Raw genomic sequence first — 57,671 nt, 5'->3', positions numbered from 1 at the left:
CCTTGATACCTTAAACGATGAATTGTTTGGCAAAATTAACGGGCGTGGGGTTGGAACTGGGCCAGTTTTGGAAGGCATTGAAGCAGCGAAACAAGCAGGTCTTGGGGTCAAAATTAATATGGTTGTCAAAAAAGGTTTGAATGATACTGAAATTATTCCAATGGCAGAGTACTGCAAAGAGAACGGTCTGGAGCTTCGCTATATAGAATTCATGGATGTTGGCTCCACGAACGGCTGGAAAATGGATGATGTTATTACTAAAAAACAGATATATTATTTGTTAAAAGAACAATTTGATCTTGAACCCGTTGACCCAGCCTATTACGGAGAAGTGGCAAAGGTGTACCGCTATAAAGATAAAGATGTGAATGTAGGATTTATCACATCTGTTTCGGAATCATTTTGTTCAAGTTGCACTCGTTCTCGACTTTCAGCGAATGGTCAGATTTTTACTTGTTTATTTAATGGGAATGGGCATGATATCCGTAATTTTATGAGAAACGGTGCCTCTGATGAAGAAATCCGTGAGCGGGTGAGCGCCATTTGGAATGGACGAGATGACAGATATTCAGACGAACGAACAGACGAAACGCACAAAAACCGTAAAAAAATAGAAATGTCCTATATTGGTGGTTAAACTCTCTTCCAGGAAGAGAGTTTTTTTGTACAAAAAAACAGCCCGCTTTAAGAAAAGCGGACTGTTGATTTTATAAAAGATACCTAGGAAATAGGATGTTGTTTTCAAGATGCACATGCATAAAGGTTAATCCTTCTAACGCTTCCAAGCGTGCATATACTAATCGGTACGTACCGCATGCATCCAGAGGTAGAGTGTAGTCAGAAGTTACTGCACGGATCTCTCTTAAAATTTCACCGGCATGGTCATGTTCTTTTTCTAATTCAACAATCATTGCAATTGCTTCTTCACGATTCTCCACGGTTCCATCCGCAAGCTGCTTAATTAATGGGAATACAACAGCTTCCTCTTTCGCCATATGCTCCATCAATTCTTTTTTGAATTCAAAGAAGAGTTCGTAAACCTTTAGTAACTCTGGATGATTATCTCCATGGACACGTGAAACCTTCGTTACATAGGGACTTAGCATAGTTAGTTCCTCTTCAGATACACGATGGTAGTTGGAAATGACATGATCAATAATTGTAGTTGAATCAGAATTAGTCCAAACCTCAACATCTTTCTCGGTGTTTTCGTATTTTTCAAATACCTCTTTTAAGTCATCTAACAATGTATCCAGGTTAAGCTTATTTTGAGCAACTGCTTCTGTTAACGGAATATTACCACCGCAGCAAAAATCGATTCGGTTCTTTTTGAAAACATCACTCGTTTTAGGTAATTCGTTAACAATATCTTTAACTAATGAATTGGCTGTAATTGTAAAACTCATCTTTAATTTCCTCCCAAAGTCCAAGATTAAATCTAACCTAAGCATAATGTAAAATAGAAAAAAACTAGGTGACCTGAATCACACATTCCCTATGATCTTATATTTTTTGGCAAGATTCTTTTATTTTGTGACATTTGATATGTTAGTAAGTTTTTAATAAGCTTATAATGTTGATTAGTCGATGACTATTAGTACATATTACAATGGATAGATATTTGTTTAAGGCAGGAGCTGATTATTTTGTTCGAAAGAAGAAGACCGATTCCAATTGGAGAAGCGGTCAAAAGCATAATGGAATATCAATTACTTGGTGTGACCGAAAAAGTTTCGATAAATGAAAGCTTTGGCCGCTTTTTATCGGAGGATTTAATCGCAACTAGCGATGTGCCCCATTTTGACCGTGCACCGTATGATGGCTTTGCTGTCAGGTCAATCGATACACGAGAGGCTTCGCAATCCAATGTAGTTGAATTTGAAGTGGTCGATCACATCGGCGCGGGAATGGTTTCTACTAAAGTAATTGGAGAGCACCAAGCTGTTAGAATTATGACTGGCGCAATGATGCCAGTAGGAACAGATGCTGTCGTTATGTTTGAGGTGGCTAAGGCTTACGAAAAGGATGGAATCCCATATATGTCCATTAAACGCAGCTTTAAAGAGGGGGATAACGTTTCGTTCAGTGGTGAAGATGCCAAGCAGGGTGAAGTTTTGGTGAAAAAAGGTACATTGATAAATCCTGGAATTCAAGCAATGCTTGCTACGTTTGGATATGAACGAGTGTCCGTTGCGAAAAAGCCACGTGTTGGTTTGTTTGCAACAGGGACAGAGCTTTTAGAAGTAAATGAAGCCTTAGTTCCAGGAAAAATTCGTAATAGTAATTCCCATATGATTGCAGCTCAAATTGAAAGAGCGGGAGCCATTGTTCACTATTTTGGAAAGCTTCCTGATGAATTCGACACTTGCTTTGAAGCAGTCCAAAAAGCAATAAATGAAGTAGACTTATTAATTACCACCGGCGGGGTTTCAGTTGGGGATTTTGATTATCTGCCTGCTATCTATGAAAAGCTTGGGGCAGAGGTTTTCTTTAATAAAGTTGCCATGCGCCCTGGAAGTGTGACGACGGTTGCACAGCACAATGGGAAGCTTCTCTTTGGACTCTCGGGTAATCCTTCGGCTTGTTATGTAGGCTTTGAATTGTTTGCCCGCCCAATTATCCGTAGGATGCTTTTTTCAGAAAAACCTCACCTTCGTAAAGAACAAGCTCTTTTAGAAGTCGATTTTCCTAAAGCCAATCCGTTTACAAGGTTTGTCCGAAGTTCTACGTTTATAGATGCGGGAAGACTAAAGGCAAAACCGAGTGGACTTGACAAGTCTAACATTATAATGAGCCTTTCTGGAGCTAATTCGTTGATGATTCTTCCAGGCGGAACTAGAGGCTTTACAGCCGGTTGTGAAGTCGATGTCCTCCTGCTTGAAGACCAGGTTGGCAGTATGTGGCCGTGGTAAAGCCTGTCATCTTTCAGGTGGTTGGTTATCAAAATAGTGGGAAAACCACCATAACATCCAAACTGATCGAAGACTTAGTAAAAAAAGGACTTAAAACAGTTACAATTAAGCATCATGGTCATGGAGGCAGGCTCGCAGCCATGCCGCAGAAAGATACAGAAAAACATTTAAATGCAGGTGCGCTTGCCTCGATTGTTGAAGGAGATGGAAGTTTAATGTTACGGGCTGACAATTTCTATCCATCACTAGAAGATCAGATCGAGTTAATGAAATTCTTTCATCCAGATGTAATATTAATCGAAGGCTATAAGTTAAAGTCCTTCCCGAAGTTACTGCTATTAAGAGATGAAAGTGACCTTTCTTTGTTAGACACCGTAAGTAATGTTTCTGCAATTGTGTATTGGAAAGAAGAAATGCAGAAGCAAATCACATCAAGAATCAATGTGCCCAGCTTTCATATCAACGATGAAGGTGCATTAATCTGGATTGAGCAATTACTTCAGGAGCTTGTTCATAAAATTAATCAAAAAAGTTAATAAAATTGTCAAATCTGTTACTTTTATCACAGCTAGAAATATGGATATACTCTACAATACAAATTAGGGGATATTATGTTTGTTAAAATAGAATTATAGGTCTTTAATGGAAATACAGCAATCACTCATTGGATAACCGACCTAGAGATGATTGAAGTTACCTAGTAGATGATATAGATTTGCTGTACTTCCATTTTAACCTAAACAATTTTGTCACAAAAAGAAGGCGGAGTCCTTCTTTTTTACTGTAATTATGTGATGTGTTTCACTTATTTTTCCGCTAAGCTGGCTTATATTTAGGTTAGTCAAGGAAGAGGAGTGAAAATGATGAAGTTATTTTTACCGAAACAACATGGTGCATGGGCAATGCTAATCATCCCTTTTTGGCTTGGTGTCATTGAAGGAGGGTTTATGTGGAAGCATGTTCCATTTTTCTTTGGATGGCTCCTATTATACTTGGCGACCTATCCGATGCTTCTTTTATTTAAAAAGAAAAAACTTCAGTTTTATACTAAATGGACACTTGTATATATGATTCCATCCCTATTACTTTTACTTAATCCACTTTTGGAAAGACCAACTATTTTTTATTTTGGTCTTCTAATGATTCCGTTTTTTATAATAAATGCTTACTTTACTTCCAAAAATCAAGACCGTGCTTTTATGAATGATCTCTCTGCTATTTTTGCCTTTTCAGTTGCTGGATTAGCAAGCAGTTATTTAGAACACGGTGTTATGAACATAGAGACGCTTGTTTTCACCTTTGTAACTTCGGTCCTGTTTTTTGTGGGCTGTACTTTTTATGTCAAAACAATGATTAGGGAGAAGAAGAATACCCAATTTAAATGGATTTCATGGATTTACCATTTTCTTTTAGTGGCAGTGTGGTTCAGAGTTGGATTTTGGATCGTTGCAATAGCATTTATCCCAAGTCTTCTGAGAGCTATTATATTTTATGGGAAACCATTATCGCCTAAACAAATTGGCATTTACGAAATAATAAATTCAGCTATATTCTTTACGATCATGGCCATTCAAATAATCTTATTAAAATAAAAAAATCGGTCGATATGACCGATTTTTTTGCTTTATTTTAAGTTGTTTGCCAGCAGCAATTCTAATCAACTTTACAGATTTCGGTTGGACAATCTTCACAATCAATTTCCCGTTTTAAATACTCTAAATCATGAATAGTAATTGTTCCTTTATCAATTAACAGGATACCGGCCTTTCGTAAATCGCTCAACAAGCGATTTACTACTTCTCTTGATGTACCACAAAAATTGGCTAACTCTTGATTGGTTAGTGGTAATTCAATTAATATTCCTTTATGGGTTTTAATTCCATAACTATTGGTAATTCGAATAAGTGTGGAATAAAGAGCCCCTTTTTTTCCATGAAGAACCAAATCACGAAACTTAGTTTGAGTTTTTCGATGTTGCTGACTCATCCACTTTATGAATTCAAATGAAAGTGCCAGATTTTGCGAGAGTTTTTCTTCAAGCGTGTCTTTCATAATAACGGCAACTTCACCACTCTCGACAACACGTGCACTTAATAAATATCTTGAAGAAGGGGAAAATAAGTTTAATTCACCAACAAAATCACCACGCGAGCACATTCTTAACGTAAGTTCTCTTCCATCAGGGATGATCTTGCTGATTTGAAGAATGCCACTTTGAACAATATACAATTCATCGGCTACAGATCCTTCTTGAAATAAAAAGGTACCTTTTTCAATTTTTTTTATATGGTGAACGGTATCAAAAAGATGGGACAGTGTTACCGGCATTTCTTTTACTGACTGCATACTCATAACCACCTTTAAAGGTACGAATTCAATGCTCATTTGATTTTAAAAAATGACAGTCAAGGTTTAATTTGCTAGATAATACTATAATTATATTGTTAACAAAGAATAATTAGCAACAAATGAGCGATAAGTTCATACAATCGTCAAAGTTTGAAGAATCTTTGCGTATTTCTTAGGAAATAATGTCGACTAATAAGATAATTTGCAAAAAATTCCAATAATGAGCCGCTAACAAAAAGGTAATAATAAAGATGTAGAATAGAAGGAGGGAAAAAAATGGGTCAAAATCATCAGTTTAAATCAGGAAAAAAAGCACCTAATAATGGTGTGTATGTTGAAATCGGTGACACGGAAAGCCCTGTTAATAATCCCAAAAAAATAAAGCTAAAAGCAGGGGATACATTTCCTGAAACATCAAATGATGAACGTGTTTGGACATATCAGCGGAAACCATAAATAAATAAGGAAAAGTCATCCATGGGGTGGCTTTTTCTTTTGCCTGCGGCCTTGGCGTTTGTGGGCAATTTTTGCTGTTTTTCTTCTTTGCAAAAATTTACTTTTTATATATGAAGTTTTATAATAAAAGGAAAGGTCAAAATTGGTCAAAAAGGGTGTGATAAAAAATGGACATGAATCGAATGACAGAAAGGTTACAAAAGGGGCTAATGGATGCTCAGTCGCTAGCTGTCAAAAAAAATCATCAAGAGATTGATGAACCCCATTTGTTTTTATGTTTAATGGATCAAGAAGATAGTCTCATTTCTTCTATATTAGAAAAGTCAGGTATCCCTCCCGAAAAAATTAGAAAGAACCTTACTGCTGCTCTTGCTAAAAAAACAGAGGTTACGGGAAGTGGGGTTGAACAGGGAAAACTTTATATCACAGCCAAGCTGCAAAAACTTTTTGTCAGTGCCGAGGAGTTTGCCAAAAAGTTTTCTGATGAGTATTTATCGGTTGAACATATTCTGTTAGCTGCAGTCTACGCGAAGGATTCAGAAATGCGAAGGCTTTTACAAAACGTTGGAATTCAACCAGACAAAGTTTTGCAAGCAATTAAAGAAATTAGGGGGAACCAAAGAGTGACATCACAAAATCCAGAAGCAGGATACGAAGCACTAAAAAAATATGGACGGGATCTTGTTGCTGAGGTTAAAGAAGGAAAAATGGATCCAGTTATTGGCCGTGATTCTGAAATCCGCAATGTAATTCGGATATTATCAAGGAAAACAAAGAATAATCCTGTTTTAATCGGTGAACCTGGTGTAGGGAAAACTGCTATTGTGGAAGGGTTGGCACAAAGGATAGTTAGGAAAGATGTACCGGAAGGACTCAAGGATAAAACAATTTTCTCATTGGATATGAGTGCGTTAATTGCTGGAGCCAAATTTAGAGGTGAGTTTGAAGAAAGATTGAAAGCAGTCCTAAATGAAATCAAAAAAAGTGAAGGACGAATTTTGTTATTTATTGATGAAATTCACACGATCGTAGGAGCCGGTAAGACGGAAGGCGCCATGGATGCAGGCAATATGTTAAAACCAATGCTTGCCCGTGGTGAACTTCATTGTATTGGAGCAACTACTCTAGATGAGCACCGAAAATATATCGAAAAGGATCCAGCACTTGAACGTAGATTTCAGCAGGTACTGGTTCAAGAACCAAACGTTGAAGATACCATTTCAATCTTAAGAGGGTTAAAAGAACGATATGAAGTGCATCACGGTGTTAAAATTCATGACCATGCCTTGGTTGCTGCAGCCACATTATCTGATCGTTATATCACCGATCGTTTTTTGCCTGATAAAGCAATTGATCTAGTCGATGAGGCTTGTGCTTTAATACGTACTGAAATAGATTCAATGCCTACCGAATTAGATGAAGTAACACGCAGGGTTATGCAATTGGAAATTGAAGAAGCTGCCTTAAGTAAAGAGGTTGATGACGGGAGCAAGTTGAGGCTGGAGGCACTCCTAAAAGAACTAGCTGATTTAAAAGAAACAGCCAATGAAATGAAGGCAAAATGGCTTCAAGAGAAACAAAGTATACAGAAATTGCAGGAGAAAAGAGAACAACTGGAAAAGCTTCGCAGGGAGCTTCAACAAGCTGAAGATAAATACGATTTAAACCGAGCGGCAGAGCTTCGCCACGGTCAAATTCCGTTAGCAGAAAAAGAGCTAAAGGAACTCGAAACGGCAACTGCTAAGGACGAACGTTTGCTTCGTGAAGAAGTTACTGGAGAAGAAATCTCCAATATCGTATCAAGATGGACAGGAATACCTCTTTCTAAGCTAGTAGAAGGGGAGAGAGAAAAGCTGTTAAAATTGGAATCAATCTTGCACGAAAGAGTCATCGGCCAGAATGAGGCAGTAAATTTAGTGGCAGATGCAGTACTCAGGGCGCGTGCTGGAATTAAGGATCCTAATCGACCAATTGGATCGTTTTTATTTTTAGGTCCGACAGGTGTTGGGAAAACGGAGCTTGCGAAAGCATTGGCCGAGTCTTTATTCGACAGTGAGGAACATATTATACGTATCGATATGTCTGAATATATGGAGAAGCATGCTGTGTCCCGCCTAATTGGAGCCCCTCCAGGCTATATTGGCTATGAAGAAGGCGGACAGTTGACGGAAGCTGTAAGGAGAAGACCATATTCTGTTGTTTTAATGGATGAAATTGAAAAAGCTCATCCTGAGGTATTTAACATTCTCTTACAAGCGCTTGATGACGGAAGAATTACTGACTCAAAAGGGCGTGTCGTTGACTTTAAAAATACAGTTATTATTATGACTTCTAATATTGGCTCACATTTTTTACTAGAACGAAGTGAAACCGAGGTTGAAATCTCTGAAGCGGTAAGGGAGAAAGTGATGAGTCAATTACGGGGACATTTCCGTCCTGAGTTTTTAAATCGAATCGATGAAACAATCCTCTTTAAGCCGCTATCATTGGACGAAATTAAGATTATCGTTGCCAAAATGATGAGAGAACTTCAAAATCGGTTAAAGCATCAACAAATTGATATAATCATTAATGAGGAAGCAAAAGAATTCATTGCCGTAAATGGATTTGATCCAATTTATGGGGCAAGGCCTTTAAAACGATTTATTCAAAGAAACATTGAAACCAAGCTAGCCCGTGAAATAATCGCTGGCAAGTTACATGATCAGTCAAGAGTGGAAATAAATATTAACGACGGTGAGATTACTTTATCGGTTTATTAAATACCTATAGAAAAAGGTCATCCATTTGATAGGATGACCTTTTTCTTAATGTTTTGTTGCGGGCTCGTTAGGAATTATTGCAGCAGCAATGTAAATCAAGATCGTTACCCCAACTGAAGCAATAGCAGCAGGCATAAATTCATATTTAGCACCTGCAGTCATTGAACTCACTACATATGTAAGCATTTGCACTAAAAGAAATGACCAGAAAAAGGTCCAAAAAAATCGCACTATTTTTCACCTCTAACCTATTTTACATCTTCATTTATATTATCATATGATTCTGAAATGATAAAGTGAAACTTCCGCCAGTGGTAAGTAATACCACTCAGGCTATTCCGAGCATTTTCCGTTTTTAAAAGGTGATTACTAATTTTCCAGCTGAGCTTAATAAAAATAGGCTAACCCCCCTTTCATCTTTAATGAGGCGGCATACAATACAGTGAGGAAATATGTAAAAGGAGATTTATCTATGGAGAATCGTAATTTTCAGATGGATACCCAATGGAATATTATTCACTACCCTGAAAAGCCTACCGGATTTGGGATCTTAATAATTGGAGATGAAAGACATTTTGTCGATGAAAGTAAATGCTTTTGGACACAAAATGAAGGAAGGTTAGCTATTGTTAACCAGCTTAAAGAAAAAGGGTACACCATTTTTTCCTCAAATCTATATGGGCGAAACTGGGGAAGCAATAATGCAGTTGAGCTTGCCGAGAGGTTATACCAGCATGTCATAAGAAGTGAAATATTAAATAACAAAATCCATATCTTAGCCGAAGGTATGGGGGCGCTGGTTGCCATAAGTTTAATGGAGAAAATGAAAGGGCGGATACGGTCAATTATTCTGCTCAACCCCATTATTTCCTTGAAAAACCATCTTGAACAAGAAAAGGAACATAAATTCTTTTATAAAAAGTTAATGAGGGAATTAGTAGCAGCACATCAAATGGACCAACATGTACTCGAAAACCATATTTTCAGTATGGATGATAAAATAAATCTTCAATTTGGATGTCCAGTTAAAATTATTCATGTCCTTTCAGGGGGGAAATCGTATAACCAATCTAAAGTGTATCACCAAATAATTAGTGACCCAGAAATAAACCCTACTTTCATTCTACCTGAAAAAAAACAACAGCTTGGCAATATGATGTTAAAGTTTTTCAACAACCATGAAACGATCCTATAGGCTGGTCCTCCCCAAAAAGAAATAATTCCTTAGCGATATGCATAGGATTCATTAAGGTAAGTATGGGGAGGAATATTTTATGGACAAGGCAATTATATTTGGGATGTTTGACTTTGTTGGTTTTCACGTTGGCAAAAACCTGCTCAATAAAGGAATAGAGGTCAATGGCGTTCATATAGATGAGGTTGATAATATAGATTTTCTTGATGAAAAAAGACTTGAAGTCGGTAGAAATGCAAACTTTCTGGAAAAATCGTTATTCGAGTTGGAGAATAGTCCTAGAGAAGACATGAGTAATACAAGGATTATATTTTCTATATATGACTTATTTATGCTTAAAAAGGAACAAATTTTACAAAATGAAGAGGTAACAAAGCCGATAATTCAGTATATAGAGGACAATAACAAAAATGCGAATATCGTTTTTATTCTTCCGATTCAAATGCTTACCAGTACATTTAGGGGAAAAGAAATTGAGGGATTCCTAAGTAGGATAAACGGATTAGTAAAGAATACACAGATATTGTATTTACCTGCTATTTATGGTCCATGGCAGCCGTTAACTTTTTTGTTTCAACAAGCTATTGTTTCCAAATTTAAAAAGACAGATATAACTCATGAAGAACGGGAATGGATAAACGATGTCATATTTGTTGATGATGCCATTGAATCAATCTTAGAAATCATAGAGAAAGGAAAACCTGGGAGTTATTTGATTGAAAGTGGAAGTGATGACCAATGGTTCAGGTGTGCTTCTTACCTAAAAATCGATGAAAATCAGTCTCGGTTAAGTAACTTATCATCAATACAAGGTGATCTTCCAGTATTAAAAGTAACAGTAAGAAAGGTAACCCCAATTTCAGCTTCTATCCTGGCACAAATGGAACATGTGCAGCGATTGTATGAAAATCGTTTATAAGGCAATTGGCATACTGTTTGAAAGAATCATGAAATATATGACCATATAAAATAAAGATCCAGATGTGTTGTGGTTTTAAAATTGTCTTTTCATTTATTTGTTGAAAGGTTAGAATAAAATTGGAAAAAGCAGTCATAGAATTATTTTCCTTTGTTCTATAAATTAATAATGTAAAGGAAACGTGTTATAGAAATGGCAACAGTACGAAGGAGATGCATGAAATGATAAACCGTTTCGGAATCATACTTTTATGCCTTTTTTTGCTTGGGGCCTGCGGAGAGACAAAATCTACAGGTAAAATAAAAAAGGTTGGATTGTTAGTACCTGAAACGGTCAATGACCAAGTATGGGGGACGAAGGGCTTTAAAGGTTTGTTAAAAATACAGTCAAAATTTGATGTGGATGTGTTTTATAAAGAAGGAATTAATTCAGAAGCAGTTGTCGAACGTGCAGTAGAAGAGTTTGACCAAAAAGGGGTAAATCTAATATTCGGCCATGGGTCTGAATATGCTGAATACTTTAATAATCTTTCTAAAGATTATCCTGATATCCATTTTATTAGTTTTAATGGTGATGCTAAAAACAAAAACACAACTAGTCTGAATTTTAAAGCACACGCGATGGGTTTTTTTGGAGGAATGGTTGCTGCACATATGTCAAAAGCACAAAATGTCGGTGTTATAGCCGCTTATGAATGGCAGCCAGAGATTGAGGGCTTCTATCAGGGGACTATGGCTGAAAATAAAAACACGAAAGTTAGTATAGAATATGTTGGAAATTGGGATGATGAAATAAAAGCAGTTCAATTAGCAAATGACATGATGGAAAAGGGAATTGATGTGATTTATCCTGCAGGTGACGGGTTTAATGTGCCAGTAATAGAAACAGTAAAGGAACACGGCATGTATGCAATCGGTTACGTTTCGGACCAATCTGATTTAGGTGAATCTACGGTATTAACAAGTACCATACAGCAGGTAGATATTTTATATGAAAAGGTTGCAGATCTATACAATAAAGGGGAACTAAAAACAGGTAACCTTTCCTATGATTTTCAAGACAATGTTATTTCACTTGGTAAATTTAGTCCTCATGTAAACAAAGAATTCATTCTGGAGATAAACAATCAAATTGAAGATTATAAAAAAACAGGAAACTTGCCAAAATGAAAAATTGAAGGAGTACATATGAACAGTCAAGATAAAACATTTCAATTTATGCAGATCGCGATGAAATACTTACCAGAAGCAAAGGAACAATTGGACACGGCTGGTGTGGAATTATCAATGGAATTAATCGAGCCATTCATGAATCTTTTTACAAAGGTCATGCAAGAAGCATATGAACTCGGTCTAGCTGAAGGTCGAAAAGAAATATAATGAGAAAGTAAGCTCTCGTAATAGGGAGCTTATTTATTTGTTTGGCAATGTTAAGGATTATTGTTGATTTTATAGCCAAGTTGATTGGAGCGATGCGCCTGGAGCGGAAATCATCTGCCAAGTTTAATTGAGTCATTTTTTTATTGGAATATACTTAAGCGAAGAGAGAAATAAGAAGAAACAGTTGCTTAAAATAGGTTTTATTTGATAAAATTAGTACCAAGTCATAATAATTGATATTAACTTTAGGATATAGAGAATCTTGCGAAAAAAAAGGAGTTGGAACTTGTGAAAGCAGGTATTGTAGGGATTGGCAGGTATTTACCAGAGAAAATTGTCACCAATAAGGATTTAGAAAAAATAATGGATACCTCTGATGAATGGATTCGTACAATGACAGGTATCGAAGAAAGAAGAATTGCTGCCGATGATGTTAATACATCTGATATGGCATTTGAAGCAGCAAAACAGGCCATTCAAGATGCCGGAATTACCGCTGAAGAGATTGATTTAATCTTGGTAGCTACAGTTACACCTGATACTCCTTTTCCATCGGTTGCCTGCAGAATTCAAGAAAGGCTGGGGGCAAAAAAGGCGGCAGCGATGGATGTCAGTGCAGCATGTGCTGGCTTTATGTACGGAATTGTGACAGCGAAACAATTCATTGAAACCGAAGTTTATAAATATGTCCTAGTCGTTGGCGTGGAAAAGCTTTCGAAAGTTACCGACTGGAGTGACCGCAATACTGCAGTATTGTTTGGGGACGGCGCTGGTGCCACCATTATTGGACCTGTTTCAGAAAATCGCGGAATCCTTTCCTTTGAGCTTGGAGCAGATGGTACTGGATCAAAACACCTATACCAGGATGAATATATTATTATGAATGGTAGAGAAGTGTTCAAATTTGCTGTAAGGCAAATGGGGGAAAGCTGTATCAATGTTCTCGAAAAAGCAGGTTTAACAAAGGATGATGTTGATTTCCTTATTCCTCATCAGGCCAATATTCGTATTATGGAAGCATCTAGACAAAGATTAGAGCTGCCAGTCGAAAAAATGTCCAAAACGATTAATAAATATGGTAATACTTCTGCTGCATCGATTCCAATTTCGATTGTGGAAGATGTAGAAGAGGGAAGAATTAAAGATGATGACCTCATTGTCATGGTTGGCTTCGGCGGAGGCTTAACTTGGGGAGCAATTGCAATTAGATGGGGAAAATAAAGAGATATTTTTTGATAAATAACCATACGAAACAAGATACGAAATGAAGGAGATAGATAATATGGAAAAGCGCAGGGTCGTTGTAACAGGCGTAGGTGCAGTAACGCCACTTGGAAATGATGCTGAAACAACATGGAAGCACATATTAGAAGGTAAATCAGGGATTGGGCCATTGACAAGAGTTAATGCAGATGAATATCCTGCAAAAGTTGCCGCAGAATCTACTGATTTTAACCCAGAAGCCTTTATGGATAGAAAAGATGCACGCAAAATGGACCGTTTTACACAATTTGCAGTTGCATCGGCATTAATGGCAGTAAAAGATGCTAATTTAACTATTAATGAAGATAACTCCCATCGTGTTGGAGTATGGATTGGTTCTGGCATCGGCGGAATGGAAACATTTGAACAGCAATACGAAATATTTCAGAAGAGAGGCTACAAGCGTGTAAGCCCATTCTTTGTACCAATGTTGATTCCTGATATGGCAACAGGACAGGTTTCAATTATACTTGGGGCAAGAGGCTTCAATTCTTGTACAGTAACTGCCTGTGCAACAGGAACTAATTCCATAGGTGATGCCTTTAAAGTAATTCAACGCGGCGATGCAGATGCAATGGTGACCGGCGGAGCGGAAGCACCAATTACAAAAATGTCTGTCGCAGGCTTCTGCGCGAATACGGCTCTTTCAACAAATCCAGACCCGAAGACAGCTAGCAGACCATTCGATAAAAACCGCGATGGCTTTGTTATTGGTGAAGGTGCCGGGATCATTGTTCTGGAGGAACTTGATCATGCCTTAGCACGTGGTGCTAAAATCTATGCCGAAATTATTGGTTATGGGGCAACTGGTGATGCCTATCATATAACTGCACCAGCACCTGGTGGTGAAGGTGGTGCCCGTGCAATGAAAATGGCTATTAATGATGGCGGATTAAATCCTGAGGAAATTGATTATGTAAATGCCCACGGGACTAGTACTGAATATAATGACAAGTTTGAAACCCTTGCGGTGAAGGAAGTATTTGGCGAACATGCATATAAATTAGCAATCAGTTCAACTAAATCTATGACAGGACACCTTCTAGGTGCAGCAGGTGGTGTAGAAGCGATTTTCACTGTTTTAGCAATAAGAGACAGCATCCTTCCTCCAACTATGAATTATGAAACACCAGACCCTGAATGTGACTTAGATTATGTAGTCAATAAAGCACGTTCGAAAGAAATTAAGGCAGCCATGAGTAATTCGCTAGGCTTTGGCGGCCACAACGCAACGATTGTTTTCAAAAAATATGAATAAGTAAAAAATTCGACCGGAGATGATTTCTGGTCGAATTTTTTTTGAAAAATAATACCTCAGAAATACATGAACCACTTTTGTTACGTTTAATAAACTGATCAGAGGGTGAGTGAAGTAAAATGGGGTGAAGTAATGGGAATCATTCGAACAGAGCAATGGTTAGAGGAGGAGATTGACCGACCCGTTAAGATTTGTGAAAGATTAGAGCCATATTTTAAAAAACAAACCGCAAAGGAAATTTATAATCAATTGATGGATTTTGGGATGTATCGGCCGTCTAGGGCCGCAAGGAACAATCTTGTTCGGATGAAGGAACAAAAAGCATGGGATAAAGTAGAGCGTCTATTTAATAATTATAAACATAAATGGAATGGCCCTGACATACCAATTTTTCTCTTTCCAGTAGCACAGTCAGGAGGTTTTTTTATCAGAGAAGTTAAAAGCAAGGCTGGTGTTTCTTTCCCAGATAAAATGTTTCTTTTTCTCTCTACCTATGATGACCCAAATGAAGTAGAGGCACTTTTGATTCATGAATACCACCACGTCTGTCGGCTTAGGATGTTAGATAAAAGGCTGGAAGACTATACTTTGCTTGATTCCATTATCATAGAAGGACTGGCAGAATATGCAGTTTTAAAAAATTGTGGACGGGAATATTTAGCTCCATGGTGCCGTATGTATAAAGAAAAGGAGTTATTAAATTTTTGGGAGAAATATTTGAAAGAACAGCTAAACACAAAAAAACATGAAAAGAAGCACGATGAATTACTTTTTGGGGTAGGAAGACTGCCAAATCTATTAGGTTATGCTGCAGGATATCATTTGATTGAACATTTTTACAAAAACAATAATTATTCTACAAAACTATCTTTTACAAATTCTGCAATAAAATATCTTGAATACTATAATAAAACCTTCGAAAAAAGCCAGTAAAATAAGGCTTTTTTTAATGATGAAATAACATATATTAGGAATTGTGCAAAAAAATCTTGCAATTGTAACAATTCTGTAATAGAATTTTATTGAATATATAGAATAAACTGAATAATTCAAAAAAGTTGGAAGGTGTACTATGAGCGCAAAAAAATCGCTGCACAAAGAGGCACCATTGCTTGAATTGAAAAATTTACAGACCGCTTTTGATATTGACGGAACTGATTATAATGCAGTAGATCATGTTTCGTTCAATGTAATGCCAGGGAAAATTATCGGTATTGTTGGAGAATCTGGTTGTGGTAAGTCTGTTTTGAGCCTTTCGATTATGAAGTTACTCCCGAAAGGAAGTGGAAAAATAAAATCAGGTGAAGTCATTTTTGATGGAGTAAATCTTGAGAAAATGTCCGAATCACAAATCAATAAAATTCGTGGGAAAGACGTCTCCATGATTTTCCAAGAACCAATGACCTCATTAAATCCAGTCTTTACAATAGGATATCAACTCCAAGAAGTCCTTTTCAACCATACAAAGATAACTAAAAAAGAGGCTCGGTTAAAATCGATCGCCTTATTGAAAAGTGTTGGAATCTCTCGACCAGAAAAACTCGTTGATGAGTATCCGCACCAATTATCAGGCGGGATGAGACAACGCGTCATGATCGCCATTGCCATTGCATGTCAGCCTAGATTATTAATTGCTGACGAACCAACCACTGCCCTCGATGTTACCGTTCAAGCTCAAATTCTCGAACTTTTAAAAGATATACAAGCCGTAAATGATATGTCTGTTATTTTGATTACACATGATTTGGGTGTAATTGCGGAAATGTGTGACGAAGTAATGGTGATGTATGCTGGAAGGATTGTAGAACGTACCGATGTGGATACACTTTTCCATAATCCTAAACATCCATATACAAGTTTGCTCTTAGGGGCAATCCCGAAAATGGATGGACAAGAAGAACGGTTAAGTTCGATTAAAGGTATCGTCCCATCGCTTATAAATATGCCGAAAACTGGCTGCCGTTTTGCCCATCGATGTCCAAACGCCATGCCTGAATGCACTACAATTACCCCTTTGCTTGAAGATGTTGAACAAGGCCATGAGGTTGCCTGTTTGCTCTTTGAAACTAGCAAGCCAAGAGAAGGGGTGAAAAAATGAGTACCATTTATATACATAAAAAGGCAGCCCATTCTTCCTCTCAATCTGAAAATCTATTAGAGATTAAAAATCTTAAAACCTATTACCCAGTCAAAGGTGGGTTCTTTAAGCGCACTATTGGAAATGTAAAAGCGGTAGATAATATCTCTTTTGAGATTAAAAAAGGAGAAACTCTTGGACTAGTAGGTGAATCCGGATGTGGCAAATCTACGGCAGGGAGAACCATTCTTCGTTTACTTAAACCAACGGGGGGGCAAATTCTCTTTAATGGAAAAGACATTACCAAAGTAACTGGTAAATCACTTCGAGAGATTCGCAAAGATATGCAGATGGTCTTTCAGGATCCCTATGCTTCCTTGAATCCCATGCAAATGGTTGGAGATATAATTGCAGAGCCTATTTATAATTTTTCAATAAAAGATAAGGCAGAGTTAAAACGGGAAGTCATGGATTTGTTAGATAAAGTAGGCTTGCCGCCTGATGCCTATTACAAGTATGCCCATGAATTTTCTGGGGGACAGCGCCAAAGAATTGGAATAGCTAGAGCTCTAGCATTAAAACCCAAATTAATTATTGCCGATGAACCGGTTTCAGCACTAGACGTATCCGTCCAATCGCAGGTATTAAACCTGTTAAAGGACTTACAGGAAGAATTTGATCTTACTTTTCTTTTCATTGCGCATGACTTAAGTGTTGTTAAACACATGAGTGACCGAATAGGTGTTATGTACCTAGGGAATATGGTTGAGGTTTCCGATAAAGACAGCCTTTACGCTGAACCTCTCCATCCATATACACAGGCATTAATTTCAGCTATTCCAACTCCGGATCCCAGGGTGAAAAAGGAGCGGGTCATATTAAAGGGTGATGTGCCAAGCCCTATCAATCCTCCATCTGGTTGCACATTCCATCCGCGCTGCCCAATGGCAATGGAGGAATGTTCTAAAAGTAAGCCCGTATTAAAGGAGGTGAAGCCCTCTCATCGAGTAGCTTGCCACCTTTACTAGAAAAGTGAAAGTGCCTAAGGGCTGGAATTAGTCAGTAGCTAAGGGAAAAATATAATAGGGGGGAAACAAATGAAGAAGAGAAGTATGCTTATGTTTGCAGCATTAATGCTGGTTCTTTCCGCATTTTTAGCAGCTTGCAGCGGCGGTGAAAAAGCGGGTACTAAGAAAAATGAAAACGAAGGTAAAAGCGGCGAAACAGCCGGAAAACCACAGGATGGCGGCACACTAGTCTATGCACTGGATTCAGCACCTGAAGGTAAATTTAACTACTCTTTTTATGGTACACAAACTGATGCATATGTAATTGATTTCTTTGATGAAAACTTAATTGATTATGATGAGAACCTAAAGGCACAACCACATATCGCATCATGGAAAACAGCAGACAATAAAGTCTTTGACTTCGAAATCAAACAAGGTGTTAAATGGCACAACGGGGACGAATTATCAGTTAAGGACTGGGAATTCGCTTTGAAAGTTGTTGCTGACAAGGATTATGAAGGTCCGCGCTTTGATAACGTAAGAAACATTGTGGGTGCACAAGATTATCATGATGGTAAAGCAAAGGAGATTGCTGGTATTAAAGTAGTCGATGATTACCACATTCAAATTACTTTCGATAAGGCCCGAGTAAACAACCTGGATAATCTTTGGACATACCCTATGAACCGTACAGCATTTAAAGGAATTGCTGTAAAAGATATGATGGGGTCTGAACAGGTTCGTACAAAGCCAGTTGGTTTAGGACCATTTAAAGTTTCTAAAATTATCCCTGGTGAATCAGTTGAAATGGAGCGCTTTGATGATTACTTCGGCGGTAAACCGCATATCGAAAAAGTCGTTGTTAAAGTGATCGACCCATCTCTTTCTGTAGGAGAACTTAAAAACGGAACGCTTGATATGACTTCTTTCCATCCTAGTATTATTGATCAAGTTAAAGCGCTTGATAATGTAAACGCAGTAACATATCCCGGCGTAAGCTATTACTATGTTGGTTTCAGATTAGGTACTTGGGATGGCGGGAAAAACGTCATGAGCGAACCAAAATACCAAGAGAAAAAGCTTCGTGAAGCAATGTATTATGCAATCAATCGTGAGGAATGGGTTAAGGCGTTCTTCTTTGGTGTAGGTAAGCCTGTAAACCGTCCAATCCCGACAAACCATTGGATTGCAGCACCTAATGAAGATTTAGAGCAATACAAATATGATCCGGAAAAAGCTAAATCACTATTAGATGAAGCAGGCTACAAAGACGTTGATGGCGATGGATTCCGTGAAGATCCAAACGGTAAGAAATTCGTTGTAAACTTCAGCCACTATGCAACGGATAACCCAACTTTTGAATCTCGTGCCAAAGCAATGACTCAATATTGGGAAGCTGTTGGATTGAAAACTAAATTAACGATGACTGACGTAAATCTTTACTATGAAATGCTTGAAAAAGCGGACAAATCAATGGAAGTATTCTTCGGAGGCTGGTCAACTGGTGCAGATCCAGATCCAACTCCACTTTGGGGCTCAAAAGCACTTTGGAACTATCCACGCTGGGTAAATGCGGACAGTGATAAATTGTTGGATCAAGCACTTGATATCAGTGTTGTTGGAACAGATAACGAAAAACGTAAGGATCTTTATGTACAATGGCAAAAACTATTCATGCAAGATCTTCCGGCATTACCAATTGCTGAACTAGAAGAAACAATGGCTGTTAGCAAGCGAGTTCAGGAAGTTAAATTTGACGTTTCTGGTATGAACCGTCCAAATGAATGGTGGATAAAACAATAGTACAGTTTTCTAAAAATTAATACAATTTGTTTTAAAGGCTAACTAATACTGACAACTCAATTTTGAACTTCAAATGGGAGAAGGCTTTGCTTCTCCCATTTGAACAAAATAGGCGAGATATACAGCTTGTGGTTACCAAAGCTTATAGACAAGGAGAATGCACATGTTGAAATATGCATTTCGTAGAATATTGGGAATGATTCCAATGTTACTCCTTACTTCCATAGTAGTGTTTTCCTTGGCAAAATTAATGCCGGGGGATTCTCTAAGTGGAGAGATTGATCCAAGAAATACAAATCCAGAATACATCGCAGAAATGCGTGAGAAATTGGGTTACAATGATCCGATGCCTCAGCAGTATTTCCGTTGGATTAGTGGTTTCGTGGAGGGGGATTTTGGGAAATCAACGCGATTCAAAATTGCTGTATCTGAAGTTATTGGAGAACGTCTCCCTAACACCATACTATTAGGCCTTTCAGCTATCTTAATAACCTACGTCCTTGCATTTTTTATGGGTTCATATGCAGGTCGAAAGCCGTATACCTTAATGGATAACCTGATAGGAGGATTAAACTACATAGGTTTGGCAATTCCATCCTTTATTGCAGGAGTATTCGCCATCTTTTTCTTTTCATTTAAGTTAGGCTGGTTTCCATCTAATGGCTCAGTGGACATTGGCGTTACAGATGGAACATTAGAATGGTGGCTAAGCCGTTTTCATCATGTTTTTTTACCTGCTATCGTACTTGGATTATTAAGTACAGCAAGTTATACACAATTTTTACGTAACGATATAATTGAAAATAGCCGTAAAGATTATGTTCGTACTGCTCGTGCAAAAGGGACTCCGGAAAGTAAGATCTACAATGTTCATATTTTAAGAAACTCAATTATCCCACTTATAACCTTTTTAGGCTTTGATATTGTCGCCATTATTAGTGGTGCTATTATCACCGAGACGATTTTTACATATCCAGGTCTTGGACAATTATTCCTACAGTCTGTCGGGACAAGAGATTATCCAGTGTTAATGACATTGACAATGTTTTTCTCTTTCTTAACACTTATCGGCAACTTAGTAGCAGATGTATTATATGGTGTTGTAGATCCGAGAATTAGGCTAGATTAGGGGGAGAAAAAATGAAAGTCGTAACACAAAACGAAAAAAATGTTATCGTAACACCCCCGAAAAAAAGTTTATCTCCTTTTGCCATTGCTCGGAAGAAATTTGTAAAAAATAAATTAGCAATGATCAGCTTTCTCTTTTTATTAATTGTTACTTTTGTTTCGATACTAGCTCCTTTTATTACCACTGCAGATATTACGAGAATTAACATTGGTCAAATGTCGTTAGAGCCATCGGGTGATCATTGGCTTGGAACGGATAAAGCCGGTCGAGATGTTTTTACGAGATTACTATATGGCGGACGTATATCGTTGTTAGTTGGAATGAGTTGTACATTATTTGTAATTTTACTTGGAACATTAATCGGCTCTATTTCAGGTTATTTTGGCGGAACAGTAGATAGTATATTAATGAGATTTACTGATTTTATCTTAAACTTTCCATTCCTCGTATTTGTAATAGTCCTCAATGCCATTCTGTTTGGAAAAGTAAATGGGTTATGGGTATTAATTGGCACCATTAGCTTGTTAAGTTGGGGAGGGATTGCCCGGATTGTCCGTAGTAAAATTCTCGCTGAAAAAGAAAATGAATATATTACGGCTGCTATTTCAATTGGTTGTTCACCAGCCAAAGTAATTATGAAACATCTATTACCAAACATTTTATCTACAATTATCGTTCAAGCGACGATTACATTTGCAACGATGATTGTTGCTGAAACAGGATTAAGTTTTCTTGGCTTTGGTGTACCTCAGGAAATTCCAAGTTGGGGAAATATGTTGAATTCGGCAAACGAGCCGGATGTTCTCCAATTTAAGCTTTGGATATGGGTACCGCCGGCATTAATTATAACGATTACTATTTTATCGATAAACTTTATCGGAGAAGGACTAAAGGATGCTTTCAATCCAAAATCAAAAAGATAAAATCTGCCATTAATGTGGTGGATTTTTTTGTTGTTCTTTTCATTCTGGAATAACCAATATCATTTACCCATATACATTAAGATATATAATAGGACAGGTTCTAAAAAAGTAGGTCAATCATTGAAATTGGAGCAAAATATATATAAAGGAATAATTTAACTTAGGTCTGCCCATACTGATTTACAAACAGTTTCTTGAAGTGAGGGGTTGTAAAATGTTGTATCTTCATGATGTATGGGTAAATTGGTTTGAAGGGGAAGAAAACGGTTATAATGTTTGTCACTTTCATGAATGGCGTAAGGATGACGGGGTGGAACTGTTAGATCAGGTACCACTGATAAAAGTTGAGCCTGTTTTGTTTAAGTACATTGAAAACGATTTGTCGGAATTACCTCAACAACTTCTAGATGATATTTATCAGAAAGCCTATTTAAGAAAAAACCATGAAAGAGTTCAACTTGACTATTGCTTCGTGGTAACTGATGGAATTGGGATCTTAGCAATTGATACCATCGGCTATAATATCCCGATTCGAAAAAGTCGGTTAATTCCTAGACAAGAGCAACTGGTGTACGAAATGATTGCTCAACACGAGGCTACTAAATATCATTTTTATGAGCAGGAAAAAATGAAGGACTATCATATTCTCTCACCTGAACCAGAACTAATGAGAGGTTTAACAAGAAAAGAACGTCAATTAAAACAACTGTTATTTATGGCTTTAGATCAATTGCTCTCATCTAGTAATGAAGCAGAAGTTAGATATTGGTATACCGAATGGTGCCCAGAGCATTATTCAACCATTCAAGAATTAAATTTTGAAGCTGCATGGGAACAATTGTTTGAGGAAACAAAGTATGGGTGGTCTAAGCGACACGAGACATTTTGTGAAAATTTAATAAAAGGACAGCCGTTTTTTGAAAAGCTTTGGGAAATGGAGCACGGCCCGAAGGTAAATTAAAAGCCTGACCCAAAAGATATGTATTCCATATCTTTTGTGGGTCAGGCTTTTTTTGTTATCTCCTTTTTCTGCCAAGTCCCATGGCATTTTCCATTTTTTTAAGGGTTTTTGTTGCCACTAGATTTGCCTTTTCTGCACCTGCATCTAGAATCCTGTCGAGTTCTGATGATTCGAGTAAATCATAGTATTTTTCTTGAATAGGCTTAAAGAAATTTACGACGACATCTGCTAAATCGCCTTTAAAATCACCATATCCTTTCCCTTCATACATTCCTTCAATTTCTGAAATTGATTTAGCACCTAGGATAGAATAAATCGATAATAGGTTAGATATACCAGGTTTGTTTAATTTATCGAATTTAACAATTCCTTCTGAATCTGTGACTGCACTCTTAATTTTCTTCTCAATCTGTTTTGGGTCATCCAATGGTGTGATAATTGCCTTTTTATTTGGATCTGATTTGCTCATCTTTTTTGTTGGTTCTTGCAATGACATAATTCTCGCACCAATTTTAGGAATACTAATCTCAGGGATAGTTAATATGTCCCTGTATTTTTTATTAAATCTTTCGGCTAAATCTCGTGTTAATTCCAAATGTTGTTTTTGATCTTCGCCTACAGGTACAAGATTTGTGTTATATAAGAGGATATCCGCAGCCATGAGTGGCGGGTAAGTTAAAAGACTTGCCTGCACAGCCTCTTTACCAGTAGATTTATCCTTAAATTGTGTCATTCTTTCAAGTTCACCAATATAGGCAACACATTGCATAATCCATCCTGCCTGGGCGTGAGCTGGGACTTCAGATTGAATAAATAGAGTAGCTTTTTCTGGATCAATTCCAACTGCTAGATACAATGCCGCTAAACTTCGAATATTTTTACGAAGTGTTATTGGATCCTGTGGAACTGTAACGGCATGCTGGTCTACGATACAAAAGAAACAATTGTATTCGTTTTGCATTTCGACAAACTGTTTTAATGCTCCGATATAGTTACCTAGTGTTATTGTTCCACTCGGCTGAATACCAGAAAAGATCGTTTTCATGATTAATTTCCTCCTAAAAAAATATATAAAAAAAACCATTCATCCCCATAAAACTAATAGGGACGAATGGTTCCGCGGTACCACCCTAAATTACTCAAAAAAGAGTCACTCAATTCCACAATCATCCACAATGACAATCGGGAGTCCTTTTAACGCAAGGAAAACGTCAAATCCTACTTTTAAACCGTTTTAAATGTTCAGACAGAGGCTCCAAAGTCCATTCCGTATTTATTCGTGTTTGTTTACACCAGCCACAAACTCTCTGAAACGAAGGAAAATACGTACTACTCTTTATCATAGCCTTTTAAGCAACTATACAATTGTTCTTATTATAAATGAACTGTATATTTAATTTCAAGTCCGTAAAAAATAATATAGGCAACAGGAGATTAACATCAGTAGACCGTTAGCTAATCCATGAAATAGAAGGGGTGATGGATTGAATGTAATGAGCTCAGATAATGCAGGAATATCTTCGAACTTTCTATTGTTTTGCCCTCTTGAAAAAGCCAAATTAAATGATTTACCAATGACATCGTAAGAGCCAGAATTAATAGTATAAAGAAGTAAGGATGTAAGAAACAGCAGAGAAGAAACATAAAACGATATATCGATATAACTTAATAAAGAAATACCTTCTTTTGAGAAAGAGGAAATTAATAGTATGAGTAACTGTGTAAAAGCTAGTATATAATGTTTTTTCTTAAATCTAAATTTCACAGTATAACCTCCTAAACATTGATTTATTAGGGATACACAGAATATTATACAAAAAAATTATAATAAGTGTAAATTATAACATAGGAAATTGTAATGAATACGTAAAGAATGTTTCAATCCTGTAAATAAAATTGTAAAAAATAATGTACAATTAATTTTAAATATGTATAATAGAGAATGTAGTAATTTTTCAGAATAATAGAAAAGGGAGGTCTATAAGTGAAGAAATCAAAACTTTCACTACTTTTAGTCTTATCATTAGTTCTTAGCATGTTCCTAGCAGCATGTTCAGGCGGTACAGATAAGAATGAAGGCAAAGACAAAAATGAAGGCAATAATGCTGGTAATGAAGAACAACTAGCAGATGAGCAAGTACTTAATGTTCTTGAGTCTGCTGAAATTCCATCTATGGACAGCGTAATGTCTCAAGACGTATTAAGCTTCACAATGTTAAATGCTACAAACGAAGGTTTATATCGTTTAGATGCAGACCAAAAAGTTATCCCTGGAGTTGCTGAAGCTGCACCAACATACAATGATGACAAAACTGTTATTACAATTAAACTAAGGCAAGATACAAAATGGTCAAACGGTGACCCTGTTACTGCTAATGATTTTGTGTTTGCATGGCAACGTGCAATTGATCCGAAAGTTGCAGCTCCATATGGTGCATACTTCATGGAAGGCAAAATCAAAAATGCATCTGAAATTGTTGCAGGTAAAGCTAAACTAGATGATTTAGGTATTAAAGCAATAGATGATTATACTTTGGAAATTACTTTAGTGAGAGCGCTTCCATACATCGAATCTTACCTAACATTCCCATTGTTCTACCCACAAAACAAAAAGTTTGTTGAAGCAGAAGGCGCTAACTATGCGAAAGATGCTACTCACTTACTTTACAATGGTCCATTTAAGATGACTAAGTGGGATGGCCCAACTGGAACTGAATGGGTATTAGAAAAGAATGCTGATTACGTAAATGCTAAAGACGTTACTCTAGAGAAAATTAACTTTAACGTTTCTAAAGATCCACAAGCTTCTGCAAACGCATATACTGCTGGCGAAGCTGATATCACACCAAAGCTTGCACAAGCTGCAATCCTTTCTCAATTTGAAGGACAACCCGATTTATTACGCTACCAAGAGCCATCTATCTGGTGGTTAAAAATGAACGAAAAGAACAAAGCATTGAAGAATGTAAATATCCGTAAAGCTATTGCTTTAACTGTTGACAAAAAAGCTTTAACAGAAGATGTATTAGCAAACGGATCTATCCCTGCTGATTTTCTTGTACCAAAAGGTTTCTCATTCTTAGACGGTAAAGATTTCCGTGATACTGCAGGTACATACCTAAGCACTAATAAAGAAGAAGCTAAAAAGCTTTGGGAACAAGGACTTAAAGAAACAGGCCTTAAAGAAGTATCATTTACTTATGTTGGTCAAGATACAGAAACATCAAAAGTTACTGATGCTTTCGTTAAAGATCAATTAGAAAAAAACCTACCAGGATTAAAAATTACTATTGAAGCTGTACCTTTCAAAATTCGTATCGCACGTGAAGATGCTGAAGATTATGATTTATTAATGGGTGGTTGGGGCCCTGATTACGCTGATCCTATGACATACATGGATTTATGGGTTACTGGTGGCGGACAAAACCACATGAGCTATAGTAATCCTGAATTTGATAAGTTAATTAACTCAGCTAGTGAAGAACTTGTAGCTAAGCCACAAGATCGTTGGAAAGCTCTTCAAGATGCAGAAAAAATCTTGTTGGAAGATGATGCAGCAATTGCACCACTTTACCAACGTTCAGTTAACCTTCTTATTAATCCAAAGGTTAAAGGTTTTGCTCACCATGCATTTGGTCCAGATTATAGTTACCAGTGGATTAAAATCACAAATAAGTAGCTATATTAATCAAATAGAAAGAGAGTATATTGAAGAAATATACTCTCTTTTTACCTGTGTGGGAATTGTCAAAAAACGTCGAATATTTAAATAAAATTAGGGGGTGTAGGCATGGCAAAATATATCTTACAACGAACTGGCTATATGATAATTACACTTTTTATAGTAGCATCACTTACATTTTTCCTCATGAAGCTAATTCCAGGTAGCCCTTTTAATAATTTCGAAAAGCTCTCAGAAGTTCAGCGCGATATTTTGCTGGATAAATACGGTTTAAATGAACCTCTGCCTGTTCAATATTTTAGTTATATGAGGAATTTGGTAAAGGGTGACCTAGGAATCTCCTTTCAATTTGATAATACCCCTGTAACAGAACTTATTGCTAACCGTATTGGTCCTTCTGCACAATTAGGTTTGCAAGCAATGATAGTTGGTGCAATACTTGGCATATTCTTGGGTGTAATTGCTGCCTTAAAGCAAAATACATGGATAGATTATGGGTCTACATTTATTGCTGTAGTGGGTAAATCAGTACCGTCATTTATATTTGCTGGATTGCTTCAGTTTTATATTTCTGTTAAATTGCATTGGCTTCCTGTTATGTTATGGAAAGGACCCGAATATACCATTCTGCCTACCATTGCACTAGCAATGTTTCCAATATCAATTGCGGCACGGTTTATGCGCACTGAAATGATAGAGGTTTTAGGATCTGATTATATTACTTTGGCGAGAGCAAAGGGAGCAAGCCGCTGGCAAATTAGTCTAAAGCATGCACTTAGGAATGCATTAATACCTGTTGTGACTGTTATGGGACCCTTAGCTATTAGCTTAATGACTGGTTCACTAGTTATTGAACAAATTTTTGGAATTCCAGGATTAGGGGAGCAATTTGTTAAATCAATTAATATGAATGACTACCCTGTCATTATGGGAACTAATATTTTATTTGCTGTATTATTTGTTGTAGTTATCTTAATTGTTGATATTCTATATGGAATCATCGACCCACGTATTCGTATATCGGGGGGGAAAGCTAAATGAGCAACAAAGACATTACAATCTCAAAGGATATGTTTGCTCCTGCCCATATTGACCCATCAAAGAGTGAAAAAATTTCTAAAAAGAGCCTAAACTTTTGGCAGGATTCATGGCTAAGAGTTCGGAAGAATAAAGGTGCGGTTGTTAGCTTAGTGGTCCTAGCTATCATGCTTATTATGGCATTTGTTGGTCCGTTAATTACGCCATATGATTATGATACACAAAATACTAAATATAATAACTTGCCGCCACGTATTCAGGGTTTAGAAAATGTAGAATGGCTTCCGTTTGATGGTACATTAACCAGGAGAGACGGCACAGTATACAACGCATATGAAGTTCGAAAAGTTGATGCCTATTACTGGTTTGGAACTGATAATTTAGGCCGTGATCAATTTGCACGGATTTGGAAAGGTACACAAGTATCGTTATTTATCGCCTTCATGGCTGCATTAGTTGATATGGCTATTGGCGTAATGTATGGAGCTGTTTCTGGTTATTTGGGCGGTCGTATCGACGGTGTGATGCAGCGGATTATTGAAGTTATTGTCGGTATTCCCAACCTGATTGTCGTTGTTTTAATGATATTGCTGTTAAAGCCAGGTATTATTCCAATCATAATAGCTTTAACTATAACCGGCTGGACTAGTATGGCCCGAGTGGTTCGCGCACAAGTGTTGAAATTTAAAGGTCAGGAATTTGTTTTGGCTGCCAAAACACTAGGTGCTTCCAATTCTTCAATTATTTTTAAACATATGATTCCGAACATGTTTGGTGTCATTATCATAAATACGATGTTTTCCATCCCAAATGCTATTTTCTTTGAAGCATTTTTGAGCTTTATTGGGTTGGGATTACAAGAACCGAATGCATCTTTAGGAACATTAGTCAATTCAGGATTTAAATCTATGATTGCATTTCCTTATCAAATGATTATTCCTTCCATTATGATAGCTATTATTATGGTTTGCTTTAACTTAGTGGCGGACGGATTACGAGATGCGTTGGATCCAAAAATGCGTGATTAGAAGGCAGGTGTATGTAAATGGAGAAAGTTTTACAAGTAAAGGATTTAAATATATCGTTTCATACATTTTCTGGAGAAGTACAAGCGATTCGTGGTGTAAGCTTTGATTTATATAATGGTGAAACATTAGCGATCGTTGGTGAATCAGGTTCTGGAAAATCAGTTACAACAAAATCAATCATGCGGTTACTTCCTGAACACAATTCAGAAATTAAAAGTGGTGAAATTCTTTTCGAAGGAAAAGACCTAACAAAACTTAAAGATAAAGAAATGCAAAAAATCCGTGGAAAAGATATTTCAATGATTTTCCAAGACCCGATGACTTCACTAAATCCAACAATGAAAATTGGCAACCAGATTATGGAGCCACTTATTAAACATCAAAATATAAGCAGACACGCTGCAAAGGAAAGAGCAGTTGATTTATTAAAACTAGTTGGTATTCCAAAAGCAGAGATACGTGTAGATCAATACCCGCATCAGTTCTCCGGTGGGATGAGACAAAGGGTTGTTATCGCCATTGCCTTGGCATGTAATCCTAAAATTCTTATTGCTGATGAACCGACAACTGCTTTAGACGTTACAATTCAAGCACAAATTCTTGAATTAATGAAGGATCTACAAAAGAAAATTGATACATCGATAATCTTCATTACCCATGACCTTGGGGTGGTTGCCAATGTAGCGGATCGTGTAGCAGTGATGTATGGTGGGAAAATTGTTGAAATTGGGACAGCCGATGAGATTTTCTATAATCCACAACATCCATACACATGGGGATTAATTAGTTCAATGCCTGACATGGATACACATGACGAGGAGTTATTCTCGATTCCAGGGACACCACCAGATTTATTAGATCCTCCAAAAGGTGATGCGTTTGCACCGCGTAACCCATTTGTTATGAAAATTGATTTAGAGCAAGAGCCGCCTTTCTATAAAGTTTCTGACACACATTATGCAGCTACCTGGCTGTTACATCCTGATGCACCAAAGGTTAACCCACCTGAGGCTGTAAAAAGACGCCAAAATCAATTTGCAGGAAATGCTGGAGTTGCTATTTTAGAGAAAACTGGTCAAGGTCAATTCCCTGGAAAAAAGGAGGGGAAATAAATGGCTCAGAATGAAAAATTACTTGAAATTAAAAATTTAAAGCAATATTTTAATGAAGGTAAAGTGAACGAAGTAAAAGCAGTAGATAATGTCTCTTTTGATATATTTAAAGGTGAAGTAATGGGATTAGTAGGAGAGTCTGGTTGTGGTAAATCAACAACAGGGCGCACAATAATCCGTTTATACGATGCTACTGGCGGCGAAGTTTTATACGATGGAGTTAACGTCCACGGTAAAAAGTCTAAAAAACAATTAAAAGATTTTAATCGGAAAATGCAAATGATATTCCAAGATCCATATGCGTCATTAAATCCGAGATTAAAAATAGCTGATGTTATTGCCGAGGGAATTGATATCCATGGCTTGGCAAATTCAAAAAAAGATCGGATGGAGCAAGTATATGAGCTCTTAGAAACCGTTGGCTTGAATAGAGAGCATGCGAACCGCTATCCTCATGAATTTAGTGGTGGTCAGCGTCAGCGAATTGGTATTGCACGTGCCCTTGCTGTCCAACCCGAATTTATCATTGCTGATGAACCTATTTCAGCGTTGGATGTTTCTATCCAAGCGCAGGTTGTTAACTTGATGAAAAAACTTCAAAAAGAGAAAAACTTAACCTATCTCTTCATTGCCCATGATCTTTCAATGGTAAAATACATTAGTGATCGTATCGGTGTTATGTATTTTGGTAAAATGGTAGAACTTGCACCTGCCGATGAACTTTATAAAAATCCACTTCACCCGTACACACAATCACTTTTATCAGCGATTCCTGCTCCAGACCCAATCAGTGAACGGACACGGAAACGGAAATCATATGATCCAGCTATTCATAACTACGAGCCTAATGAACCAGTTGAATTTAGAGAGGTTACTCCTGGTCACTTTGTTCTATGCTCGGAGAAAGAGTTCAAACAATACAAAGTACAATCTAAATAAAACAAAAAAACGATCTCGCTGTGAGATCGTTTTTTTGTTTTATTATTTCTTATTGCCTCCGACAGTTTTCCATCCAGTCTGGTATTTAGCACTTTCATCAACAAATTCACTTCGATTTTTACCACCAAACACTTTTTCACCAAAACTGTTTGTAATAACACCCATTAGGGCAGTAATTCCTACAATTAGTAAAGCAACAATAGTTAAATCCAATATGTATGCACCCATAGTATTAACCCCCATCATTATTAGCTGTTTTGAATATTCGTAGCGCGATATTAATATCCCTCCTTTATTGTAAAAGAACTTACCGTTTATTTAAAGAGGAAAATAAATAACTTTCGATTTGATTTTCAAAATTAATGAATGCGTTTTCATTACAGATTTTTAATTGAGAATAGAATATTGGTTTATCGTTTTTTACCGTAGAGAAATAAATTGTTAAAGTGATGAAAGCAATTTATTTCTTGATGACCTCACTTATTTACACTGTATAGACGAACATTATAGGAAGATGAATAATGATTATTGAAAAATTTCAAGATGAAATAATAAAAAAATATGAAACTTTTAGGAGAATTATTCGTCTAATATAGTGAAACAAATAATTTTTGAATTGTTTACGCCTAACAATATTTTTTGAAAAAAAGATACCTTTTTAAGAAACAGTGGTGTATAATCAATGATATAAATTACTTATTTATAATGATTATTGAAAGATGATTTAACTTGATTATAACAAATTGGTTTAATAATTCAATATACAGGATATATCAATAAATAGACGCAAATAAAAGAGGAGTGTGAAGATCGAATGGTTACACTATACACTTCACCAAGTTGTACATCATGTAGGAAAGCCAAATCATGGTTAGAAGAGCATGAAATACCATACACAGAGAGAAATATTTTCTCCGAACCATTAACCATGGAAGAGATAAAAGAAATACTTCGAATGACTGAAGATGGTACGGATGAAATTATTTCAACAAGATCAAAGACATTTCAAAAATTAGACGTTAACTTAGATGCAATGCCGCTTCAGGATTTATTTGGATTAATAAAAGAGAATCCTGGTCTCTTGCGCAGGCCGATTATAATCGATGAAAAACGTTTACAAGTTGGATATAATGAGGATGAAATCAGACGATTCCTCCCAAGAAGAGTCAGAACGTTTCAGCTGCGCGAAGCACAGCGTATGGTTAATTAAATAAATAGGCCTTCTTTTGGAGGTCTTTTTTTGTATATAAAGAATAATATCGTTTGTGGTTTCTATTCCACTTTGCTACAATATAATGAAAATCTTAACAAAGTTAATTAGGCATTAACACGGTTTTTTAGATTTCAGCCTTTTTTATTTCCCTTATTAGTACTTTTATCATAAAATAAAAGTACACGAGTATTTACTTTTTTACACCCTATGAAAATTTTTTTTGAATTAAGTAAATGCTAAGGCAGTATCTGCTTGGGGGTATTTAGTCCCTTCAATCTGGAAAACGGAAGGGAGAGGTTGTTAATGGAGATTGAACGCATTAATGAAAATACAGTGAAATTTTACATTTCATATGGTGATATAGAGGAAAGAGGCTTTGACCGTGAAGAGATTTGGTACAATCGGGAACGTAGTGAAGAACTCTTTTGGGAAATGATGGATGAAGTCCATGATGAGGAAGAATTTGTAATTGAAGGTCCTCTTTGGATTCAAGTCCAAGCACTTGATAAAGGCTTAGAGGTTCTGGTTACCAAAGCACAGCTGTCAAAAGATGGAGAAAAGTTTGAACTCCCCATTCCTAATGAAAAAATAAAAGATTTTCCTGCTGATGATAAGATTGAAGATCTTTTGGATCATCATTATAATCGCAATCATTCAGATGAGGAAGATATAATTCTTGAGGAAGAAACGTTAGAATTCCTCATTGGCTTTAAAGACTTTGAGGATGTTATTAGCTTATCTAATCGTTCAGGATTGGATGATTTAGTGACAATGCTGTATCATTTTGAAGGAAAATACTATTTATATATTGAATTTCCTGAAGACTTATTTGAAGAAGATGAAATTGACGATATATTGAGTATTTTGCTTGAGTACGGTTTTGAAACACAACTTACCATTCATCGTATTCAAGAATATGGTAAAGAAATAATTTCTGGAAATGTTTTTACTGAATTACGAAAACATTTTCGCTAATTAATGTACCGATTTCAATATTGAAATCGGTATTTTTAACATTAACTGTTTCCTGAAAAAACTCAGGTAGGTGAGGGCACTGAAAAACACAGTAAGGGTTATTATATTTTTGGCGGTATTATCCGTACTATTGTTTTTCTTTAAGGATCAATTAGCAAGTGGGATCTTTGGATTCCTAAGTGTTTTGGTTACACTGTCAGTTATTTTTATTGGCTTTGTTATTTTCCTTGAGAACCGCCACCCAACTCAAACTATCACTTGGTTAGTAGTTCTAGGTAGCTTTCCTTTGGTTGGTTTTATTTTTTACCTCCTTTTTGGCCGAAATTATCGGAAAGAGAAGATGTTTAGGAAGAAATATTTCTTAGATAAACAAGCGTTTTTGACAGTTGAAGGTGAGGATGATCCAAGAAGTGATGAAAAGCTTAGATTAATGGGGGAGCACCAAGGTAAATTATTTAATTTGGCTCAAAAACTGGGAAATAGTCCAATTTCCTTTGATACCTCCACAAAAATCTTAACAAATGGTGAAGAAACATTTCAGCATATCTTAGAACAACTAAAAAAAGCTAGGCATCATATCCATCTTGAATATTATATTGTTCGTCACGATCATATTGGTCAAGAAATTAAAAATATTCTTATTGAAAAGGCCCATCAAGGTGTAAAGATTCGTTTCTTATATGACGCAGTGGGTTCTTGGCAGTTGTCCAAGTCTTATATTAACGACCTAAGAAATGCCGGGATCGAAATGGTGATTTTCGGGCCTGTAAAACTGCCTTTTTTAAATAATAAATTTAATTTCCGTAATCATCGTAAAATGATCATAATAGATGGGACGATCGGATTTGTTGGCGGGCTCAATATTGGAGATGAATATTTAGGAAGAGATAAGAACATTGGTTTTTGGCGTGACACGCATTTAATGCTTCGTGGGGAAGCTGTTCGAACACTTCAGCTAATTTTTTTACAAGACTGGTATTACATGACTAATCACAGTTTCCTAACAGCCGAATACTTGTCACCCCAAAATGATAATGAAAGTCACGGTGGTGTTCAACTCATTGCTGGAGGACCTGATAACGAATGGAGTGTTATCAAAAATATCTTTTTCTCAATGATTGCAAGTGCGGAAAAATCAGTTTGGATTGCTTCACCGTACTTTATTCCAGATGAAGATATCTTTTCAGCAATAAAAGTTGCAGCACTAAGTGGTATAGACGTACGGCTCCTTGTACCCAATAAACCTGATAAACGGATCGTCTTTCATGCATCAAGATCTTATTTCCCAGAGCTTTTAGAAGCAGGAGTTAAGGTATATGAATACCAACGGGGCTTTATGCACAGTAAGATTGTTATCGTTGATCATGAACTAGCCTCGATTGGAACATCCAATATGGATATGAGAAGCTTCCATTTAAATTTTGAGGTAAATGCATTCTTATTCCGGACTAAAAGTACCCAGAAGCTAGTTGATGAATATATAAATGACCTTGAATATTCTAAACAGCTGGATAAAACAATTTTTCATGAAAGACATCTGGGTTTAAGAGTACTTGAATCAACAGCTCGGTTACTATCGCCCTTACTCTAAGAAGCCTTGATAAAAAACTCGTCGAATTGGCGAGTTTTTTTTGCTATTAAAAGGAATTAATGATAATAATAGCGAATTATGATAGATGAAGGAGGCGAGAAATAATTGTTAACAGCACAAACAAAAATTGGTGAAAAAATCTGTCTAGGGCTTGATTACAAAAAAGAGACTCTTATGGCCCTTCGTAACAAAGAAGAATTTTTTTGCCCTATTTGTGGGGAAAGTGTTTTGCTTAAGTTAGGAGATCAGCGGATTTTTCATTTTGCCCATAAGCAGGGGGGAGCTTGCCGTGATTTTTATGAAAACGAATCGAATTACCACATGGAGGGAAAGCGTCAACTATTTCAGTGGCTGATAAGACAAAAGATTCCTTCCGTTTTAGAGTACTTTGATAGGGAAATTCAACAGCGACCAGATATCATGTTCAATCATAATGGAAAGAAATACGCGTTAGAGTATCAATGCTCAACCATTCCAGAGAGCATTTTTATTAAGCGGACGAATTCATATCTTCAGAATGGGTACATTCCACTATGGATTCTTTCTAGCAACAAAATACTCATTAAAAAGAGAAATATCGTTGTATTGTCAAACTTTCAGTACTTATTTTTACGGACCACTTCTTCTGGAAAGTTCTATATACCATCATATTGCCCCGAAAAACAGCAATTTCATTTGGTTGAATCAATCACTCCTTATTCCACAAAAAATGCCTTCGCCAATCATTCCTTTTATCCTATAAAAAAATAGACATAAGTGATTTATTGGAACCCAAGATGGGCAATCAGTTTAATCTATCAAGTTGGAATAGTGAAAATGAAAAATTTAATCTGAATTGGGCTCTTCATCCAGGGAATCAGCATAAATCATTTTTCCATGAAATATATAACAGAAACCTTAATCTTTTCTTATTGCCGCCAGAAATTGGTCTTCCCGTCCATCACTCACTACTTCTCCAAACACCACCAATCATTTGGCAAACGTATTTTTTTATAGATATAATCGCCGCCAAAAGCCCCGATGATTTAATATCCCTTCATGAAATTAACTGCCATTTAAAAAAGAGAATTAGGAAAAAAGAAATCGTTGTAAGAAATTTATCACAGCTTGAAAAGACTAATCCGTTATTAGCCATTATCGATTACCTTTTACTGTTAGAGCAATTGGGTATTATATCAAGAAAAGGAGATACTAGTTACCAATTGAAACGGAAGATATCGATTCCAAAGTCCAATCGAGAAAGAGAGGAAGCGAAGTTGATATTTTTTCAAAAATTTCAGCGAATCCTATTAAATAAATAAATGAAAATATTTATAAAGGCATACTATATAAAAGTGTAAATAGTTTCCTAGCTGACAATTGTGAAAAGGAGTTTGAAAAGATAAGGAGAATATAATGTAATGATCATTTCTTTTAGTAGGGCAAATAAAGAATGGAGGATGAAGGATGGCAAATGAAACTGCAGTAAAATCGCTGCCAGCACGAAGTGAAATCCCTGAACAAGATACATGGAAATTAGAAGATATTTTTTCGAGTGACCAGGAATGGGAAAAAGAGTTTCAAGAGGTAAAAGTTCAAATCCCGGGGATTAAGGAATTCGAAGGAAAATTAGGGGAAAGTGCAGAGACACTGTATCAAGCTTTTCAGTTCCAAGACAAGCTGTTAGAACGAATTGGAAAGCTTTATACATATTCACATATGCGCTATGACCAAGACACGACGAACTCTTTTTACCAGGGCTTGGATGACAGAATGAAAAATCTGTATTCACAAGCAGCCAGCCAGTTGGCTTATATTGTTCCAGAAGTTCTCTCTCTAGACGAGAGCAAAGTAACTAGCTTCTTAAATGAGAAACCAGAACTAAAATTATATGAGCATGCTCTAGCTGAAATTAACTTGCAAAGACCACATGTCCTAACAGCGGAGCAGGAAGCATTGCTAGCTGAAGCGAGTGAAGTGATGGATGCTTCTAGCAATACGTTTGGAATGTTAAACAATGCCGACCTTCAATTTCCATCTATCAAAGATGAAAATGGCGAAGAAGTAGAAATTACTCATGGCCGTTATATTCGCTTTTTAGAAAGCTCAGATCCAAGGGTAAGAAAAGATGCATTTAAAGCCGTATATAAAACGTATGGTGAATTTAAAAATACATTTTCAAGTACATTAAGTGGAAATGTGAAAAAGGATAATTTTAATGCACGAGTAAGAAAATATGATTCAGCTAGACATTCAGCCCTATCCGCTAACAATATACCGGAGAGCGTTTATGATAACCTTGTAAATACTGTTACCGATAATCTTCATTTGTTACATCGCTATGTGAAGCTTCGTAAAAAAGTGCTTGGGCTTGATGAGCTTCATATGTACGATTTATTTACTCCACTTGTGAAGGATGTAAAAATGGAAATCAAATACGATGAGGCTAAGGATTTAGTCATTAAAGGGTTAGCCCCATTAGGCGAGGAATATTCGAAAATATTAACAGAGGGCTTTGAAAATCGTTGGGTTGATGTGCATGAAAATAAAGGAAAGCGGAGTGGTGCCTATTCTTCAGGAGCATACGGTACACATCCGTATATTCTAATGAACTGGCAGGATAATGTAAATAATTTATTTACACTTGCCCATGAATTTGGCCATTCTGTTCACAGTTACTATACACGGAAATCACAACCATATCCTTACGGTAACTATTCTATTTTCGTTGCAGAAGTAGCTTCAACCTGTAATGAAGCACTCCTAAATGATTATTTATTAAAGACAATTGATGATGAACAAAAACGGATATACTTACTCAATCATTATTTAGAAGGCTTTAGAGGCACCGTGTTCCGTCAAACTATGTTTGCGGAATTTGAACACATCATCCATCAAAAGGCACAAAATAATGAGGCATTAACCGCGGATGCATTAACGGAAAGCTATTACGAATTAAATAAGAAATATTTCGGTGATGAGGATATTGTGATTGATGAGGAAATTGGATTAGAATGGGCAAGAATTCCTCATTTTTATTACAATTATTATGTTTACCAGTATGCAACTGGTTTTAGTGCAGCCACTGCATTAAGCAAGCAAATTTTAGAAGAGGGCGAGCCTGCAGTCAAAAGATACATTGACTTTCTAAGTTCGGGAAGTTCAGATTATCCAATCGAGGTGCTGAAAAAAGCTGGTGTAGATATGACAAGTGCAGAGCCAATCAAAAATGCTTGTAAGGTATTTGAAGAGAAACTGAATGAATTAGAACAATTGTTATCAAAAGCATAAATAAAGGGGATGGTGCCTGCTGGCATCCATCCCTTTTAAAATCCTCTAAACCGTTTTCTGTCATTAAGATAAAAAATAAAAATAAAAATGGATACAAACAATATTGGTGTACTAAGCAATAGAGGGAAGATCTTTAATAATGCGAGTATTTGGAGAAAAAAAGCAATTAAAATAAACAGTACCATAATAATGAAAGGGAATTTTCTCATCGAACATGGCCACCCTTTTAAAAAGTAGTTTTCATTCTTCGTACTATTATGTCTATTGTCCATTCCAGGAAATTATGATTTTTGACAATTATGTGAATTGAAGCACAAACTTATTGTCAGTATCTTTAACCCCATGCTATATTATATACGTGAAGTTGATCACAACAAACATATACCCCTTTGTTTGAACCGTGAAAAATTTCTCCCATCCCCTTTGTTCGTATAATAGAAAAATGCCTTGCAGTATAAAAACTGCAAGGCATTTTCGTTTTAAGTTTTAATATAAAGCCTATGTTAAAGGTCATTGTTTATTTTTATAGTCAAGTTGATTGGAGCGGAAAGCGAAGCGCCTGGAGCGGAAATCAACTGTCTAGTTTAATACAGCAAAAAAAATGCCGGTTAATCCCGACATTTCTTATTCCTCTATATATCTCCAAAAGGTTCCATATTTAGCGGGGATTTGTTCGACCACTTGCTTTAATAGTAGTTTCTTCATCTCCCGTTCAATTTGCGAAATAGACATATTATAAACAACGGCAATTTCCTTTGAGGCAACAAATTTAAAAAATTTCATAAACGTTTCTAATGGAGGCGGGGGAGATTGCTCTGGTTTTTCAGAGAGCATTTCCTCTAAAATTTGGACATATACCTCATATGGATAAGAACCAGTTATCTTAATTCCTTCATCCTCTACATTTTCATTGAAGAATACTAACGTAGGAATTTCTTGTACATCCATTTCAGATGTGATCTTCAAATCACATTGGAAGGCCTTCGCAGCACTTTCGGAATGGATATCATACATGAATTCCTCCACATCCAAACCTAAACTTTTAGCGCAATCTTTTAACACTTCAAGATTAGAAACATTTAGTTTTTCTAAAAACAAGCCTTCTTGTATTCTTCGTAGGAAACGAAGACCAGCACGTCTCCCTTGCAATTCAGCTGCTTTTAGAGCAATTGAAACAGTAAATGGGGAATCGACGGGATTCTCTAACCATAGGCTTCCATCACATGACATTCCTGACCTGCTAGCAGTCTTTTCCCAAACTTGAGCGAGATTCTCAAAATTCTTTTTCTTACTCAAATTTAAATCGGCTAATCGACCACTCAAAATATGCTTAATTGAAAAATAACGACCATATTCGATTTGAAGCTTCTTTAAAATGGGCTCTAATGCCCAACATTCCGGGCATAATGGGTCAATAAACATATAAATCTCAATTGGCTTTTTCTCATTTCCGCCACATTGCTGCTTGGAGCCAGAAGATCTTGAACTATTCACGATCTTCACCTAATACCTCACCATCAGGCGTGTTAATCATGTGTTGGGCAGTAAGATGAAGTCTTGAATAAAATTCGTCCCTTGTTGGACCATTTAAGCCAATTTTGTCCATTGCTTGAGTCATGCAAGATAACCATGCTTTCGCACGTTTTGGAGTAACTGGAAATGGCAAATGGCGAGCACGCATCATTGGATGGCCATGTTCTTCTGTATACAATGCAGGGCCGCCTAAATATTGAGTTAAGAATTGCTTTTGTTTACGAGCAATTTCTGTAAATTGATTTGGGAATATTGGAGCAAGATCAGGATGTTGTGCAACAAGTCCATAAAAAGTGTCCACAAGATGGTGTAATGTATCTTCACCAATGGATTCAAATGGTGAAAGCTTTCTCTCAATCATGTTGACAACTCCTCTAAAGTATTATGTAGATTTATTTTAACAATGCCTATTTCATATCTCAAATTAATTGCTTTGAAAATGTGAATTTGTCACTCTGAACACATTATTAATGTGTACCAAGTGAGCAATTCTTAATAGGAGAAAGAGGCAGTAGTATGTTGGAAATAACTCCAAATTGAAACTTCCCTTTATCAAATTTAAAGAATTTAATCACGGTTCGTTTGTTCGTATTTTTTGCTATAGAAACGGCGGATTTTATTTTCTGTTTTTCGTGTAGGAATCTTAAATTGTTTAAGGAATTCAAGAAAATTTTTTTCTCCAACCTGATAGTTTTCAACCTCATATTCTAATTCATAATCCTCTTCACTTAGATAAATACTATGGTCCAATACCAGTAAGCCTTGTTTGTAATTGAATTCTACTCGCTCCGTAATTAATGATCCAAAATATTCAATAGTTGAAAAAGAAATTTGGTAGTCTTCGATAAGACGCTGAATGATCCCTGTTGGAAGTCTCCCATGGTGAATTGCGGCAGAGGCTTCCTCTTCCCCTATTATCTGATTTGTCTCTAGCAGCCCTACAGATGCCGGCTGTTTTAAGGTCATTTCGTAAGCCCCGCCCTTTTTACGAATTCTTAGTGCAGAGTTTTTACTTTTTAAAGCAAAATCAGGTGTATCAAAGTAGTGGTTTTCTTGTGAAAATATTTGGTTTTTGTCTATCTTGAAATTATTAAGGAGGCCTTCATATTCTATTCTTGTTAGCATATTTTTAAATTCGATTTCAATATTTTGCTTCATGCCTAACTTCCTTTCAACTAAGTGTTTTCTTTATTATCTCACTTCCAACTTAAACATCAATCCTTGGGAGAAATGGATGAATTATGCTAAAATAGGTAGGTGGACAATGGAGGTAAAGAGATGAAGAAAAATATTGCAATCCTAAAGGCATACATAAAAGAAGATAAACTAATGTTAGAAACAAATGAGCCAATTCTGGAATTGGTTCCTGGGGAACAGATTCTTGTAGATTCTGCCCAATACTCTTTCATTTACTTAATGGAAGATAAAAATGATTATACATATATCGTTTTACATGAACAAATCTGGCCGCTTTTAAAAAATGCCCAGGAAAAAAAGTTACCTGTCTGGGTCACCTTTGATGATGAGCAAAAAGAACTAATAAATTTTCATGATGAATTGGATTATCTCTTAACAAATATTAAAGGTAATAGTAATTATGGAAAAGAATTGGTTACAAAAGTAGAGGGGATTTTCTTAACATAATTTGTTTTGAGGTGAAATCATGAAGCATTGGGACCAATTTTTAGCTCCATATAAACAGGCTGTTGCAGAATTAAAAGTAAAATTAAAGGGGATGAGAGGTCAATTTGAACTCGATGCTACTCATTCACCGATTGAATTTGTGACGGGAAGAGTTAAACCAATCGCAAGTATTCTTGACAAAGCGAATCAGAAAGGAATACCACTAGAAAGATTGGAAGAAGAAATGCAAGATATTGCAGGTATGCGTATTATGTGTCAGTTTGTCGATGACATTCATACAGTTGTCGATTTATTACGAAACCGGAATGATTTTGAAATCGTAGAGGATAGAGATTATATATCCCATAAAAAGACAAGCGGGTACCGGTCCTATCATGTTGTCATAAGCTACCCCGTTCAAACGATACATGGGGAAAAGAAAATCTTAGCGGAAATTCAAATACGAACTTTGGCAATGAATTTTTGGGCGACAATTGAACATACGCTAAGCTATAAGTATAAAGGTGTTTTTCCAAGTGATATTCAAATGCGTTTGCAAAGAGCAGCTGAAGCGGCATTTCGGTTAGATGAGGAAATGTCATTGATTCGTGGTGAAATTCAGGATGCTCAGGCCTTTTTTACAAGAAAGAAAGAATTAAAACAAGAAGAAAAGGATTAATTGTCATAACCGTCTTTTGAAAAGCCATTCAAGTCACAAGGAGCAAAAATACTATGAAATTTGCGATAACATCAAAAGGAGATCAAAAATCAAATATTTTAATGCACAAAATGAGGACCTATTTACTTGATTTTGATCTTGTGTACGATGAGGACCAACCAGATATAGTTGTTTCCATTGGTGGTGACGGGACACTCCTTTATGCCTTTCATCGCTATAGTAGCCGTTTGGATAAAACAGCCTTTGTAGGAATTCACACAGGCCATCTCGGCTTTTATGCAGATTGGATCCCAGATGAAATTGAAAAGCTAGTGATTGCGATTGCTAAAACACCCTATCAAGTCGTGGAATACCCATTGTTAGAAGTGATTATCCGTTACTCACATGCAGGGAAGGAATCAAGGTATCTTGCCTTAAATGAGTCAACTGTTAAAAGTGTCGAGGGGACACTCGTCATGGATGTGGAAATCCGCGGACAGCATTTCGAGCGGTTCCGTGGGGACGGCTTATGCGTTTCAACACCTTCGGGTAGTACCGCCTATAATAAGGCACTTGGCGGAGCGATTATCCATCCGTCGATTTCTGCCCTCCAAGTGGCTGAGATGGCATCGATAAATAACAAAGTCTTTAGAACAATAGGCTCGCCGCTTATTCTCCCTGCACACCATACATGTATGCTTAAACCGGTAAATCGGTCTGATTTTCAAGTGACCATCGACCATCTGACCTTGCTTCATAAGGATGTAAAATCAATCCAATTTAGGGTGCCAGAAGAAAAAATTCGCTTTGCCCGTTTCCGGCCGTTTCCTTTTTGGAAAAGAGTTCATGATTCCTTTATTTCAGATTGACGAGAAGGGGCCATTATTATGACTTCCCCGTTTCAAATGAAGTGGAAAATTAGTGAAAGCGATAGTGGAAAACTTTTAAGAGAATTTTTAAAAAAGGAAGAGATTTCTCGAACGGCCTTAACGGATATTAAGTTCAAGGGCGGCAGTATCCAAGTAAATGGAGAAGAAGTAAATGTTCGATACAGGTTGGCATTTGGGGATGAAGTAATGGTTATTTTCCCCATGGAGAGTCCTAGCGAGGGACTAAAGGGCGAAGAAATCCCGTTAACGATTCTATATGAAGATAAGTATTTGTTGGTTGTTAATAAACCCGCAGGAATGAATACGATTCCGTCTCGAGAACACCCCGTACACAGCTTGGCAAATGCTCTTGTAGGCTATTATCAGCGCAGTGGGCTGCAGGCAACAACGCACATAGTAACTCGGCTTGACAGGGATACTTCAGGGATTGTTCTAATTGCTAAGCATCGCCATGTCCATCACTTGTTCAGTTTGATGCAACGGGGTGGGCAGGTGAAAAGGACATATGAAGCTTTTGCTGGAGGCAGGATTTCACTAGATAGTGGCACGATTACAGCGCCCATTGGCCGCAAAGGCGACAGCATCATTGAGCGGGAAGTTCGTGCGGATGGTCAATATGCCTGCACTCATTATCAAGTGATCGAGAAACATATTGCATTTACCTATTTGGAGCTCACACTTGAAACCGGACGAACCCATCAAATTAGAGTCCATATGTCTTATTTAAACCATCCTTTGCTGGGTGACGATTTGTATGGGGGAGATCTATCATTAATTGCTAGGCAGGCTCTTCATTGTAAAAGAATAAAATTTATTCATCCATTTTCAGGAGAGGAAATGATTTTTACTGCAACATTACCGAGGGATATGGGTGAAATTTTAGAGGCTGACTCGCTTTTATAGGAGGCAGCCTTTTTAATTTGAGCTTGCGTGCGATCCCGCTTTTTCAATTTCAATCAAATTGCTTAAATTTTTCCTCTACATATGGCATAGTAGATTTAATAGAAACCAATTCCATTTCAGGATATCTTAAGGCGGTTAGGTTTCCTCCGAAGACTGCCCCAGTATCAATATTATAGGTATTATTGATGATTCTTGGCTCATTCACAGGAGTATGTCCGTAAACGATACATGCTTCACCGTGATACTCTTTGGCCCAATCTCTTCTTATCGGTGACCCGTCAGGGTGTTTTTTACCTGTTATATCGCCGTAAAGGACAAATTCTTTGACCTTAGCATGCGATTGTCCGATAAATTCCTGCTTAATCCCTGCATGGGCAATAATAAGCTTTTTGTTGTCTAATACTAAATATAATGGAGCCCTTTCATAAAGTTCGGTGAATTTTTTTCGAATGGATTGCTGCTCTTTTTTATATAATGATTCATATTCGGCAACTGTTGTTTCTAACCCGTGGGCAATCTGAACTTTGTTGCCAAGGAAGAAACGGTATAACTTATTACAATGATTCCCTGGTGTATAATAGCCTGTTTTTTCTTTAATGACTAACTGCCATACAATTTCGATTACGTTAAGTGAAGCAGGTCCCCGGTCTGTTAAATCGCCGAGAAATCCCAGTACTCTATTATTGGGATGTCTCGGGATACCGTTTTCCCATTTATAACCAAGTGTAATGGTAAGTTCCTTTAATTCCGTTAAACACCCATGAATATCACCGATTATATCAATTTTCATAAATTCAACTCCCTTATATCGATATTTTTTGCCTAAGAGTTAGTTTTTATAAAAAGGATTCTAATCTAAAACTTTTTTGAGAGGAGTTACACGAATGGAGCAGCAGGTTTCAGTTATTTCTTTATTAATTGTTGTTACGATGGCATTTTTAACACCGATTCTTTTACATCGGTTTAAATTGAATTATATCCCTGTGGTCGTCGCTGAAATTATTATGGGATTGGTCATCGGTAAAAGCGGTTTTGATGTGGTTCACGAAGATATGTGGCTCTCAACCCTATCGACCTTAGGGTTTATTTTTCTCATGTTTTTAAGCGGACTTGAGATTGACTTTACGGCCTTTGCTGGGAGGAAATTGCGTAAAAAGCTTCCCAATGGAAAAAAAGAGCCCAATTCATTTGTAGTCGCGGGGCTAATCTTTGCAGGTATCTTTATTTTCTCCCTGGGTTTATCCTTTTTGTTTGTGATGGCAGGTTTTATTGAGAATGCCTTTTTAATGACACTGATCATTTCGACCATATCATTGGGTGTTGTTGTGCCTACCTTGAAAGAGGCGCATCTGATGAAAACCGTCATCGGACAAATTATCTTATTGGTTGCGGTTATAGCCGATTTAGTGACGATGATATTGCTTGCTGTCTTTGTATCGCTATATGAATCAGGGCATGGAAATACGTGGCTGTTACTTATTTTATTTGCCGCAGGTATCGTTCTTTATTTTCTTGGCAAAAGATTTAAAAATCGAACCTTTATAGAAACACTTTCAACGGGGACCGTTCAAATAGGGACGAGGGCCGTGTTTACACTGATCATCGTATTAGTAGGGCTTTCTGAAACAGTGGGTGCAGAAAATATCTTAGGAGCGTTTCTAGCAGGTGTCCTTGTTTCGTTGTTATCACCGAACCAAGAGCTTGTACATAAGCTAGACTCATTCGGGTATGGATTTTTGATTCCCATCTTTTTTGTAATGGTGGGGGTAAATCTTGATATCTGGTCCCTTTTTAATGAAAAAAAACTCTTATTATTGATACCGCTGCTATTACTGGGGCTGCTTTTATCAAAACTTATCCCCGTGTATATTTTGAAAATTTGGTATGAGTTGAAAACAGTCATTGCATCGGGTTTTTTACTCACTTCAACACTTTCCCTAGTCATTGCAGCGGCGACAATAGGAGAGAGGTTAGAAATCATAACCCCGCAGATGAGTGGCACATTAATATTGGTTGCTGTAATTACGTCTATTATTACACCGATTGTTTTTAAAAAGTTATTCCCTAAAGAAGTGGTCGCTAATAAAAGGGTAAGCGTGGCATTCTTAGGTGCCAATCAGACCACATTGCCCGTCTCACGAGAATTAAAGTCAGGCTTGTATGATCCAATCTTGTATCATACACAAATGGAGAAATCAGAAAAGCAAATTGCTAATTCTCTTTTTGACATAGTTGAAATTCCTGATTATTCTCTTGAAACGTTGGAGAATACAAACGTCTTTCAATCAGAAGTTGTAGTGATTTCAACAGGTGATGAAAGAGTAAATGCTACACTTTCTGTAGCTTCGAAAGAAAAAGGAGTTTCTAGGGTCATTGCCCGAATAGAAAGTCCTGATTTAGAGGAAAGTTTACGGGATCATAATATAGAAGTGTTTTCTGCGTTTATGTCAACCAAAGTATTGCTCCGGGCCTTAATTGAATCACCAACCTTGTTAAATATATTAACAAATCAGGAGACAGGACTTTATGAAATTGTTATGCTAAATAGGCAATTTGATGGGATGTCTTTACGGAGATTTCCTTTTACAGGAGATATCATATTTGTCCGAATTTTCCGTGGCAAGGATTCCATCGTCCCACATGGAGATACAGAGCTGCAAATGAATGACCGCTTGATTGTAACTGGATCGAAGGAATATGTGGATGAACTGAAAAGAGAGTTAGAATTCTGCGAAACCAGTTAATATTTGATTGAAAAAGTGTTGTTTGATGTGTTGAACTTTTCATTTTTCGTAAATTAGTGTAAAATTAGTACCAAGTACTAATAACTCATGTAATAGTAGGAGGACTTTTTCAATATGAATCTTTCTTTATCTGGAAAAACTTATGTAGTAATGGGTGTTGCTAATAAACGCAGTATTGCATGGGGAATTGCCCGCTCATTGCACAATGCAGGAGCAAGATTAATTTTTACCTATGCAGGTGAAAGATTAGAAAGCAGTGTTCGTGAACTTGCTAATTCGTTAGAGACTGAAGGGACACTTGTTTTACCGTGTGATGTTACACGCGATGAAGACGTTGCGAAGTGCTTTGCTGAAATCAAAGATTCAGTTGGGGCAATTCATGGGGTAGCACACTGCATCGCATTTGCAAATAAAGAAGAACTAAGCGGTGAGTATATGAACACAACTAGAGAGGGCTTCATGCTCGCTCATAATATCAGCTCATATTCCTTAACAGCCGTAGCGAAAGAAGCACGAGGATTGATGGTTGAGGGTGGAAGCATTGTCACGTTGACGTACTTAGGTGGAGAACGTGCAATCCCGAACTATAATGTTATGGGTGTAGCCAAAGCATCTCTAGATGCTAGTGTTCGTTACTTATCCGCAGACCTTGGAAAAGATAACATACGTGTAAACTCGATTTCTGCAGGTCCAATTCGAACATTATCAGCAAAAGGAATAAGTGATTTTAATTCAATCTTAAAAGAAATTGAAGAAAAAGCTCCATTACGTAGAGCTACCACTCCAGAAGAAGTTGGAGACACTGCTTTGTTCCTTTTCAGTGATCTTTCCCGTGGAATTACTGGCGAAAATATTCACGTTGATTCCGGTTACCATATCCTATAATAATGAAGAAAGGCCCGCAGTCATTGCGGGCCTTTTTCATGCAGTAAATTTCTTATTTTCTTATGAACCAGTATGGGCATCTAGCATAGATATAATGTGTAGGATTACGTAAATGGAGGTACAGAGCATGTCGGAAAAGAAAAGTAAAGGACCATTACTCTATATACACCAGCCGTTTGCAAGGACTCCTGCAACTAACATGCAGGACATTTATACGAGCAGACAGGAAGAAGAAGAGCTGGTTGAGAAAGAAATGCCGTTAGAGGCTGAAAGCAAAAAGAAAATTTCTCTTTTAAAAAAGGAAATAGTTCAAGAGCCAATAGGAACGGAAGTATCTAGATCAGATAATCCAGCAACAAAATCACCAACATCGATTCAGGAAAGGCAGCGTTCTCCCTTTAACAGGGTGAAACCCTTTAAAGAAATGGATATTAAAGAACGTTTGGATTATTTAATCAACTATCCAAAAGTCCTTCCGCCTCCACCATGCGTTTTTATTACCGAAGAAAAAAATTATCAGGGATACCTAACTGTGTACGATGGAAACGAAGTAACGATTCGATTTCATGATCAATCAACTAATACAGTGCCAGTCCATGCACTTAAAGGGGTTATCTTGATTGGAATCAAAAAATAGAGACATCAAAAAAGCCAGCCGATTATACCGACTGGCAATATTTTTAGTTGCAAATTCCTAAGTTAACATCCGCAATACATTGAACAGCGCAGAAGCATCTTAAGTCAACTGTAATGCAATCGTTACTTGCGCGGAAACGTTCAACCTGACAAACCTTATCGAGGTTGATACAACACTTATCTCCACCTGAAACTAAGTTTACTGGGCAGAAAGTTCCACCTTCACGGCGACCAGGTACTAATACACGAAGTGTAGCACAGCAGTTATCAAATACATCTTCGACACGGAAGTAGATGGATACACATGCATTGTTTTCGTTACTAAAGAAAGCGTGGAATGGTGAACCATCCGCAGTACTTAAAACAAATACACGAGTATCAACTGGATCTCTCCTTGCTGGTGATACCAATGTACCTAGTGGCTCATTGAAGCAACTGGAACATTCAGGACATTCATCTTCTTCTACAGCATTATCTTGGATATCCTTAATTGCACGAACGACTTCGCAAACACAATTACCTTTATGAAAATCATGATCATTTCCACAACCCATTTATTTTTCCTCCTTAATCCGATATATATCTTACATTATTAACATATTTCACAGAGCACTTTTGGGTAACGGGCAATAGCCTTGTTTGAGTAAATTAGGCGACAAAAATGTCTATGAAAGGAAGAAAGGAAACACAACATGAAAATAACTTTATTAAACCTGATTATTCTATCACTTGCGTCTTTTAGGCTAACAAGATTATTTGTTTTTGATAAAATAACCGAATTTATTCGGGAGCCTTTTTTCAATGAAATCAAAGAAGTAGATGAGTATGGTGAAATCGAGGTTTATTATTTACCAAAGGAAAAAGGGGTCAAAAAGTTCCTCGGTGAACTTCTTAGCTGTTATTGGTGTACAGGGATATGGACTTCTGTAGGAGTTGTCAGTATATCACTTCTATATCCAATCGTTTCCTACCCTATTATATTAATTTTAGCGGTTGCTGGCATTGCATCAATATTGGAGTCAATTGTACAGTATTTTATCGAAAAATAAGGTGTTTGCTGAGACAAGACCTACATCTTGGTCATATTCTAATACAAGTAGGAATGAATTGATAGCAAGGGAGAGAGAATTAATGAGTCAGAAAAAAAGGAGAAACCAATATACAAACACAACACAAGGTACAGAAACGACACAAGATATAGAAACAACACAATCAACTCACACGTATCAACCGTCAAAATCCATAAAGCAAAAAGGTTCAGGTTGTGGGTGCGGAAAAAAAACTTCTAAATAGGCTTAAGGGGACTGCCAGATTGACTGGCAGTTTTTTTGTTTTACGAAGGAAAATATATAAATTACTCGTAACTAGTCATAATTTTAGACAATATCGAAAAAACTACCTATAGTGATGGTTAAAAAACGGAATAAGGGATGGGAATCAAATGAAAGCTATTCATCATTGGGTATTATTCGCTTGTTTATTATTACTCTCCTCCTGTAGTCAAAATCCACAGGTTAAGGATAGTCAAATAGCCCTAATGAAAACAACGAATCCTAATCCGATCGTAACCGGGAAAAACATAAGTAAAAATCATGTAAAAGAAATTGAGCATGATGTAAGCGCGTTTCCAGAATTATATGATGTGGCCGTTATAAAAGGGAAAAAAGATACACTAGTGGTATATAAGGTTAAGCACTTGCATCGTTTTAGAATGAAAAAAATTGAAAAAAACATCAACAAAATGCTTGAAGAAAAATATCCCAATGATAACTTTACCATTTCAAGTGACTACAAAATTTTCCTTGAAGCAGTGAGACTTGATGAGAGAATGAAAACCTCCTCTAAATTTTCTCATCAAAGGGCTGAAAAGCGCTTTAACGACATCGTTAAAATGACGAAAGATATGAAGTAAGAAAGGAAGAATGAAGATGGCAACCAGTAAGCAGAAGAACATGACGCCTCAGCAGCGCAACTATCAACAGCTTCAGCAGAAGCATGAAATTAAAAGGCCTGTTTTGAAGAATTGTATGAAGGCATTTTTTGTTGGTGGACTTATTTGTGTTGTCGGCCAAGCCATCAGTTACTTTTATATTTACTTTTTTGATTTTACCGAACAGAGTGTAGGAAATCCGACCGTGGCAACAATGGTCTTTTTATCAATGTTACTCACTGGATTCGGAATTTACGATCGTCTAGGACAATTTGCTGGTGCAGGAAGTGCTGTGCCTGTTACCGGCTTTGGTAATGCCGTAATCTCGGCATGTATCGAACATCGAACGGAAGGCTTTGTTTTAGGTGTGGGTGGAAATATGTTCAAGCTAGCTGGATCGGTAGTACTCTTCGGTGTTTTCTCAGCTTTTGTTGTGGCGCTTGTTAAAACGCTGTTAGTGATTTGGGGGGTTTTGTAATTGCTAAAAGGGCACCAATCTTGGATATTTACAAATCGGCCAATGATCACTGCTACCGGGGTTACTGGTGGACCATTTGAAGCCAATGGAAATTTAGCCAATGATTTCGATTTATTATATGAAGACTTATGGATGGGAAAGGAGTCTTATGAAAAAGCCCATCGTTTACTATTAGAAGAAGCAATTAAAACAGCTTTACAAAAAGGGAATGTTGAGAAAGAGCAGATTCAATTTTTATTTGCTGGAGACTTAATTAATCAAATTACGCCAACCAGTTTTGCGGCAAGGACAATGCAGATTCCATACTTTGGTCTGTTTGGGGCTTGCTCAACGTCCATGGAAGGGCTGGCCTTAGCCTCTTTTGTGGTAAATTACCAAGGGGCAAAATACGTGCTTACGGGTGCTTCAAGTCATAATGCAGCAGTCGAAAAACAGTTTCGATACCCAACAGAGTATGGAGGTCAAAAGCCTCCGACTGCACAATGGACGGTAACAGGTGCTGGAGTAGCACTTGTGCAACCAAATGAATCTGGAAAGATGCATCCAGTAACAACTTCGGCAACGATTGGAAAAGTCATCGATATGGGATTAACCGATCCGTTTAATATGGGAGGCGCGATGGCACCAGCAGCAGCTGATACAATTATGGCCCATTTCCGCGATCTTCAAATAGAACCCTCATATTATGACTTGATTGTCACTGGGGACCTCGGCCGAGTTGGTCATGATACAGCTTTCGAGTTAATCAATAAGAGTGGACTTCAATTAGAACGAAAACAATTTCAGGATTGTGGTTTATTAATGTATAAGGATGATCAGCCTGTACAATCGGGGGGAAGCGGTGCGGGATGCTCAGCCACAGCCTTGTATGGGCATTTACTGAACCAAATGAAAAAAGGTACATATAAACGAATCTTAGTAGTTGCGACGGGGGCTCTGCTATCCCCGCTCAGCTTTCAGCAAAATGAATCAATACCATGTATTGCACATGCTGTTGCCATTGAAATGAATGGAGATAAGGGGTGATCCTATGCTAGCGATGTTTTTCTGGGCATTTGTTATTGGTGGGCTAATCTGTGTTCTAGGGCAGCTTTTATTTGATGTTGCCAAGCTTACACCCGGTCATACACTAAGTTTGCTCGTTGTCATTGGAGCTATATTAGATGGTTTTGGACTTTATGAGCCCCTAGTTGACTTTGCAGGGGCAGGTGCTACCATTCCAATTACCAGTTTTGGAAATTCATTAGTCCATGGGGCACTTCAGGATGCAGAGAAACATGGGCTGATAGGAGTACTGACCGGTATGTTCCAAGTGACAAGTTCCGGTATCTCTGCAGCGATTATTTTCGGTTTTATTGGTGCACTAATTTTTAAACCTAAAGGGTAAATTAATCATTTTTAAAACCAAATTACTGAAATAGATGTCGCGCCTACACACAGTATAAAGTAATTTCATATGTTATTAATGAGATTACAGAAGTGAGGTGACATTCTATGTGCTTTGGATATGGCGGCTACGGCTACGGTGGTGGGTACGGCGGCGGTTCAACTTTTGTATTAATCGTCGTATTATTCATTCTTTTAATCATTGTTGGTGCAAGCTTCTATTAATAAACAGTAAGCTTGTATTAATGGAAGGGGTTGGCCAAAAAAAGTGGCCAGCCCTTTCTTTACTTGTCTAGCGTATGCGCCTAAGGGCGCGTACGCTTTTCCTATTTAATTCACCATTTTCCCTTTCCTTCATACAATAAAGTAGTTTATGAAGGAGCGTGATCTTTTACCATGGATAATGGATTTTTTAAAAACATTGAAAAGAAAACGGGCGTTAATATGAAAGATATCTTAGATTTAGCCAATTCATTACAAAATGCGAATTTTAAAGATGAAAAAACAGTCCGTAATGTGATTCGTCGAGTTTCTCAAATTGCCAATAAACCGGTAAATAAAGAAATGGAAGATCAAATTGTAAAATCAATCGTTAACGATGGAAAGCAGCTTGACCTTAATACAATTTCGAATATGATCAATAAAAAGTAAAAGAAGAAGACCACTTTCCTAAGTTTTAGGAATCGGTCTTCTTCTTTTTAGTAAGAGGAACTAGGAACCTTGAGCGATTTGCTTTTTTCCCTCGTCTATTTTGCGGAATAGAAATAAACAGCTGCTCCTTAGCACGAGTCATCGCCACGTAAAATAGTCTTCTTTCTTCTTCGAGTGCAGTAAAGTCACCATTTCGATAGGCTTCCAGGGCAAAATCATGCGGAAGGCTGCCATCGACTGCGCCGATCATATAAACGGTTTTGTATTCAAGGCCTTTTGAGCGGTGGATTGTACTTAGGCTGATTGCTTCATGAAAATGTTTACTTAAATTTTTGATTTCTTTATTCATCGCCGACATATGCTCGGAATGAGCTAGAAACGCTTGAATTTTGTCGAAACTTTTTGCAGCCACCTTTAAATCCTTAAGATCGTCCGATCCTTTTTCAAGTTTATTCGATTCATTTCCGCGTTTTTTTAGAAAATCAAGAAAGCCAATATCTTTCTCGACCTTTTCAATCGCAGAGTGAGGTGAAGAATGCTTTAACCCTCGAATAATCGTGACAGCTTTTTTTAATTTCTTTTCCTGAAATGCATGGGCTGTCGTTAAGTGTGCGAGTGCCTCAAGAAGACTGCAGTCTTTTAGGATACTTTGTGCTTTTAATTCCTTTAGGACTGCCTGCTTTAAAAATAATAATGGTAAAATGTCTGACATTGCTTGCGGGTCATCCTCATTTAAACTCACCTTTAGAAATGCAAGGGCGCTTCTCACAATATAGCGTTCGTAAAAAGCCTCTGCATCCAAATCGATTTTAAAAGGAAGGTTGGAGCCAGCCAGTCTTTCAAACACCGCGCGAGAACCTGCATTGGTCCGATAAAGAATGGCAAAGTCTGAAGGATTTGCACCAAGTGAAATCCTCTCCTGTATATCGGTAACAATCATTGTTGCTTCTTCCTCTTCATCATAGGGAAAAAATAACTGTGGGAGTTTTTCTGATGAAAACTGCGCTATCATTTTCTTTGTTCTTCTTACTTTATTAGCTGCAATCATTTGATTAGCAGCCGAAACAATTTCATGAGATGATCGATAATTTTGATCAAGTGTGACCATTTTGGCATATGGAAAATCTTTTTCAAATTCTAGCAAATAGCTTGGGTCACTACCCCGAAACGAATAGATCGCTTGATCATCGTCGCCAACGGCACAAACATTTTTGTGTTTTCTGGATAAAAGTTTGATCAGCTCATACTGGACCTTATTAATATCCTGAAACTCGTCAATTAAAAAATAATGAAACCGATTTTGATATTGTTCAAGCAGGGAAGGGGTGGTGGCAAACAGTTGATAGCAGCCAATTAGCATATCGTCAAAATCAAACAGACCTTCTTTTTTCTTATAGTCTTCATATCTTTTATATAAAAAGACTGCTTTTTCTTCCCATTCGGTGGTGGGCTTTACTTCATCTGGCATCAGCAGAGAGTTTTTCCATAACCCGATTTGCTGAAGGGCTAAATCATAGGCAAATTCTTTTTCGGACAAGTCGAGTTCTTTGCCAGCTTCCTTCAGGATTTTGTCTCGCTGCCATTCTTTTTTTAGGAGCATATTTGAAGACCAATTAATTGAATCATGGAACATCAGAATGCGATAAAAAATACTATGAAAGGTTCCGGTAACAAGGTGATTGATTTTATCTCGTTTCATTTGCGGATAGGAAAGCAGACGGTTCTTCATTTCAGCAGCAGCTTTTGACGTGAATGTAACGAGCATGATTGTCCTTGGGTCGATGTGTTTGTCATCTAGCATAAACGCTGTTCGTGCTGTTAAGACCCGAGTTTTGCCACTCCCTGCACCAGCAAGGACTAATAAGGAGCCTTCAGTCTCCATGACAGCAGCAGCCTGACTTCCATCAAGAACAACTCCACTGTCTGCAAGTTGCTGTAAATAAGGTGAGTGCTCCTCATGTTTGTCACTTCTTGTCTGTTTAAACGCAACTGTATATTCAATATTTATGGACTTTTTGAAAAGATCCACGCTTTGCGGGGTCTGTGTAATGGTTCTACCCTTTGGGATGTTAAATCCGTTCACTTCGGAAGATTGTTGTGAATCTACTTTTTCCATTATTACAGTGGGTTCTGGGCAATGTATTTCAGGTGAATGTGTATGGAAAAAATGGGGGTCCATCTGAATTCCTAAAAACAATCGAACGTTCCCTTTGCATACAGGGCAGCTCAGTTGACCATTTTTTCCGGCGAGAAATATTTTTTGATATTGATCCCTGCTTAATTGTTCAAGGACAATATTCTGATTTTGATAAATTGCTGTTTTCATAATTTTTTACCCTCTATATCCAAAAATCAAGACATATTCTATCATATCAAAACCTGAGGTTAACTAAAAGGGGGTCATCGATATTGGTGGAATTACCAAAAAAGCACTTACCGCATAAAGCGCCAAGTGCTTCCCTAGTTTATATTTCTTTTACCATCGTTTTATGAGGAATTCCAGCATCCATAAATTCCTCTGAGACAATCTCATAACCAAGTCCTGCATAAAAGGGAATCGCCTGTGTTTGAGCATTAAGCTTTAATTTATGAATATCTTTTTGAAGCGCATAGTTCTCGATTGCATTCATAATCACTTTTCCTGCACCAATTTTCCTTGCGTTTTTCAATACACAGATTCGCTCAACTTTTCCATAGCCATCAACAAAACGAAATCGACCAGCAGCAATTGGAGAACCTTCATCGTACATGACAAAGTGTTCTGCCTCGTCCTCGTAGGCGTCGATTTCCTCTTCGAGAGGGACATTTTGTTCGTCAACGAAAACGATTTTCCTAACTGAATAGGCATCTTCAAGTTCTTTTTGATTTTCTACAATCTTGACTGTCACTTAAACTATTCCTTTCCAAGACGAAATGTTTCATAAACGGTCCAGGAACCATTTTCTAATTGATAAAGTAGATGGAAGCGGTCAACCGTTTCTTCATGATTAATCTTAGTCATGCGCAGTGATCCAAATACATCAGAATGCTCATCATTAGAAAGATTTTGACCAATTGTGATATGAGGAACAAATACATATTCTAAGTTTTGCTCCGTAAATTCTTGATTGACTTCATTATGCAAGGCAGATAGTTCATCGGTCTTGTCCACCTTGAAATATATAACATTATTTACAGGCTGAAAAGAGCTGATTTTTGAAGTCTTTAATGTGAATGCTTTATGGCTAGCAGCTACTCTCCGTAACTTTTCAGCGTATTCCTTAGCTTCTTCTTCAGACGCTTCAAATCCAGTTTTCAATGTTAGGTGAGGTGTAATTAAAGCATAATGCGGGTCATAACGTTTTCGATAGGAATTAGCTAAATCCTGTAGTTTTTTTGATGGAAAAATAACAACTCCAAATTTCATACGTATACCTCCGTTTTGATGAACTGACCTTTTTTAAAATAAAACAAAAAATTAACCTTCCTGATATTATAGCAAATTTTCAAAAAATATTAAACGACTTATCTTGATGTATATTCTAATAAGATTAAAATAGCATTTTAAGAGCCCGTCTTAAATCTGGCTGCCAGTAGGTCCAAGTATGATTTCCGTTAAATTCTTCATAAAAATATGTAATGGGTTTTTCTGAAATTATTTTTGAAAGCTTCCGGTTAGGGGTCAGGAAATCTTCATTTTTGCCATTTGTTGTCTGAACTTCAGTTTCTTGTTCACCTATCACGTGATAGAGTTGTAAAAGCTGTCCATCCGTGAAGTTCTGGACCGAATTCAATACATTTTCATCCACATATGGAGATTGTAGAAGGACTTTTCCAAATGTATGAGGATATTGAAGGGCAGCCATTAACGAAACAGTTGCGCCCAGAGAATCTCCTATAAGCGCTCTGGTCAAGCCCATTTGATAAGTTGGAAGCTCTTGATCTAAATACGGAACTAATTCATGGGCAAGAAAGCGAATGTATTGCTGATTCTGTTCGCCTTCAGGATGGTATTTTCTGCGGCGTTCTTCTACATTCTTATAGGGTACCCCAACAATAATTAAATTTTCAATTTCCTTTTCAAAAAGATACTCGTCTGTTAATCGGCCAATTCTGCCAAGTTGAAAATAATCCCTGCCATCCTGGGCGATTAGCAGCGAATACTTATATAACGGTGAGAAATTTGCAGGCAGATAAACGAGAAGCTGTAAATCTTCTCCAAGCTCCCTGCTGTGAAAGGTAAGTTCTTTCATTGTGCCTTTTGGAAATTTCATGCAATTATTCCCCCAATAATTCGATCTTTACCTCTGCATTATAACAAAACTAAAGTGGAAATGCTTTTAATGATAGTAGGGAAGAATGATATGTGAATGTAGGTAAGAAGGATTAGTGAAGGTAGCGTTGTTTGGTGCGAGATTCAGGCATAATCGATAATATATTTTCCCGTTTAAAGGTGCGCATTTGTTTGCGCAGCAAACAATACGCACGAATGTATTCGTCGTGAACTTCCTTCACAATCAATTTCCGTTGTGAAAGTTCTTGGTTGTTGGCTAAATAAATCATTTCTAATGGAATATTTTCCTCGATTGAACGGATAAAAAGCCCATCCATTTAAATCTCACCTCTCCTTCTTGATAATATTATTATAACCGAACGTAAGTTCTTTATTCAACAAAAATAAGAACTAGTGTTCTATTTATCGAAAAATCTTTTTAGAGGAAAAAGTATTAAAGTTATTGACATTTTTAGCTTTTTTATTATAATTAGATTTGTAGCTTAATAAGAGATCTGTTAGCTCAGCTGGGAGAGCGCAACCTTGACAGGGTTGAGGTCGGGGGTTCGAACCCCTCACAGGTCATTCGGACGGTAGAAACGTTGATATAACGGTGTTCTACCGTTTTTTATTTACGATGACTTATGCGTTGACTTAATCGCAGGGTAGCGCTCCTATTTTCGACAGGGTAGCGCTGGGTTTATGCGTCTTTTGTTCCGTTGACTTAACCGAACAGGAGGCGTTTTTATTTTGGCAGATAAACGGACAGGCAAACGTGTTAAAACCGCTAGGACAACACGGAAAACAGCGCATAACCTCGATTCTTTATTCCAATCATTCAAGGCGATTAAAAAGGCGGAGGGACGTGCGGAGGGAACTCTGAATCAATACGAAGATAATTACGGATATTTTATCGAGTATCTTAATCGGCACGATATCAAGCGATCATTTAAGGAGATATCGAAGGATACCATACGTGACTACATCGTTTATATGCGTGAGAAATGGGTTAAATTCGAGGATCATAAGTTTAAGCCTGAGGAATCGATGACGGTAGGACTGTCGCCATCTACGATCAATACGCGTCTCAAGACTTTGCGTGTCATGTTTAAGTGTTTGCTAGACGAAGGACTAATCGACAGCAATCCGATGGAAGGTGTCAAGAACGTTAGCGAGCCCGAAGAAGAAATCGTTATTCTAAATGCAGATGAATTAAAACGGCTGCTCAACGTGCCTAATCAGCGTCATTATGCAGAGTTTCGCGATTATGTATTGATGCACTTCCTTATTGACGGAATGACTCGAATTAGTGAAACGTTGGGCCTTAAATATTCAGATATTGATTTCGCTACCAGAACGGTCACAATACCGGCCAGTATTGCGAAGAGTAGAAAGGCGAGAACTATTCCGATTCAATCAGTGACGGCCCGCTTATTGAAGGAATTAATTTCGGAGAATAGGGCGGACTTTGACAGCGATTATATTTTTCTTTCAAATTACGGTGAACCATTAACGCGGGATCATTTCCGCAAAAGATTAAATGGTTACGCAAAGAAAGCCAAAATTACTAAGAATGTTCATCCGCATTTATTCCGTCATACATCAGCGACTATGTTCCTGGAGTCAGGCGGAGATATACGGCACTTACAGTTATTGTTGGGACATGCGGACTTGCGAGTTGTATTGCGTTATACGCACTTATCGAAGGAATCGTTAATTAATCAGCACGAAAAGTATTCCGCGATGAATCAGATTACTGGCAAACTGAATAAGCCTCGGAAGATTAAACGATAACCATTGCGTCACCTTAACCGGTGGCGTTTTTATTTCTTGTTCAACTAACGGGGCAGGTTAGCAT

61 protein-coding genes, 1 tRNA gene and 1 other annotated feature (1 of these 63 running past the window's edge) are annotated in these 57,671 nt (G+C 37.2%); of the genes, 47 read left to right on the top strand and 15 right to left on the bottom strand.

Annotated features, from left to right (window positions below; translation table 11 throughout):
• A protein-coding gene (gene moaA, locus J7E77_RS06690) for a GTP 3',8-cyclase MoaA (RefSeq protein WP_214713199.1) crosses the window boundary here: on the top strand, positions 1 to 637 show its 3' portion. 380 nt of this gene lie to the left of the window's left edge; the window shows 637 of its 1,017 coding nt (coding positions 381–1,017); its start codon lies off the left edge, out of view; it ends in the stop codon at positions 635 to 637.
• 70 nt (positions 638 to 707) lie between these two features.
• Here the strand turns inward: moaA and ric are convergent, their stop codons facing one another.
• Positions 708 to 1,406, bottom strand: a complete 699-nt coding sequence (gene ric / locus J7E77_RS06685) for an iron-sulfur cluster repair di-iron protein (RefSeq protein ID WP_214713198.1) — start codon at positions 1,404 to 1,406, stop codon at positions 708 to 710.
• A gap of 240 nt (positions 1,407 to 1,646) precedes the next feature.
• On the opposite strand from ric, the gene J7E77_RS06680 reads away from it, so the two are divergent.
• The 3 genes from J7E77_RS06680 (at position 1,647) to J7E77_RS06670 (ending at position 4,504) form a co-directional block, all read left to right on the top strand.
• Entirely contained in the window at positions 1,647 to 2,912 is a 1,266-nt protein-coding gene (locus J7E77_RS06680) for a molybdopterin molybdotransferase MoeA (RefSeq protein WP_214713197.1), read from the top strand.
• The gene (mobB, locus tag J7E77_RS06675; RefSeq protein WP_214713196.1) at positions 2,900 to 3,448 is read left to right on the top strand and encodes a molybdopterin-guanine dinucleotide biosynthesis protein B; all 549 of its coding nucleotides are present in this window, start codon (positions 2,900 to 2,902) and stop codon (positions 3,446 to 3,448) included. The genes J7E77_RS06680 and mobB overlap by 13 nt, the downstream gene beginning before the upstream one ends.
• A gap of 324 nt (positions 3,449 to 3,772) precedes the next feature.
• Complete coding sequence (locus tag J7E77_RS06670; protein WP_308160444.1) at positions 3,773 to 4,504, top strand: YwiC-like family protein; 732 nt, start codon at positions 3,773 to 3,775, stop codon at positions 4,502 to 4,504.
• Between the two features lie 61 nt (positions 4,505 to 4,565).
• Here the strand turns inward: J7E77_RS06670 and J7E77_RS06665 are convergent, their stop codons facing one another.
• Complete coding sequence (locus tag J7E77_RS06665; protein ID WP_374102955.1) at positions 4,566 to 5,258, bottom strand: Crp/Fnr family transcriptional regulator; 693 nt, start codon at positions 5,256 to 5,258, stop codon at positions 4,566 to 4,568.
• Between the two features lie 279 nt (positions 5,259 to 5,537).
• Between J7E77_RS06665 and J7E77_RS06660 the strand changes: the two genes are divergently transcribed.
• Positions 5,538 to 5,717 (top strand): YjzC family protein, encoded by a 180-nt coding sequence (locus J7E77_RS06660; RefSeq protein ID WP_214713194.1) that lies wholly within the window; start codon positions 5,538 to 5,540, stop codon positions 5,715 to 5,717.
• Between the two features lie 167 nt (positions 5,718 to 5,884).
• Positions 5,885 to 8,479, top strand: coding sequence for an ATP-dependent chaperone ClpB (clpB, locus tag J7E77_RS06655; RefSeq protein ID WP_214713193.1), 2,595 nt, complete (start codon positions 5,885 to 5,887; stop codon positions 8,477 to 8,479).
• Positions 8,480 to 8,524: 45 nt separating this feature from the next.
• On the opposite strand, the gene J7E77_RS06650 is transcribed toward clpB, so the two are convergent.
• A complete protein-coding gene (locus tag J7E77_RS06650) occupies positions 8,525 to 8,710 on the bottom strand; it encodes a YjzD family protein (RefSeq protein ID WP_168242484.1) in 186 nt (61 codons plus the stop codon).
• Between the two features lie 241 nt (positions 8,711 to 8,951).
• Here J7E77_RS06650 and J7E77_RS06645 point away from each other — a divergent pair, with 241 nt between their 5' ends.
• The 13 genes from J7E77_RS06645 (at position 8,952) to J7E77_RS06585 (ending at position 22,396) form a co-directional block, all read left to right on the top strand.
• Positions 8,952 to 9,674: an alpha/beta fold hydrolase gene (locus tag J7E77_RS06645; RefSeq protein ID WP_214713192.1), complete on the top strand. Its 723-nt coding sequence runs from the start codon at positions 8,952 to 8,954 to the stop codon at positions 9,672 to 9,674.
• Positions 9,675 to 9,753: 79 nt separating this feature from the next.
• A complete protein-coding gene (locus tag J7E77_RS06640; protein WP_214713191.1) occupies positions 9,754 to 10,593 on the top strand; it encodes a Rossmann-fold NAD(P)-binding domain-containing protein in 840 nt (279 codons plus the stop codon).
• A gap of 221 nt (positions 10,594 to 10,814) precedes the next feature.
• On the top strand, positions 10,815 to 11,762 hold the full coding sequence (locus tag J7E77_RS06635; RefSeq protein ID WP_214713190.1) for a BMP family ABC transporter substrate-binding protein: 948 nt from the start codon (positions 10,815 to 10,817) through the stop codon (positions 11,760 to 11,762).
• Between the two features lie 18 nt (positions 11,763 to 11,780).
• Positions 11,781 to 11,972, top strand: coding sequence for a ComZ family protein (locus tag J7E77_RS06630; RefSeq protein ID WP_214713189.1), 192 nt, complete (start codon positions 11,781 to 11,783; stop codon positions 11,970 to 11,972).
• A 288-nt stretch (positions 11,973 to 12,260) separates the two neighbouring features.
• Positions 12,261 to 13,193: a beta-ketoacyl-ACP synthase III gene (locus tag J7E77_RS06625; RefSeq protein ID WP_214713188.1), complete on the top strand. Its 933-nt coding sequence runs from the start codon at positions 12,261 to 12,263 to the stop codon at positions 13,191 to 13,193.
• Positions 13,194 to 13,254: 61 nt separating this feature from the next.
• Positions 13,255 to 14,493: a beta-ketoacyl-ACP synthase II gene (fabF, locus tag J7E77_RS06620; RefSeq protein WP_214713187.1), complete on the top strand. Its 1,239-nt coding sequence runs from the start codon at positions 13,255 to 13,257 to the stop codon at positions 14,491 to 14,493.
• 132 nt (positions 14,494 to 14,625) lie between these two features.
• Entirely contained in the window at positions 14,626 to 15,426 is an 801-nt protein-coding gene (locus J7E77_RS06615) for a DUF2268 domain-containing putative Zn-dependent protease (RefSeq protein ID WP_214713186.1), read from the top strand.
• A 139-nt stretch (positions 15,427 to 15,565) separates the two neighbouring features.
• Entirely contained in the window at positions 15,566 to 16,591 is a 1,026-nt protein-coding gene (locus J7E77_RS06610) for an ABC transporter ATP-binding protein (RefSeq protein WP_214713185.1), read from the top strand.
• Positions 16,588 to 17,598, top strand: a complete 1,011-nt coding sequence (locus tag J7E77_RS06605) for an ABC transporter ATP-binding protein (protein ID WP_214713184.1) — start codon at positions 16,588 to 16,590, stop codon at positions 17,596 to 17,598. The genes J7E77_RS06610 and J7E77_RS06605 overlap by 4 nt, the downstream gene beginning before the upstream one ends.
• A gap of 69 nt (positions 17,599 to 17,667) precedes the next feature.
• Complete coding sequence (gene opp4A / locus J7E77_RS06600) at positions 17,668 to 19,383, top strand: oligopeptide ABC transporter substrate-binding protein (protein ID WP_214713183.1); 1,716 nt, start codon at positions 17,668 to 17,670, stop codon at positions 19,381 to 19,383.
• 163 nt (positions 19,384 to 19,546) lie between these two features.
• Positions 19,547 to 20,512 carry an oligopeptide ABC transporter permease gene (gene opp4B / locus J7E77_RS06595; RefSeq protein ID WP_088086069.1) on the top strand — a complete coding sequence of 322 codons (966 nt, stop codon included), beginning with the start codon at positions 19,547 to 19,549 and terminating at the stop codon, positions 20,510 to 20,512.
• A gap of 11 nt (positions 20,513 to 20,523) precedes the next feature.
• Positions 20,524 to 21,435, top strand: a complete 912-nt coding sequence (gene opp4C / locus J7E77_RS06590) for an oligopeptide ABC transporter permease (protein ID WP_214713182.1) — start codon at positions 20,524 to 20,526, stop codon at positions 21,433 to 21,435.
• A gap of 214 nt (positions 21,436 to 21,649) precedes the next feature.
• Positions 21,650 to 22,396, top strand: coding sequence for a YjbA family protein (locus tag J7E77_RS06585; RefSeq protein WP_168242495.1), 747 nt, complete (start codon positions 21,650 to 21,652; stop codon positions 22,394 to 22,396).
• Positions 22,397 to 22,451: 55 nt separating this feature from the next.
• Here J7E77_RS06585 and trpS read toward each other — a convergent pair whose 3' ends face one another.
• Positions 22,452 to 23,444 (bottom strand): tryptophan--tRNA ligase, encoded by a 993-nt coding sequence (trpS, locus tag J7E77_RS06580; RefSeq protein ID WP_214713361.1) that lies wholly within the window; start codon positions 23,442 to 23,444, stop codon positions 22,452 to 22,454.
• Between the two features lie 52 nt (positions 23,445 to 23,496).
• Positions 23,497 to 23,748, bottom strand: a binding site (T-box leader).
• A 632-nt stretch (positions 23,749 to 24,380) separates the two neighbouring features.
• Here trpS and J7E77_RS06570 point away from each other — a divergent pair.
• The 5 genes from J7E77_RS06570 (at position 24,381) to J7E77_RS06550 (ending at position 30,195) form a co-directional block, all read left to right on the top strand.
• Positions 24,381 to 26,075 carry a peptide ABC transporter substrate-binding protein gene (locus J7E77_RS06570; protein ID WP_214713180.1) on the top strand — a complete coding sequence of 565 codons (1,695 nt, stop codon included), beginning with the start codon at positions 24,381 to 24,383 and terminating at the stop codon, positions 26,073 to 26,075.
• Positions 26,076 to 26,186: 111 nt separating this feature from the next.
• On the top strand, positions 26,187 to 27,119 hold the full coding sequence (opp3b, locus tag J7E77_RS06565) for an oligopeptide ABC transporter permease (RefSeq protein ID WP_214713179.1): 933 nt from the start codon (positions 26,187 to 26,189) through the stop codon (positions 27,117 to 27,119).
• Positions 27,116 to 28,144, top strand: a complete 1,029-nt coding sequence (opp3C, locus tag J7E77_RS06560) for an oligopeptide ABC transporter permease (RefSeq protein ID WP_214713178.1) — start codon at positions 27,116 to 27,118, stop codon at positions 28,142 to 28,144. The genes opp3b and opp3C overlap by 4 nt, the downstream gene beginning before the upstream one ends.
• A 17-nt stretch (positions 28,145 to 28,161) precedes the next feature.
• Complete coding sequence (locus tag J7E77_RS06555; protein ID WP_214713177.1) at positions 28,162 to 29,256, top strand: ABC transporter ATP-binding protein; 1,095 nt, start codon at positions 28,162 to 28,164, stop codon at positions 29,254 to 29,256.
• On the top strand, positions 29,257 to 30,195 hold the full coding sequence (locus J7E77_RS06550; RefSeq protein ID WP_214713176.1) for an ABC transporter ATP-binding protein: 939 nt from the start codon (positions 29,257 to 29,259) through the stop codon (positions 30,193 to 30,195).
• 42 nt (positions 30,196 to 30,237) lie between these two features.
• Here the strand turns inward: J7E77_RS06550 and J7E77_RS06545 are convergent, their stop codons facing one another.
• On the bottom strand, positions 30,238 to 30,423 hold the full coding sequence (locus J7E77_RS06545) for a hypothetical protein (protein ID WP_088086078.1): 186 nt from the start codon (positions 30,421 to 30,423) through the stop codon (positions 30,238 to 30,240).
• A 586-nt stretch (positions 30,424 to 31,009) separates the two neighbouring features.
• Between J7E77_RS06545 and spxA the strand changes: the two genes are divergently transcribed.
• The 6 genes from spxA to pepF all read left to right on the top strand — a co-directional run bounded on the left by spxA (position 31,010) and on the right by pepF (position 37,244).
• Complete coding sequence (gene spxA, locus J7E77_RS06540) at positions 31,010 to 31,405, top strand: transcriptional regulator SpxA (RefSeq protein WP_026566143.1); 396 nt, start codon at positions 31,010 to 31,012, stop codon at positions 31,403 to 31,405.
• A gap of 306 nt (positions 31,406 to 31,711) precedes the next feature.
• Positions 31,712 to 32,383 (top strand): adaptor protein MecA, encoded by a 672-nt coding sequence (mecA, locus tag J7E77_RS06535; RefSeq protein WP_214713360.1) that lies wholly within the window; start codon positions 31,712 to 31,714, stop codon positions 32,381 to 32,383.
• Positions 32,384 to 32,462: 79 nt separating this feature from the next.
• Positions 32,463 to 33,974 (top strand): cardiolipin synthase, encoded by a 1,512-nt coding sequence (gene cls, locus J7E77_RS06530; protein WP_214713359.1) that lies wholly within the window; start codon positions 32,463 to 32,465, stop codon positions 33,972 to 33,974.
• A 105-nt stretch (positions 33,975 to 34,079) separates the two neighbouring features.
• On the top strand, positions 34,080 to 34,724 hold the full coding sequence (locus J7E77_RS06525; RefSeq protein ID WP_214713175.1) for a competence protein CoiA: 645 nt from the start codon (positions 34,080 to 34,082) through the stop codon (positions 34,722 to 34,724).
• A gap of 26 nt (positions 34,725 to 34,750) precedes the next feature.
• On the top strand, positions 34,751 to 35,275 hold the full coding sequence (locus J7E77_RS06520; RefSeq protein WP_214713174.1) for a hypothetical protein: 525 nt from the start codon (positions 34,751 to 34,753) through the stop codon (positions 35,273 to 35,275).
• Positions 35,276 to 35,420: 145 nt separating this feature from the next.
• Complete coding sequence (gene pepF, locus J7E77_RS06515) at positions 35,421 to 37,244, top strand: oligoendopeptidase F (protein WP_214713173.1); 1,824 nt, start codon at positions 35,421 to 35,423, stop codon at positions 37,242 to 37,244.
• A 624-nt stretch (positions 37,245 to 37,868) separates the two neighbouring features.
• On the opposite strand, the gene J7E77_RS06510 is transcribed toward pepF, so the two are convergent.
• The 3 genes from J7E77_RS06510 to J7E77_RS06500 form a co-directional block, all read right to left on the bottom strand.
• Entirely contained in the window at positions 37,869 to 38,738 is an 870-nt protein-coding gene (locus J7E77_RS06510; RefSeq protein ID WP_308160443.1) for a ClpXP adapter SpxH family protein, read from the bottom strand.
• On the bottom strand, positions 38,731 to 39,138 hold the full coding sequence (locus tag J7E77_RS06505; protein WP_214713172.1) for a globin domain-containing protein: 408 nt from the start codon (positions 39,136 to 39,138) through the stop codon (positions 38,731 to 38,733). Before J7E77_RS06505 ends, J7E77_RS06510 begins: the two co-directional genes overlap by 8 nt.
• A gap of 206 nt (positions 39,139 to 39,344) precedes the next feature.
• Positions 39,345 to 39,935, bottom strand: coding sequence for a CYTH domain-containing protein (locus tag J7E77_RS06500; RefSeq protein ID WP_214713171.1), 591 nt, complete (start codon positions 39,933 to 39,935; stop codon positions 39,345 to 39,347).
• Between the two features lie 120 nt (positions 39,936 to 40,055).
• Here J7E77_RS06500 and J7E77_RS06495 point away from each other — a divergent pair, with 120 nt between their 5' ends.
• Genes J7E77_RS06495 through J7E77_RS06480 form a run of 4 tightly spaced genes read left to right on the top strand, consistent with a single transcriptional unit; the run spans position 40,056 to position 42,851 of the window.
• The gene (locus tag J7E77_RS06495) at positions 40,056 to 40,421 is read left to right on the top strand and encodes a UPF0738 family protein (protein WP_214713170.1); all 366 of its coding nucleotides are present in this window, start codon (positions 40,056 to 40,058) and stop codon (positions 40,419 to 40,421) included.
• Between the two features lie 19 nt (positions 40,422 to 40,440).
• A complete protein-coding gene (gene yjbM, locus J7E77_RS06490) occupies positions 40,441 to 41,079 on the top strand; it encodes a GTP diphosphokinase (protein WP_098932878.1) in 639 nt (212 codons plus the stop codon).
• Positions 41,080 to 41,132: 53 nt separating this feature from the next.
• Positions 41,133 to 41,927 (top strand): NAD kinase, encoded by a 795-nt coding sequence (locus tag J7E77_RS06485; protein ID WP_168242509.1) that lies wholly within the window; start codon positions 41,133 to 41,135, stop codon positions 41,925 to 41,927.
• 18 nt (positions 41,928 to 41,945) lie between these two features.
• On the top strand, positions 41,946 to 42,851 hold the full coding sequence (locus J7E77_RS06480) for an RluA family pseudouridine synthase (protein ID WP_214713169.1): 906 nt from the start codon (positions 41,946 to 41,948) through the stop codon (positions 42,849 to 42,851).
• A 49-nt stretch (positions 42,852 to 42,900) separates the two neighbouring features.
• Here J7E77_RS06480 and prpE read toward each other — a convergent pair whose 3' ends face one another.
• Positions 42,901 to 43,641, bottom strand: a complete 741-nt coding sequence (gene prpE / locus J7E77_RS06475) for a bis(5'-nucleosyl)-tetraphosphatase PrpE (protein ID WP_214713168.1) — start codon at positions 43,639 to 43,641, stop codon at positions 42,901 to 42,903.
• A gap of 94 nt (positions 43,642 to 43,735) precedes the next feature.
• Here prpE and J7E77_RS06470 point away from each other — a divergent pair, with 94 nt between their 5' ends.
• From J7E77_RS06470 to J7E77_RS06460, 3 genes are all read left to right on the top strand, one after another.
• Positions 43,736 to 45,595 carry a monovalent cation:proton antiporter family protein gene (locus tag J7E77_RS06470; protein WP_214713167.1) on the top strand — a complete coding sequence of 620 codons (1,860 nt, stop codon included), beginning with the start codon at positions 43,736 to 43,738 and terminating at the stop codon, positions 45,593 to 45,595.
• 114 nt (positions 45,596 to 45,709) lie between these two features.
• A complete protein-coding gene (gene fabI / locus J7E77_RS06465) occupies positions 45,710 to 46,480 on the top strand; it encodes an enoyl-ACP reductase FabI (protein WP_214713166.1) in 771 nt (256 codons plus the stop codon).
• 127 nt (positions 46,481 to 46,607) lie between these two features.
• Positions 46,608 to 47,117 carry a CotO family spore coat protein gene (locus tag J7E77_RS06460; RefSeq protein ID WP_214713165.1) on the top strand — a complete coding sequence of 170 codons (510 nt, stop codon included), beginning with the start codon at positions 46,608 to 46,610 and terminating at the stop codon, positions 47,115 to 47,117.
• A gap of 43 nt (positions 47,118 to 47,160) precedes the next feature.
• Here the strand turns inward: J7E77_RS06460 and J7E77_RS06455 are convergent, their stop codons facing one another.
• On the bottom strand, positions 47,161 to 47,670 hold the full coding sequence (locus J7E77_RS06455; RefSeq protein WP_214713164.1) for a CotY/CotZ family spore coat protein: 510 nt from the start codon (positions 47,668 to 47,670) through the stop codon (positions 47,161 to 47,163).
• A gap of 138 nt (positions 47,671 to 47,808) precedes the next feature.
• Here J7E77_RS06455 and J7E77_RS06450 point away from each other — a divergent pair, with 138 nt between their 5' ends.
• From J7E77_RS06450 to spoVIF, 8 genes are all read left to right on the top strand, one after another.
• Positions 47,809 to 48,165: a DUF1360 domain-containing protein gene (locus tag J7E77_RS06450; protein WP_214713163.1), complete on the top strand. Its 357-nt coding sequence runs from the start codon at positions 47,809 to 47,811 to the stop codon at positions 48,163 to 48,165.
• A gap of 82 nt (positions 48,166 to 48,247) precedes the next feature.
• Positions 48,248 to 48,409, top strand: a complete 162-nt coding sequence (locus J7E77_RS06445) for a hypothetical protein (protein ID WP_214713162.1) — start codon at positions 48,248 to 48,250, stop codon at positions 48,407 to 48,409.
• A gap of 148 nt (positions 48,410 to 48,557) precedes the next feature.
• Positions 48,558 to 49,028: a sporulation protein gene (locus J7E77_RS06440; RefSeq protein ID WP_214713161.1), complete on the top strand. Its 471-nt coding sequence runs from the start codon at positions 48,558 to 48,560 to the stop codon at positions 49,026 to 49,028.
• Between the two features lie 16 nt (positions 49,029 to 49,044).
• Positions 49,045 to 49,524: a stage V sporulation protein AC gene (gene spoVAC / locus J7E77_RS06435; RefSeq protein WP_088086095.1), complete on the top strand. Its 480-nt coding sequence runs from the start codon at positions 49,045 to 49,047 to the stop codon at positions 49,522 to 49,524.
• On the top strand, positions 49,525 to 50,550 hold the full coding sequence (spoVAD, locus tag J7E77_RS06430; protein WP_214713160.1) for a stage V sporulation protein AD: 1,026 nt from the start codon (positions 49,525 to 49,527) through the stop codon (positions 50,548 to 50,550).
• Between the two features lie 4 nt (positions 50,551 to 50,554).
• A complete protein-coding gene (gene spoVAE, locus J7E77_RS06425) occupies positions 50,555 to 50,911 on the top strand; it encodes a stage V sporulation protein AE (RefSeq protein WP_168242521.1) in 357 nt (118 codons plus the stop codon).
• 107 nt (positions 50,912 to 51,018) lie between these two features.
• Complete coding sequence (locus tag J7E77_RS06420; RefSeq protein WP_074432806.1) at positions 51,019 to 51,135, top strand: YjcZ family sporulation protein; 117 nt, start codon at positions 51,019 to 51,021, stop codon at positions 51,133 to 51,135.
• Between the two features lie 171 nt (positions 51,136 to 51,306).
• Entirely contained in the window at positions 51,307 to 51,561 is a 255-nt protein-coding gene (gene spoVIF, locus J7E77_RS06415) for a sporulation-specific transcription regulator SpoVIF (RefSeq protein WP_168242522.1), read from the top strand.
• Between the two features lie 25 nt (positions 51,562 to 51,586).
• Here the strand turns inward: spoVIF and J7E77_RS06410 are convergent, their stop codons facing one another.
• The 5 genes from J7E77_RS06410 to J7E77_RS06390 form a co-directional block, all read right to left on the bottom strand.
• Positions 51,587 to 53,887, bottom strand: a complete 2,301-nt coding sequence (locus tag J7E77_RS06410; protein WP_214713159.1) for a UvrD-helicase domain-containing protein — start codon at positions 53,885 to 53,887, stop codon at positions 51,587 to 51,589.
• A gap of 139 nt (positions 53,888 to 54,026) precedes the next feature.
• Positions 54,027 to 54,449 carry a GNAT family N-acetyltransferase gene (locus J7E77_RS06405; protein ID WP_214713158.1) on the bottom strand — a complete coding sequence of 141 codons (423 nt, stop codon included), beginning with the start codon at positions 54,447 to 54,449 and terminating at the stop codon, positions 54,027 to 54,029.
• Positions 54,450 to 54,454: 5 nt separating this feature from the next.
• On the bottom strand, positions 54,455 to 54,967 hold the full coding sequence (locus J7E77_RS06400; RefSeq protein WP_214713157.1) for a YjcG family protein: 513 nt from the start codon (positions 54,965 to 54,967) through the stop codon (positions 54,455 to 54,457).
• A gap of 124 nt (positions 54,968 to 55,091) precedes the next feature.
• Positions 55,092 to 55,814, bottom strand: coding sequence for an alpha/beta hydrolase (locus tag J7E77_RS06395; protein WP_214713156.1), 723 nt, complete (start codon positions 55,812 to 55,814; stop codon positions 55,092 to 55,094).
• A gap of 112 nt (positions 55,815 to 55,926) precedes the next feature.
• A complete protein-coding gene (locus tag J7E77_RS06390; RefSeq protein ID WP_214713155.1) occupies positions 55,927 to 56,151 on the bottom strand; it encodes a hypothetical protein in 225 nt (74 codons plus the stop codon).
• 174 nt (positions 56,152 to 56,325) lie between these two features.
• Here J7E77_RS06390 and J7E77_RS06385 point away from each other — a divergent pair.
• Together J7E77_RS06385 and J7E77_RS06380 are read left to right on the top strand one after the other, a co-directional pair.
• Positions 56,326 to 56,398, top strand: a tRNA-Val gene (locus J7E77_RS06385).
• 165 nt (positions 56,399 to 56,563) lie between these two features.
• Positions 56,564 to 57,607, top strand: a complete 1,044-nt coding sequence (locus J7E77_RS06380) for a tyrosine-type recombinase/integrase (RefSeq protein WP_251028005.1) — start codon at positions 56,564 to 56,566, stop codon at positions 57,605 to 57,607.
• Positions 57,608 to 57,671 lie beyond the last annotated feature (64 nt).

This window comes from Bacillus sp. ISL-77, from assembly GCF_018613105.1.
The sequence above is the reverse complement of the archived record's forward strand: the minus strand, read 5'-3'. Positions and strand labels throughout refer to the sequence as shown.

Bases quoted from the DNA above. Each gene is read 5' to 3' on its own strand.
- J7E77_RS06395 (WP_214713156.1), bottom strand. From the start codon at position 55,814: ATGAAATTTCCAAAAGGCACAATGAAAGAACTTACCTTTCACAGCAGG.
- opp4A (WP_214713183.1), top strand. From the start codon at position 17,668: ATGAAGAAGAGAAGTATGCTTATGTTTGCAGCATTAATGCTGGTTCTT.
- spoVAC (WP_088086095.1), top strand. From the start codon at position 49,045: ATGGCAACCAGTAAGCAGAAGAACATGACGCCTCAGCAGCGCAACTAT.
- J7E77_RS06500 (WP_214713171.1), bottom strand. From the start codon at position 39,935: ATGAAGCAAAATATTGAAATCGAATTTAAAAATATGCTAACAAGAATA.
- J7E77_RS06610 (WP_214713185.1), top strand. From the start codon at position 15,566: ATGAGCGCAAAAAAATCGCTGCACAAAGAGGCACCATTGCTTGAATTG.
- J7E77_RS06545 (WP_088086078.1), bottom strand. From the start codon at position 30,423: ATGGGTGCATACATATTGGATTTAACTATTGTTGCTTTACTAATTGTA.
- ric (WP_214713198.1), bottom strand. From the start codon at position 1,406: ATGAGTTTTACAATTACAGCCAATTCATTAGTTAAAGATATTGTTAAC.
- prpE (WP_214713168.1), bottom strand. From the start codon at position 43,641: ATGAAAATTGATATAATCGGTGATATTCATGGGTGTTTAACGGAATTA.
- yjbM (WP_098932878.1), top strand. From the start codon at position 40,441: ATGAAGCATTGGGACCAATTTTTAGCTCCATATAAACAGGCTGTTGCA.
- J7E77_RS06615 (WP_214713186.1), top strand. From the start codon at position 14,626: ATGGGAATCATTCGAACAGAGCAATGGTTAGAGGAGGAGATTGACCGA.
- J7E77_RS06660 (WP_214713194.1), top strand. From the start codon at position 5,538: ATGGGTCAAAATCATCAGTTTAAATCAGGAAAAAAAGCACCTAATAAT.
- J7E77_RS06550 (WP_214713176.1), top strand. From the start codon at position 29,257: ATGGCTCAGAATGAAAAATTACTTGAAATTAAAAATTTAAAGCAATAT.
- J7E77_RS06640 (WP_214713191.1), top strand. From the start codon at position 9,754: ATGGACAAGGCAATTATATTTGGGATGTTTGACTTTGTTGGTTTTCAC.
- opp4B (WP_088086069.1), top strand. From the start codon at position 19,547: ATGTTGAAATATGCATTTCGTAGAATATTGGGAATGATTCCAATGTTA.
- J7E77_RS06555 (WP_214713177.1), top strand. From the start codon at position 28,162: ATGGAGAAAGTTTTACAAGTAAAGGATTTAAATATATCGTTTCATACA.
- J7E77_RS06480 (WP_214713169.1), top strand. From the start codon at position 41,946: ATGACTTCCCCGTTTCAAATGAAGTGGAAAATTAGTGAAAGCGATAGT.
- spxA (WP_026566143.1), top strand. From the start codon at position 31,010: ATGGTTACACTATACACTTCACCAAGTTGTACATCATGTAGGAAAGCC.
- spoVAE (WP_168242521.1), top strand. From the start codon at position 50,555: ATGCTAGCGATGTTTTTCTGGGCATTTGTTATTGGTGGGCTAATCTGT.
- J7E77_RS06455 (WP_214713164.1), bottom strand. From the start codon at position 47,670: ATGGGTTGTGGAAATGATCATGATTTTCATAAAGGTAATTGTGTTTGC.
- J7E77_RS06450 (WP_214713163.1), top strand. From the start codon at position 47,809: ATGAAAATAACTTTATTAAACCTGATTATTCTATCACTTGCGTCTTTT.
- J7E77_RS06440 (WP_214713161.1), top strand. From the start codon at position 48,558: ATGAAAGCTATTCATCATTGGGTATTATTCGCTTGTTTATTATTACTC.
- mecA (WP_214713360.1), top strand. From the start codon at position 31,712: ATGGAGATTGAACGCATTAATGAAAATACAGTGAAATTTTACATTTCA.
- J7E77_RS06400 (WP_214713157.1), bottom strand. From the start codon at position 54,967: ATGAAATTTGGAGTTGTTATTTTTCCATCAAAAAAACTACAGGATTTA.
- J7E77_RS06445 (WP_214713162.1), top strand. From the start codon at position 48,248: ATGAGTCAGAAAAAAAGGAGAAACCAATATACAAACACAACACAAGGT.
- J7E77_RS06605 (WP_214713184.1), top strand. From the start codon at position 16,588: ATGAGTACCATTTATATACATAAAAAGGCAGCCCATTCTTCCTCTCAA.
- J7E77_RS06665 (WP_374102955.1), bottom strand. From the start codon at position 5,258: ATGCAGTCAGTAAAAGAAATGCCGGTAACACTGTCCCATCTTTTTGAT.
- J7E77_RS06630 (WP_214713189.1), top strand. From the start codon at position 11,781: ATGAACAGTCAAGATAAAACATTTCAATTTATGCAGATCGCGATGAAA.
- J7E77_RS06670 (WP_308160444.1), top strand. From the start codon at position 3,773: ATGATGAAGTTATTTTTACCGAAACAACATGGTGCATGGGCAATGCTA.
- opp3C (WP_214713178.1), top strand. From the start codon at position 27,116: ATGAGCAACAAAGACATTACAATCTCAAAGGATATGTTTGCTCCTGCC.
- fabI (WP_214713166.1), top strand. From the start codon at position 45,710: ATGAATCTTTCTTTATCTGGAAAAACTTATGTAGTAATGGGTGTTGCT.
- J7E77_RS06520 (WP_214713174.1), top strand. From the start codon at position 34,751: ATGGGCAATCAGTTTAATCTATCAAGTTGGAATAGTGAAAATGAAAAA.
- opp4C (WP_214713182.1), top strand. From the start codon at position 20,524: ATGAAAGTCGTAACACAAAACGAAAAAAATGTTATCGTAACACCCCCG.
- opp3b (WP_214713179.1), top strand. From the start codon at position 26,187: ATGGCAAAATATATCTTACAACGAACTGGCTATATGATAATTACACTT.
- J7E77_RS06495 (WP_214713170.1), top strand. From the start codon at position 40,056: ATGAAGAAAAATATTGCAATCCTAAAGGCATACATAAAAGAAGATAAA.
- J7E77_RS06470 (WP_214713167.1), top strand. From the start codon at position 43,736: ATGGAGCAGCAGGTTTCAGTTATTTCTTTATTAATTGTTGTTACGATG.
- spoVIF (WP_168242522.1), top strand. From the start codon at position 51,307: ATGGATAATGGATTTTTTAAAAACATTGAAAAGAAAACGGGCGTTAAT.
- fabF (WP_214713187.1), top strand. From the start codon at position 13,255: ATGGAAAAGCGCAGGGTCGTTGTAACAGGCGTAGGTGCAGTAACGCCA.
- J7E77_RS06585 (WP_168242495.1), top strand. From the start codon at position 21,650: ATGTTGTATCTTCATGATGTATGGGTAAATTGGTTTGAAGGGGAAGAA.
- J7E77_RS06460 (WP_214713165.1), top strand. From the start codon at position 46,608: ATGTCGGAAAAGAAAAGTAAAGGACCATTACTCTATATACACCAGCCG.
- J7E77_RS06410 (WP_214713159.1), bottom strand. From the start codon at position 53,887: ATGAAAACAGCAATTTATCAAAATCAGAATATTGTCCTTGAACAATTA.
- clpB (WP_214713193.1), top strand. From the start codon at position 5,885: ATGGACATGAATCGAATGACAGAAAGGTTACAAAAGGGGCTAATGGAT.
- J7E77_RS06420 (WP_074432806.1), top strand. From the start codon at position 51,019: ATGTGCTTTGGATATGGCGGCTACGGCTACGGTGGTGGGTACGGCGGC.
- pepF (WP_214713173.1), top strand. From the start codon at position 35,421: ATGGCAAATGAAACTGCAGTAAAATCGCTGCCAGCACGAAGTGAAATC.
- J7E77_RS06635 (WP_214713190.1), top strand. From the start codon at position 10,815: ATGATAAACCGTTTCGGAATCATACTTTTATGCCTTTTTTTGCTTGGG.
- J7E77_RS06485 (WP_168242509.1), top strand. From the start codon at position 41,133: ATGAAATTTGCGATAACATCAAAAGGAGATCAAAAATCAAATATTTTA.
- J7E77_RS06645 (WP_214713192.1), top strand. From the start codon at position 8,952: ATGGAGAATCGTAATTTTCAGATGGATACCCAATGGAATATTATTCAC.
- J7E77_RS06505 (WP_214713172.1), bottom strand. From the start codon at position 39,138: ATGATTGAGAGAAAGCTTTCACCATTTGAATCCATTGGTGAAGATACA.
- J7E77_RS06390 (WP_214713155.1), bottom strand. From the start codon at position 56,151: ATGGATGGGCTTTTTATCCGTTCAATCGAGGAAAATATTCCATTAGAA.